The 55,503-nt window shown below is 71.1% G+C and carries 54 protein-coding genes and 1 riboswitch; of the genes, 15 read left to right on the forward strand and 39 right to left on the reverse strand.

Annotation, left to right across the window (positions count from 1 at the left end; translation table 11 throughout):
* The first annotated feature begins 169 nt into the window (after positions 1–169).
* Both AC1DWR_RS11845 and AC1DWR_RS11850 read left to right on the forward strand, forming a co-directional pair.
* Positions 170–1,246 carry a helix-turn-helix transcriptional regulator gene (locus AC1DWR_RS11845; RefSeq protein ID WP_477624491.1) on the forward strand — a complete coding sequence of 359 codons (1,077 nt, stop codon included), beginning with the start codon at positions 170–172 and terminating at the stop codon, positions 1,244–1,246.
* 122 nt (positions 1,247–1,368) lie between these two features.
* Complete coding sequence (locus AC1DWR_RS11850; RefSeq protein WP_477624492.1) at positions 1,369–3,591, forward strand: HelD family protein; 2,223 nt, start codon at positions 1,369–1,371, stop codon at positions 3,589–3,591.
* A gap of 69 nt (positions 3,592–3,660) precedes the next feature.
* Here the strand turns inward: AC1DWR_RS11850 and AC1DWR_RS11855 are convergent, their stop codons facing one another.
* From AC1DWR_RS11855 to AC1DWR_RS11895, 9 genes are all read right to left on the reverse strand, one after another.
* Entirely contained in the window at positions 3,661–4,962 is a 1,302-nt protein-coding gene (locus AC1DWR_RS11855) for an adenylosuccinate synthase (protein ID WP_477624621.1), read from the reverse strand.
* 96 nt (positions 4,963–5,058) lie between these two features.
* Complete coding sequence (locus AC1DWR_RS11860) at positions 5,059–5,859, reverse strand: hypothetical protein (RefSeq protein WP_477624493.1); 801 nt, start codon at positions 5,857–5,859, stop codon at positions 5,059–5,061.
* A gap of 309 nt (positions 5,860–6,168) precedes the next feature.
* Positions 6,169–6,573 carry a DUF3151 domain-containing protein gene (locus AC1DWR_RS11865; protein ID WP_477614064.1) on the reverse strand — a complete coding sequence of 135 codons (405 nt, stop codon included), beginning with the start codon at positions 6,571–6,573 and terminating at the stop codon, positions 6,169–6,171.
* Complete coding sequence (gene fbaA, locus AC1DWR_RS11870) at positions 6,570–7,598, reverse strand: class II fructose-bisphosphate aldolase (protein WP_477614065.1); 1,029 nt, start codon at positions 7,596–7,598, stop codon at positions 6,570–6,572. The genes AC1DWR_RS11865 and fbaA overlap by 4 nt, the downstream gene beginning before the upstream one ends.
* A gap of 123 nt (positions 7,599–7,721) precedes the next feature.
* Positions 7,722–9,008, reverse strand: a complete 1,287-nt coding sequence (locus AC1DWR_RS11875) for an RNA polymerase sigma factor (protein WP_477624494.1) — start codon at positions 9,006–9,008, stop codon at positions 7,722–7,724.
* Positions 9,005–9,367, reverse strand: coding sequence for a YciI family protein (locus AC1DWR_RS11880; RefSeq protein ID WP_477624495.1), 363 nt, complete (start codon positions 9,365–9,367; stop codon positions 9,005–9,007). Before AC1DWR_RS11880 ends, AC1DWR_RS11875 begins: the two co-directional genes overlap by 4 nt.
* Positions 9,364–9,726 (reverse strand): YciI family protein, encoded by a 363-nt coding sequence (locus AC1DWR_RS11885; RefSeq protein WP_477614068.1) that lies wholly within the window; start codon positions 9,724–9,726, stop codon positions 9,364–9,366. Before AC1DWR_RS11885 ends, AC1DWR_RS11880 begins: the two co-directional genes overlap by 4 nt.
* 7 nt (positions 9,727–9,733) lie before the next feature.
* Positions 9,734–10,096, reverse strand: a complete 363-nt coding sequence (locus AC1DWR_RS11890) for a YciI family protein (RefSeq protein ID WP_477614069.1) — start codon at positions 10,094–10,096, stop codon at positions 9,734–9,736.
* A gap of 54 nt (positions 10,097–10,150) precedes the next feature.
* Positions 10,151–10,822, reverse strand: a complete 672-nt coding sequence (locus tag AC1DWR_RS11895) for a TrmH family RNA methyltransferase (RefSeq protein WP_477614070.1) — start codon at positions 10,820–10,822, stop codon at positions 10,151–10,153.
* Positions 10,823–10,909: 87 nt separating this feature from the next.
* Here AC1DWR_RS11895 and AC1DWR_RS11900 point away from each other — a divergent pair, with 87 nt between their 5' ends.
* Positions 10,910–12,214, forward strand: coding sequence for an acyltransferase family protein (locus AC1DWR_RS11900; protein ID WP_477614071.1), 1,305 nt, complete (start codon positions 10,910–10,912; stop codon positions 12,212–12,214).
* A gap of 139 nt (positions 12,215–12,353) precedes the next feature.
* Complete coding sequence (locus AC1DWR_RS11905; protein WP_477614072.1) at positions 12,354–13,040, forward strand: DedA family protein; 687 nt, start codon at positions 12,354–12,356, stop codon at positions 13,038–13,040.
* Positions 13,041–13,102: 62 nt separating this feature from the next.
* Here the strand turns inward: AC1DWR_RS11905 and AC1DWR_RS11910 are convergent, their stop codons facing one another.
* From AC1DWR_RS11910 to pyrE, 8 genes are all read right to left on the reverse strand, one after another.
* Entirely contained in the window at positions 13,103–14,548 is a 1,446-nt protein-coding gene (locus tag AC1DWR_RS11910; RefSeq protein WP_477614073.1) for a multicopper oxidase family protein, read from the reverse strand.
* Positions 14,549–14,582: 34 nt separating this feature from the next.
* Positions 14,583–15,068: a hypothetical protein gene (locus tag AC1DWR_RS11915; protein WP_477614074.1), complete on the reverse strand. Its 486-nt coding sequence runs from the start codon at positions 15,066–15,068 to the stop codon at positions 14,583–14,585.
* A gap of 211 nt (positions 15,069–15,279) precedes the next feature.
* Positions 15,280–15,930, reverse strand: a complete 651-nt coding sequence (locus tag AC1DWR_RS11920; protein ID WP_477614075.1) for a response regulator — start codon at positions 15,928–15,930, stop codon at positions 15,280–15,282.
* Positions 15,927–17,153 (reverse strand): sensor histidine kinase, encoded by a 1,227-nt coding sequence (locus tag AC1DWR_RS11925; protein ID WP_477614076.1) that lies wholly within the window; start codon positions 17,151–17,153, stop codon positions 15,927–15,929. Before AC1DWR_RS11925 ends, AC1DWR_RS11920 begins: the two co-directional genes overlap by 4 nt.
* A gap of 30 nt (positions 17,154–17,183) precedes the next feature.
* Positions 17,184–17,993 (reverse strand): ABC transporter permease, encoded by an 810-nt coding sequence (locus tag AC1DWR_RS11930; protein WP_477614077.1) that lies wholly within the window; start codon positions 17,991–17,993, stop codon positions 17,184–17,186.
* Positions 17,990–18,889 (reverse strand): ABC transporter ATP-binding protein, encoded by a 900-nt coding sequence (locus AC1DWR_RS11935; RefSeq protein ID WP_477614078.1) that lies wholly within the window; start codon positions 18,887–18,889, stop codon positions 17,990–17,992. The genes AC1DWR_RS11930 and AC1DWR_RS11935 overlap by 4 nt, the downstream gene beginning before the upstream one ends.
* A gap of 86 nt (positions 18,890–18,975) precedes the next feature.
* Positions 18,976–19,641: a LemA family protein gene (locus AC1DWR_RS11940; RefSeq protein ID WP_477614079.1), complete on the reverse strand. Its 666-nt coding sequence runs from the start codon at positions 19,639–19,641 to the stop codon at positions 18,976–18,978.
* 90 nt (positions 19,642–19,731) lie between these two features.
* Positions 19,732–20,286, reverse strand: coding sequence for an orotate phosphoribosyltransferase (pyrE, locus tag AC1DWR_RS11945; RefSeq protein ID WP_477614080.1), 555 nt, complete (start codon positions 20,284–20,286; stop codon positions 19,732–19,734).
* Positions 20,287–20,365: 79 nt separating this feature from the next.
* Between pyrE and AC1DWR_RS11950 the strand changes: the two genes are divergently transcribed.
* A complete protein-coding gene (locus AC1DWR_RS11950; RefSeq protein ID WP_477614081.1) occupies positions 20,366–21,331 on the forward strand; it encodes a DUF3500 domain-containing protein in 966 nt (321 codons plus the stop codon).
* Positions 21,332–21,384: 53 nt separating this feature from the next.
* On the opposite strand, the gene AC1DWR_RS11955 is transcribed toward AC1DWR_RS11950, so the two are convergent.
* The gene (locus AC1DWR_RS11955) at positions 21,385–22,152 is read right to left on the reverse strand and encodes an SDR family NAD(P)-dependent oxidoreductase (RefSeq protein WP_477614082.1); all 768 of its coding nucleotides are present in this window, start codon (positions 22,150–22,152) and stop codon (positions 21,385–21,387) included.
* Positions 22,153–22,189: 37 nt separating this feature from the next.
* Between AC1DWR_RS11955 and AC1DWR_RS11960 the strand changes: the two genes are divergently transcribed.
* Positions 22,190–22,975, forward strand: coding sequence for an exodeoxyribonuclease III (locus AC1DWR_RS11960; RefSeq protein ID WP_477614083.1), 786 nt, complete (start codon positions 22,190–22,192; stop codon positions 22,973–22,975).
* A 4-nt stretch (positions 22,976–22,979) separates the two neighbouring features.
* Positions 22,980–23,852, forward strand: a complete 873-nt coding sequence (locus AC1DWR_RS11965) for an alpha/beta fold hydrolase (protein WP_477614084.1) — start codon at positions 22,980–22,982, stop codon at positions 23,850–23,852.
* On the opposite strand, the gene AC1DWR_RS11970 is transcribed toward AC1DWR_RS11965, so the two are convergent.
* The 4 genes from AC1DWR_RS11970 to clpB form a co-directional block, all read right to left on the reverse strand.
* Entirely contained in the window at positions 23,824–24,267 is a 444-nt protein-coding gene (locus tag AC1DWR_RS11970; RefSeq protein WP_477614085.1) for a hypothetical protein, read from the reverse strand. The two genes, AC1DWR_RS11965 and AC1DWR_RS11970, sit on opposite strands and share 29 nt — an antisense overlap.
* Positions 24,264–25,871, reverse strand: coding sequence for an MFS transporter (locus AC1DWR_RS11975; protein WP_477614086.1), 1,608 nt, complete (start codon positions 25,869–25,871; stop codon positions 24,264–24,266). The genes AC1DWR_RS11970 and AC1DWR_RS11975 overlap by 4 nt, the downstream gene beginning before the upstream one ends.
* Positions 25,872–25,899: 28 nt before the next feature.
* On the reverse strand, positions 25,900–26,589 hold the full coding sequence (locus AC1DWR_RS11980; RefSeq protein WP_477614087.1) for an LppX_LprAFG lipoprotein: 690 nt from the start codon (positions 26,587–26,589) through the stop codon (positions 25,900–25,902).
* 114 nt (positions 26,590–26,703) lie between these two features.
* On the reverse strand, positions 26,704–29,277 hold the full coding sequence (gene clpB / locus AC1DWR_RS11985) for an ATP-dependent chaperone ClpB (RefSeq protein WP_477614088.1): 2,574 nt from the start codon (positions 29,275–29,277) through the stop codon (positions 26,704–26,706).
* 203 nt (positions 29,278–29,480) lie between these two features.
* On the opposite strand from clpB, the gene AC1DWR_RS11990 reads away from it, so the two are divergent.
* Positions 29,481–29,870: a nitroreductase family deazaflavin-dependent oxidoreductase gene (locus AC1DWR_RS11990; protein WP_477614089.1), complete on the forward strand. Its 390-nt coding sequence runs from the start codon at positions 29,481–29,483 to the stop codon at positions 29,868–29,870.
* 19 nt (positions 29,871–29,889) lie between these two features.
* Here the strand turns inward: AC1DWR_RS11990 and AC1DWR_RS11995 are convergent, their stop codons facing one another.
* The 3 genes from AC1DWR_RS11995 to AC1DWR_RS12005 all read right to left on the reverse strand — a co-directional run bounded on the left by AC1DWR_RS11995 (position 29,890) and on the right by AC1DWR_RS12005 (position 30,996).
* Positions 29,890–30,162 (reverse strand): ribonuclease E inhibitor RraB, encoded by a 273-nt coding sequence (locus AC1DWR_RS11995; protein ID WP_477614090.1) that lies wholly within the window; start codon positions 30,160–30,162, stop codon positions 29,890–29,892.
* 68 nt (positions 30,163–30,230) lie between these two features.
* Positions 30,231–30,680 (reverse strand): hypothetical protein, encoded by a 450-nt coding sequence (locus tag AC1DWR_RS12000; protein WP_477614091.1) that lies wholly within the window; start codon positions 30,678–30,680, stop codon positions 30,231–30,233.
* Positions 30,649–30,996 (reverse strand): helix-turn-helix domain-containing protein, encoded by a 348-nt coding sequence (locus AC1DWR_RS12005; RefSeq protein ID WP_477614092.1) that lies wholly within the window; start codon positions 30,994–30,996, stop codon positions 30,649–30,651. The genes AC1DWR_RS12000 and AC1DWR_RS12005 overlap by 32 nt, the downstream gene beginning before the upstream one ends.
* Before the next feature lie 177 nt (positions 30,997–31,173).
* Between AC1DWR_RS12005 and AC1DWR_RS12010 the strand changes: the two genes are divergently transcribed.
* Positions 31,174–31,425 carry a helix-turn-helix domain-containing protein gene (locus tag AC1DWR_RS12010; RefSeq protein WP_477614093.1) on the forward strand — a complete coding sequence of 84 codons (252 nt, stop codon included), beginning with the start codon at positions 31,174–31,176 and terminating at the stop codon, positions 31,423–31,425.
* A gap of 18 nt (positions 31,426–31,443) precedes the next feature.
* On the opposite strand, the gene AC1DWR_RS12015 is transcribed toward AC1DWR_RS12010, so the two are convergent.
* The 4 genes from AC1DWR_RS12015 to dnaK form a co-directional block, all read right to left on the reverse strand.
* The gene (locus AC1DWR_RS12015) at positions 31,444–31,899 is read right to left on the reverse strand and encodes a heat shock protein transcriptional repressor HspR (protein WP_477614094.1); all 456 of its coding nucleotides are present in this window, start codon (positions 31,897–31,899) and stop codon (positions 31,444–31,446) included.
* A gap of 7 nt (positions 31,900–31,906) precedes the next feature.
* A complete protein-coding gene (locus tag AC1DWR_RS12020) occupies positions 31,907–32,926 on the reverse strand; it encodes a DnaJ C-terminal domain-containing protein (RefSeq protein WP_477614095.1) in 1,020 nt (339 codons plus the stop codon).
* Between the two features lie 74 nt (positions 32,927–33,000).
* Positions 33,001–33,639: a nucleotide exchange factor GrpE gene (grpE, locus tag AC1DWR_RS12025; protein WP_477614096.1), complete on the reverse strand. Its 639-nt coding sequence runs from the start codon at positions 33,637–33,639 to the stop codon at positions 33,001–33,003.
* On the reverse strand, positions 33,636–35,543 hold the full coding sequence (gene dnaK / locus AC1DWR_RS12030) for a molecular chaperone DnaK (RefSeq protein ID WP_477624496.1): 1,908 nt from the start codon (positions 35,541–35,543) through the stop codon (positions 33,636–33,638). Before dnaK ends, grpE begins: the two co-directional genes overlap by 4 nt.
* A gap of 303 nt (positions 35,544–35,846) precedes the next feature.
* Between dnaK and AC1DWR_RS12035 the strand changes: the two genes are divergently transcribed.
* On the forward strand, positions 35,847–37,214 hold the full coding sequence (locus AC1DWR_RS12035) for a sensor histidine kinase (protein WP_477614098.1): 1,368 nt from the start codon (positions 35,847–35,849) through the stop codon (positions 37,212–37,214).
* Here the strand turns inward: AC1DWR_RS12035 and AC1DWR_RS12040 are convergent.
* Together AC1DWR_RS12040 and AC1DWR_RS12045 are read right to left on the reverse strand one after the other, a co-directional pair.
* The gene (locus AC1DWR_RS12040; RefSeq protein ID WP_477614099.1) at positions 37,180–37,881 is read right to left on the reverse strand and encodes a response regulator transcription factor; all 702 of its coding nucleotides are present in this window, start codon (positions 37,879–37,881) and stop codon (positions 37,180–37,182) included. The two genes, AC1DWR_RS12035 and AC1DWR_RS12040, sit on opposite strands and share 35 nt — an antisense overlap.
* Positions 37,862–38,662: a phosphatase PAP2 family protein gene (locus AC1DWR_RS12045; RefSeq protein WP_477614100.1), complete on the reverse strand. Its 801-nt coding sequence runs from the start codon at positions 38,660–38,662 to the stop codon at positions 37,862–37,864. The genes AC1DWR_RS12040 and AC1DWR_RS12045 overlap by 20 nt, the downstream gene beginning before the upstream one ends.
* Positions 38,663–38,970: 308 nt before the next feature.
* Between AC1DWR_RS12045 and AC1DWR_RS12050 the strand changes: the two genes are divergently transcribed.
* From AC1DWR_RS12050 to AC1DWR_RS12060, 3 genes are all read left to right on the forward strand, one after another.
* A complete protein-coding gene (locus tag AC1DWR_RS12050; RefSeq protein WP_477614101.1) occupies positions 38,971–39,975 on the forward strand; it encodes a lysylphosphatidylglycerol synthase domain-containing protein in 1,005 nt (334 codons plus the stop codon).
* Positions 39,972–41,177, forward strand: coding sequence for a glycosyltransferase family 4 protein (locus AC1DWR_RS12055; protein WP_477614102.1), 1,206 nt, complete (start codon positions 39,972–39,974; stop codon positions 41,175–41,177). Before AC1DWR_RS12050 ends, AC1DWR_RS12055 begins: the two co-directional genes overlap by 4 nt.
* A gap of 123 nt (positions 41,178–41,300) precedes the next feature.
* Positions 41,301–41,993, forward strand: coding sequence for a DNA-3-methyladenine glycosylase family protein (locus tag AC1DWR_RS12060; RefSeq protein WP_477614103.1), 693 nt, complete (start codon positions 41,301–41,303; stop codon positions 41,991–41,993).
* Here AC1DWR_RS12060 and AC1DWR_RS12065 read toward each other — a convergent pair.
* The 3 genes from AC1DWR_RS12065 to AC1DWR_RS12075 are packed head-to-tail and all read right to left on the reverse strand — an operon-like array spanning position 41,980 to position 47,124.
* A complete protein-coding gene (locus AC1DWR_RS12065) occupies positions 41,980–44,073 on the reverse strand; it encodes an elongation factor G-like protein EF-G2 (protein WP_477614104.1) in 2,094 nt (697 codons plus the stop codon). The two genes, AC1DWR_RS12060 and AC1DWR_RS12065, sit on opposite strands and share 14 nt — an antisense overlap.
* A gap of 53 nt (positions 44,074–44,126) precedes the next feature.
* Entirely contained in the window at positions 44,127–46,421 is a 2,295-nt protein-coding gene (locus AC1DWR_RS12070; protein WP_477624622.1) for an ATP-binding cassette domain-containing protein, read from the reverse strand.
* Complete coding sequence (locus AC1DWR_RS12075) at positions 46,387–47,124, reverse strand: ECF transporter S component (RefSeq protein WP_477614105.1); 738 nt, start codon at positions 47,122–47,124, stop codon at positions 46,387–46,389. Before AC1DWR_RS12075 ends, AC1DWR_RS12070 begins: the two co-directional genes overlap by 35 nt.
* Before the next feature lie 89 nt (positions 47,125–47,213).
* Positions 47,214–47,316: riboswitch (TPP riboswitch) on the reverse strand.
* 129 nt (positions 47,317–47,445) lie between these two features.
* Between AC1DWR_RS12075 and AC1DWR_RS12080 the strand changes: the two genes are divergently transcribed.
* A complete protein-coding gene (locus tag AC1DWR_RS12080; RefSeq protein ID WP_477624497.1) occupies positions 47,446–47,724 on the forward strand; it encodes a DUF4235 domain-containing protein in 279 nt (92 codons plus the stop codon).
* Positions 47,725–47,777: 53 nt separating this feature from the next.
* Here AC1DWR_RS12080 and hutI read toward each other — a convergent pair whose 3' ends face one another.
* The 3 genes from hutI to AC1DWR_RS12095 are packed head-to-tail and all read right to left on the reverse strand — an operon-like array spanning position 47,778 to position 51,486.
* Positions 47,778–48,950 (reverse strand): imidazolonepropionase, encoded by a 1,173-nt coding sequence (gene hutI / locus AC1DWR_RS12085; RefSeq protein WP_477624498.1) that lies wholly within the window; start codon positions 48,948–48,950, stop codon positions 47,778–47,780.
* Complete coding sequence (locus AC1DWR_RS12090; RefSeq protein ID WP_477624499.1) at positions 48,947–50,281, reverse strand: formimidoylglutamate deiminase; 1,335 nt, start codon at positions 50,279–50,281, stop codon at positions 48,947–48,949. The genes hutI and AC1DWR_RS12090 overlap by 4 nt, the downstream gene beginning before the upstream one ends.
* On the reverse strand, positions 50,278–51,486 hold the full coding sequence (locus tag AC1DWR_RS12095) for an allantoate amidohydrolase (RefSeq protein ID WP_477624500.1): 1,209 nt from the start codon (positions 51,484–51,486) through the stop codon (positions 50,278–50,280). Before AC1DWR_RS12095 ends, AC1DWR_RS12090 begins: the two co-directional genes overlap by 4 nt.
* Positions 51,487–51,667: 181 nt before the next feature.
* Between AC1DWR_RS12095 and AC1DWR_RS12100 the strand changes: the two genes are divergently transcribed.
* A complete protein-coding gene (locus tag AC1DWR_RS12100; protein ID WP_477624501.1) occupies positions 51,668–52,141 on the forward strand; it encodes an aminoacyl-tRNA deacylase in 474 nt (157 codons plus the stop codon).
* Positions 52,142–52,217: 76 nt separating this feature from the next.
* Here AC1DWR_RS12100 and hutU read toward each other — a convergent pair whose 3' ends face one another.
* Complete coding sequence (gene hutU / locus AC1DWR_RS12105; protein ID WP_477614111.1) at positions 52,218–53,873, reverse strand: urocanate hydratase; 1,656 nt, start codon at positions 53,871–53,873, stop codon at positions 52,218–52,220.
* A 60-nt stretch (positions 53,874–53,933) separates the two neighbouring features.
* Positions 53,934–55,499, reverse strand: coding sequence for a histidine ammonia-lyase (gene hutH / locus AC1DWR_RS12110; protein WP_477624502.1), 1,566 nt, complete (start codon positions 55,497–55,499; stop codon positions 53,934–53,936).
* Positions 55,500–55,503 lie beyond the last annotated feature (4 nt).

Here is a 55,503-nt window from a genome sequence, read left to right on the forward strand (position 1 = left end):
CGCCGCGCAGCCGACGTGCGGTCGCCTGGCGGGGGAACCTGCAACCATGCACGTGGGTCGACGCTGTCGACTGACTCCAGAGTGGACCATGGTTGGGCCGGAGGTAAAGCCCAGAGGTGGCGGACTTGCGTCATTGACGGAATCTCGCCAGGCGACGAGCATGTGCCCCATGGTCGTCGAGAGCCAGTCAGCGGGGACCGTGGACGGGAGGGGCCAGGCGACCGACCGGCCGAAGGACCCGGAGATCGACGAGCGCGCGCTGGCGAGCAGGCTGGACCTCGCCGCGGACGACGACGAGGCCGAAGGCGTGATCACCCGGGTCTTCCTGGCCGCACTGCAGCATCCGGACCCCACCAAGGCGCTGCTGGTCGCCCAGGGCATGAAGGCTCCGTTGATCGACCACTCGCTCGAGGTCCTGGCGAGCCGCGGGCTGATCCGCGTCCACCCGGGCGACCGGATCGAGGTCATCCCGCCGGACATCTCCCTGCCTGCCCTTGCCCTCGACTACGAGCGTCGGGCGCGCGAAACCCGTTCTGCCGCACACGAGCTCGCGCAGGTGTTCTTCCAGGCGAGGTCGGCGTCCCGCACACCCGACGTGGGCACAGTGCGGATCCTGAACTCCATGGACGAGATCGCGGCGGTCACCGCGGAAGCCGTGGCCGCCGGCACCCGGCAGATCCGCAGCTTCCGGTCGCTGTCACCGCGCACGCGGGCGATCTTCGCCAGCCCGCTGCACAGCCACGAGGAGCCGACACGGGGCGTGAGCGGCAACCAGCTCGACTACACCACGGTCTACGACACGGAGGTCCTGGAGATCGACGGGGCGCTGGAGATCCTCGAGGCCCGCGAGCGCGGCGGCGAACGGTTCCGCCTGACGTCCTCGGTGCCGTTCTCCGCCGTGATCGTCGACGAGGCCGCGGCGATCGTCGACGTGAGTGCCTTCGACCCCTCGGGCTTCGGGTCGGCGCTCATCCGCGCCCGGTCGATGGTGCTGGCCCTGATCGCCTTGTCCGACCACCTCTGGGACCTCGGCTCGCCACTCGGCCTCGGCGGGATGGCCAACGAACGGCGCGACCAGATGATCCTTGCCCTCCTCGCGGCCGGGGCTCCCGACGCGACGATCGCGCGTCAGGCCGGGGTGTCCCAGCGCACCGTCGAGCGCCGAGTCCGGGCGCTGATGGACCAGCTCGGCGCCGGCACCCGGTTCCAGGCCGGCGTCCAGGCCGCCCGCCGCGGGATGATCTAGGCCTCGCCACCCTGTGAACTGGTGCACGGCGGGGCTCCTCGTGCTCGCTAGACTCGTGCGTTCTCCCCCGGGAGGAAGCACGTCGCACCACACCAAGCCGCACAACCAGAAAGCGTTGCACCGTGACGGGATCGGACCACTCGAGCGCGAAGGCGTCCAGCGCCGAGGTCGCCCGTGAGATCGCCATCGAGCAGGCCCATGTCGACCTGGTCTATGCCGAGCTCCTCAAGGCCCAGGCCCGGGCCGGCCTGGTCGAGGCCGATGGCCTGGCCCGCGGCCGGACCGACCGCACCGGCGACGTCCGCGACGAGGAGCTGACCGGGCTGTTCGAGCGGGATGCCTTGGTCTTCAATGCCGCCCGTCGCCGGTCCACGCTCGACACCCAGTACGAAGGCCTCGTCTTCGGGCGGCTCGACCTCGACCACGCACTGGCCCACGAGGCCAAGGAGCCGGACCGCGAGATCCGCTACATCGGCCGGCTCGGAGTCCGCGACGACGACTACGAGCCCCTCGTGATCGACTGGCGCGCGCCCGCAGCAGCCGCCTTCTACCGGGCCACGCCCGTCGAACCGATGGATGTCCTGCGCCGCCGGGTCCTGCGGTGCAAGGGCCCGGACGTGGTCGGCGTCGAGGACGACCTCATGGTGACCGATGCCCCCGACGACCTCGTGGTCGTCGGCGACGGCGCGCTCCTCGCAGCCCTCACCCGCAGCCGTGGTGCCCAGATGCGCGACATCGTGGCCACGATCCAGCGCCACCAGGACGAGGCGATCAGGGCCTCGGCGCGCGGCATCACCGAGATCACCGGCGGCCCGGGCACCGGCAAGACGGTCGTCGCCCTGCACCGCGCCGCCTACCTGCTCTACTCCGACCGCCGCCGGTTCGAGGCGGGCGGCATCCTGGTGGTGGGCCCCTCGTCCGCCTACACGGCATACATCGAGCGCGTGCTGCCCTCGCTCGGTGAGGAGTCGGTGACGCTGCGTTCGCTCGGGGACGTCGTCGACGGCATCACGGCGACCCGGCTGGACACGCCAGAGGTGGCCGCCATCAAGGGTTCCCTGCGCATCCGGCGGCTGCTGGCGCGCGCCTCGTCGGACGCACCCCCCGACGCGCCGCAGGCGTTCCGCGCCTTCGTCAACGGCAAGGCGGTCCGGGTCGACGCACCCGCGCTCGACCGGATCCGGGCGCAGGTGCTGCGCAACCACCAGCGCAACCTGTCGGCCAAGGCGGTCCAGAGCGCGCTCGCCGAGGCCGCCTGGGCGAGCGTCCGCGAGGGCGACCGGGCCGAGTTCATGGACCGGTTCGAGGACCACCTGGAGGTGGACGCGTTCCTCGCCGCCTGGTGGCCGCAGGTGGACCCCCGTGACGTGCTCCTGTGGCTCGCCGATCCCGAGCGCGCCCGCCAGCACGGTGCCGGTGTCCTGTCGCCGCACGAGTGCGACCTGTTCGCCGCCTCGATGCGCCACGCGCTGGAGGTCGGCACCTGGTCGGCCGCCGACGCCGCCCTCGTCGACGACCTCTCCGCCCGGCTGGGTCCCGTCCAGGACGGCCCTGCCGAGGAGCGCGGGTTCTACGAGATCGAGGAGTTCGAGGACGTCTCGCAGTTCGGTGTCGCCGAGGTGCGGGCGGGTCTGGACTCCCGCGCCGTCGGCACCAAGTCGTCACGCACCTCCCCGACCGACCCGCGTGAGCTGCTCCTCCAGGGCCGCATCGAGGGCCCCGGCGAGTACGCCCACGTCCTCGTCGACGAGGCGCAGGACCTGTCCCCGATGCAGTGGCGGATGCTCGGTCGCCGCGGCCGCTACTCGTCGTGGACCGTCGTCGGCGACGCTGCGCAGGCGTCGTGGCCCGACGCCGTGGAGGCAGGCCGTGCCCGCGAGGAAGCCTTCGGGTCACAGGAGCGTCGCCTCTTCCACATGGACACCAACTACCGCAACGCCCGCGAGATCTTCGACTACGCGGCGAAGGTGGTCCAGGCCCACGTGCCGGATGCCGACATCCCCCGAGCTGTCCGTGAGACCGGCTTCGACCCAGTCGACACGACCGTCGCCGACGGCGGCTGGGAGGCCGCTGCGACCTCGGCGGTCGAGGCGCTGCTCGACGAGGTGGAGGGCTCGATCGCGGTCATCACCCCGACCAGGTATGCCGCGTCGCTGGCCGGGCTGGGCGCCCTCAGCGACCGGGTCGGCGTCATCGACCCCATGTCGACCAAGGGTCTGGAGTACGACGCGACGGTCATCGTCGACCCCGAGGAGATCGCGGCCGAGTCCCCGGGGGGAGTGCGCGTCCTCTACGTCGCCCTCACCCGCGCCGCGCACCGGATGACGGTGTTGCGCCCCGCCTGACCCACACCTGACCTCGGCGCGGGTCCCGCACAACGTGCCCGGAGGGTTTGGCGGGACGAACCAGTGAGCTCAGGCGCCGAGCAGGGAGTGGCGACTGATGATCTCGTCGCGACCCGGGCCCACGCCGATGGCGGAGACCCGAGCGCCGATGAGCTCCTCGAGCCGCAGGACGTAGGCCTGGGCGTTCGCCGGCAGGTCCTCGAACGTCCGGCACTTTGTCAGGTCCTCCCACCACCCGGGGAGGTCCTCGTAGATCGGCTTGGCGTGGTGGAAGTCGGTCTGGTTGACCGGCATGTCGTCGTGCCTGACCCCGTCGACGTCGTAGGCCACGCACACCGGGATGGTGTCCAGACCCGTCAGCACGTCCAGCTTGGTGATGACGAAGTCGGTGACCCCGTTGATCCGCGTGGCGTAGCGACCGACCACGGTGTCCACCCATCCGCAGCGGCGCGGGCGGCCGGTGGTCGTGCCGAACTCGGCGCCGGTCTTGCGCAGGAACTCGCCGTTGGCGTCGAACAGCTCGGTCGGGAAGGGGCCCTCACCCACTCGCGTCGAGTAGGCCTTGAGGATCGCGATCACGGTGTTGACCCGAGTCGGCGGGATGCCGGAGCCGGTGCAGGCGCCACCAGCCGTCGCGCTGGACGACGTGACGAAGGGGTAGGTCCCGTGGTCGACGTCGAGCAGGGTCGCCTGCCCGGCCTCCAGCAGCACGGTCTTGCCCTCGTTGAGTGCCTGCTCGAGCACCAGGGAGGTGTCGGCGACCATGGGACGCAACCGCTCGGCATACCCGAGGAGCTCCTCCATCACCTCGTCGACCTCGACCGCACGGCGGTTGTAGATCTTGGCGAGGATCTGGTTCTTGAGGGCCAGCGCCGCCTCGACCTTCTGGCGCAGGATCTTCTCGTCGAACAGGTCCTGCACACGGATGCCGTTGCGCGCCATCTTGTCGGCATAGGTCGGGCCGATGCCGCGGCCGGTCGTGCCGATCTTGCGCGACCCGAGGAAGCGCTCGGTGACCTTGTCGAGCACCCGGTTGTAGGGGGCGATGATGTGGGCGTTCGCGCTGACCAGCAGTCGTGAGGTGTCGACTCCTCGCGCTTCGAGGCCGTCGATCTCCTCGAAGAGCACCGCGAGGTCCACGACGACCCCGTTGCCGATGATCGGGGTGCAGGTCCGGGTGAGGATGCCCGACGGGAGTAGGTGGAGGGCGTACTTCTCTCGCTTGCCGTCCTTCTCGATCACGATGGTGTGGCCTGCATTGTTGCCACCGTTGAACTTCACGACGTAGTCGACGTCGCTGCCCATCAGGTCGGTGGCCTTGCCCTTGCCCTCGTCGCCCCACTGAGCGCCCACGAGCACGATTGCCGGCATACCGCACCTCTCCATGTCTGCGTCGGTGACGGAGTCGGTCACCGTGGTCATGCAGCAGGCCCCGTGGTGTTCGCACGGGGCCCGTACCGGGAAAGGCTACCGTTCCACCGTCTCGCGAGGGGAGCCGAGTTCACCGCTGGCCGCCGCCTGCCCGAGCTGGAACCTGGTCTGCACGCCGTGTCGAGCCATCAGCGAGGCCACCCGTCGGCGAACGGTCCGCAGGCTGCACCCGAGGTAGCGGGCGATCGACTCGTCCTTCAGACCGAGTCCGAGCAGCTTCACGAGGCGCAGGTCCTCGTCGTCCTGGTCATCGTGAGGCACGACCGGCAGGGCCAGGTCGAACGCGCGGTCGAACAGCTGTGTGAAGGCCGCGATGAGCATCGGGTCACGGACCATGACGTAGTCGCTGTCGGGGTTGCCCCACTCGGACACGGCCACGAGCGAGTGCTGGTCGAAGATGGAGAACTCGCTCGGCGGTGACAGTGACAGCCGCTGCTCCTCGCCTGCCGCTGCGAAGGACTGCACCCAGGCGCGGCCGTCCTCGCCGCCCACGATGTCCATCGGATAGATCGTCCGCTGGCGGAACCGGCCTTGCGTCAGCAGGTCCTGGTTGAGCCGGTAGTTCTCCTGCACGACACCGGCCCCCACGTCGACGCTCATCGTGCTGACCCGGGACAAGCCGGTGGTGTTCTGCAGCAGGTAGCGCAGCATCGGGGCCGCCATGTCGGCGGCGAGCGGTTCGACGACGCTGTGCCGCGCGTGCTGGGCGGCCGCGCCGCCCGCCGAGAGCTGGAAGAGGGCGTAGCGGACCTCGGCGAGCTCGGCCCGGCGCGCCTCCAGCTCTCGCTCGCCACGTTCGAGGACGCCGAACAGACGCTCCATGGGTTCGGTGAGCATGCGTTCCACGTCGCGAGACAAGGCATCGCCGCTGGTCAAGACGCCTCCCACACGGTAGTGACATCCTCTGTCCTTTGGCAGCATAGTGCCACCTCGGGCGCCCCTCGTATGTGCACAATGACCGAGCGCTGCTCGTCAGGCGGCAGGGGACGACATTGACGAGTTGCCACCCGCGGGCTCCGGTCCGCGGCAGGGGGCGACGCCGGGGGACGGGATCTGGGAAATCGGGTCCGGTCCCCCGGCGTCACTGCTTCTCGTGGGTGCGGGAGCCCGCCGGCCTGGCGCCGTCGAGAGGACGGCCCGACCTGCTCAGAGACCGAGCTCGCGCGCCCCCGTCATGGAGGAGTCGCGCAGGAACTGCGCACAGCGCAGTTCCTCTTCGGTCTCGCCGATCGCTCCGGCGGCCCTGGACAGGGCGGCCAGCGCGCGAAGGAAACCGCGGTTGGGCTCGTGCTCCCACGGCACCGGACCCTGACCGCGCCAGCCGTTCTTGCGCAGCGAGTCCAGGGCGCGGTGGTAGCCGGTGCGTGCGTAGGCGTAGCCCTCGACGGTGCGACCGTCCGCCAGCGCGTGCTCGGCCAGCGTGGCCCAGGCCAGCGACGAGGTCGGGTATGCCGCGGCCACCTGGTCCGCGGCGACGCCCTCCTCGAGCTTGGCCGCAGCGGGGTCGACGGGCAGCCGGGTCTCGGGGATGCCGAGGAGGTTGTCGCTCATGCGTGGGTGCCGGCCGAGCGCAGGTTCTCGCAGGCCTCGACGACGCGGGCTGCCATGCCGGCCTCGGCCTCCTTGCCCCAGGCGCGCGGGTCGTACTGCTTCTTGTTGCCGACCTCGCCGTCGATCTTGAAGACGCCCGAGTAGTTGCTGAGCATGTAACCGGCGACGGGACGCGTGAAGGCGTACTGGGTGTCGGTGTCGACGTTCATCTTGACGACGCCGTAGTCCACCGCAGCCGCGATCTCCTCAGGCGTCGAGCCGGACCCACCGTGGAAGACGAGGTCGAACGGCTTGGCATCCGCAGCCAGTCCCTTGGCCGAGACGACGGCGTCCTGGGCTGCCTTGAGGATCTCGGGGCGGAGCTTGACGTTGCCCGGCTTGTAGACGCCGTGGACGTTGCCGAAGGTCAGCGCGGTGAGGTAGCGACCCTGCTCGCCCAGGCCCAGCGCCTCGACGGTCGCGAGCGCGTCCTCGGGGGTCGAGTAGAGCTTGTCGTCGATCTTGCCCTCGACGCCGTCCTCCTCGCCGCCGACGACGCCCACCTCGATCTCGAGGATGATGTGGGCCGCCTTGGCGAGGCCCAGCAGCTCGCGGGCGATCTCGAGGTTCTCGTCGAGCGGCACGGCGGAGCCGTCCCACATGTGCGACTGGAACCACGGCGTGCCACCGGCATTCACGCGCTCGGCGGAGGCCGCCAGCAGCGGGCGGACGAAGCCGTCGAGCTTGTCCTTGGGGCAGTGGTCCGTGTGCAGCGCGATGTTGACGTCGTACTTCTTGGCGACCTCGTGGGCGTAGGCCGCGAGCGCGATGGATCCGGTCACCATGTCCTTGACGGTCGGGCCGGAGAGGTACTCGGCGCCACCCGTCGACACCTGGACGATGCCGTCGCTGCCGGCCTCCGCAAAGCCGCGGATCGCCGCGTTCAGCGTCTGCGAGGACGAGATGTTGATCGCGGGGTACGCGAAGGAGCCGGCCTTCGCGCGGTCCAGCATGTCGGCATACACCTCGGGGGTGGCGATGGGCATGGAAGTCTCCTTCGACTCGTGCGTGGGGGCGGCCTTGCGTCGTCGCCGATCTTTGCACGACCCGCGCGGAGGCGGACACCCGTGTCTCAGGCTGGTGGGTCGGTCCGGCGCCCCGCCCCTGGCTCAGTCCCCGCTGATGCCCAGGGCGGCCAGCCGCTCGCGGAGCAGGGCGCGTTCAGCTTCGTTGCCGCAGCGCTCGATGGCGACGGCGTATGCCGCTGCCGCGCCTTCGCGGTCGCCCGCGCGGGTGAGCAGCTCGGCCCGCACCGCAGGCAGGCGGTGGCTGTGCGCGAGCAGGTCGTCGAGTCCCGCGAGGGCGGCCAGCCCCTCCCGCGGTCCGCGCGCCTCGGCGACGGCCACGGCGCGGGCCAGCCGCGCGCTCGGGGTGGGCGTCAGCACCAGGAGCTCGTCGTAGAGGGCGACGACCCGATCCCACGGCGTCGCGGAGGCAGTGGGTGCGGTGGCGTGCTCGACCGCGATCCGCGCCTGCACGGCATACCCGGCGGCTTGGAGGGTGATCGGGCCGGTGAGGCTCGGCGAGGCGAGCAGCTCCACCGCCTCGTCGACCTCGTCGAGGTGCCAGCGCGACCGGTCCTGGTCGGGCAGCAGCACGATGCGGCCCGTCTCGTCGACGCGCGCGTCGCGACGCGAGTGCTGCAGCAGCATCAGGGCGAGGAGGGCCACCAGTACTGGCGTCTCGGGGCGCAGGGCGAGTACGACGCGGACCAGCCGGATCGCCTCGCCGGCGAGGCCGGTGCGCACCGCGTCCGGGCCGGAGCCGGGGGCGTAGCCGGCCGTGAACGCGAGGTAGGCGGTCTGGGCCACGGTGTCGAGCCGGTCGGGCAGCGCCTCCGCGGAAGGGACCGCGAAGGGGATACCTGCCGTGACGATCTTGCGCTTGGCGCGGGTGATCCGGGCCGCCATGGTCGGCTCCGGCACGAGGAACAGGCGGGCGATGTCGGCGGTGCTCACGCCGAGCACCAGGCGCAGCGAGAGGGCGCTCGCCGTGGCGGGGTCGAGCGCGGGGTGGGTGCACATGAGGACCAGCCGCAGGAGGTCGTCCTCGACGAGGTCGCCGGGGTCTGCGCGCACGGGCGATCCCTCCTCGCGTTCGGCCTCGATGATCAGCAGTGGCACCTTGCGGTGGGCCATCGACTCGGCGCGCAGCCGGTCCAGGACGCGGCGCCTGGCCGCCGTGTGGAGCCAGGCCGCCGGGTTGTCGGGTGCGCCGTCGCGGGTCCAGCGCCGCGTCGCGGTCTCGACAGCGTCGGCGAGCGCGTCCTCGACGAGGTCGAGTCGGCGGAAGCGGGCGAGGAGCAGGGACGTGAGCCGTCCCCACTCCTCCCGCACCACGGTGGCCAGCACCTCGGCCGGGTCCTCGGCCGACCCGCCGACCTCGTCGGAGCTCACCGGCTCTCGTAGCCCTCCACGCCGACCACGGAACGGATCTCGAGGGTGTAGTCCCGCGGCAGCAGCCGAGCGGCAGCGATGGCGGCGTCGAGGTCGGGCAGCTCGACGTCGTAGTAGCCGCCGATCTGCTCGGCGAGCTCGACGAAGGGTCCGTCGGTGACGACGTCCGATCCGCCGCCGTCACGCCGGATCGTCGTCGCCAGGTCGGCATCGCTCAACGCCGCGCTGCCGAGTCGCCGTCCGTGCTCGTCGACGAACCGCTCGAAGGCGTGGTGGGCATCGAAGTACTCCTGCCGCACCTCCTCGCCGGCCTCGGCCCAGCGGCCGGGCTCGTAGGCGATGAGGACGACGTACCTCACGACCCGCGGTCCTCGGGCTTGACCACCCGCCGCACCTCGATGCCGTCCCCGACGGCGGCGATGATCTGACAGCACTCCAACAGGTCGTCGAGGTCGTCGGTCTCGATCTGGTAGAAGCCGCCGACCTGCTCCGTCACCTCGGCAAAGGGGCCGTCGGTGACCGGGCCGCCGCCACGCGGGATGCGACGCCCCTCGGAGGTCGCGTGCAGCTCCGCTCCACCAACGATCTTGTGACCACGCCGGCCCAGCTCTTCCCCGAACCGGGTGTACTCGGCATACCCGGCCTGGCGTCGCTCCGGGCTCATGGTGGTCCACCAGCGGTCGGCATCACCGACGATGAGGACGACGTACTCGGTCATGACGACCTCACATGCCCTCGACGAGCTGCCGGATCTCGATCGCGTCGTGGAACGGCGTCGCGAGCAGCCGGCCGCAGACCTTGGCCAGGTCGTCGACGTCCGAGGTCTCGACGACGTAGTAGCCGCCGACCTGTTCGGCGCTCTCGGCGTAGGGGCCGTCGGTCACGGAGACCTCGTCGGTGGCGGACCCGCGGACCACCCGCGCCGCCCCGGCCGGGGTCAGCTGCGCACCGCCGGTCATCTTGTGCCCGCGCTCGGCGAGCAGCTGGACGAACTCCCCGTGGGCGGCCGTGAGGTCGGTGCGCTCCTCGGCGGAGGCCGAGGCGTAGCGGGTCTCGTCGGCCGGCAGCAGGACGATGTACTGGGTCATGGCTGTTCCTCTCATCGGTGGGTGCTTCCATCCTGATGACGGGCGAGCGGAGTGCTAATCGACAGCCTGCCCGAAAATGTTCCGCCGCACCCAGGCATGCATGGCGATCGCTGCCGCAGCGCCGGCGTTGATCGAGCGCGTCGACCCGAACTGCTCGATGTGCAGCACCACCTCACAGGCCGCACGCATCGGCGCCGACAGCCCTGGCCCCTCCTGTCCGAAGACGAGCACGCACTCGCGCGGCAGGTCATAGGTCTCCAGGGGCAGCGAGCCCGGCAGGTTGTCGATCCCGATGAGGGGTATGCCGCGTGGCGGGCCGCCGGCGCCGGTGCCCGCCGTCGCGGCCCAGGTGACGAGGTCCTCCACGGTCGGGTGGTGGTGCTCGTGCTGGTAGCGGTCGGTGACCATCGCTCCCCGGCGGTTCCACCGTCGTTTGCCGACGATGTGGAAAGCCTTGGCGTTGAAGGCGTTCGCCGTCCTGATGACCGACCCGATGTTGAAGTCGTGGCCCCAGTTCTCGACGGCCACGTGGAAGTCGTGGCGGTGGGTGTCGAGGTCAGCGACGATGGCGTCGTGCCGCCAGTAGCGGTAGCCGTCCACGACGTTGCGGCGGTCACCGTCGCGTAGTAGCTCGGCGTCCCAGTGGTCGCCGGCCGGCCAGTCGCCCGACCACGGGCCCACGCCGACCTCGTCGCTCGGGCTCGCCTCGTCCTTCACGCCCGCCACCCTAGGGGGCGGAGTGTGCCACGCCGCTGCCGGCGGATGGGCGCTGCTACTCAGGCGCCGCGCCCCCCGACCCGCCACGCTCGACCCATGGACCCCCGCGCCCTCGCTGCCGCCACCCCCGCTGACCGAAACCGCGTCGTCGACTTCCTGCGCGCCGCCGCGATCCTGACCGTCGTCCTCGGCCACTGGCTGATGGCCGCGGTCATGGTGCGGGACGGAAAGCTCGTGCCGAACGCCGTGCTCAACATCGCACCGTGGAGCCACCCGCTCACCTGGGTCTTCCAGGTGATGCCGCTGTTCTTCATCGTCGGCGGCTACGCGAACGGCCTGTCCTGGCGCTCTGCCCGTCGCCGCGGCGAGACCTACGCCACGTGGTTGCGGGCGCGGCTCCAACGGCTCGCCGCTCCGGTGGTCCCCCTCCTCCTCGTGTGGCTGGCGATCGCCTCCATCGCGTATGCCGCGGGCGTCCCCGGGGCAACGCTGCGCACTGCGTCGCAGGTCGCCCTCGTGCCCACCTGGTTCCTCGCGGCCTACATCGTCGTGGTCGCGGTGGCGCCCCTCCTGCTCGCAGCCTGGGAGCGCCTGGGCTGGTGGAGCGTGGGGGCCGGGCTCACCCTCGGGGGCCTGGTCGACTGGTGGAGCATCGCCGGCGACAACCACTGGGTGGGGTTCGCCAACTACCTCGTCGTCTGGGCCACGGTGCACCAGCTGGGCTTCGCCTGGCTCGACGGCTCGTTGGCCACCACGGGGCGGCGGGCCTCGCTCGCCGCCGTCGGCCTCGTCGGGCTCGTGGCCCTCGTCTGGGCCGGCCCCTACCCCGTCTCGATGATCGGGGTCGAGGGTGCCGTCCTCAACAACTCCTACCCGACCCGCGTCACGCTGGCCTTCCTGGGGATGGTCCAGGCCGGCGTGGTGCTGCTGGCCGAGCGGCGGCTGGCTGTCCTGCTGGAACGCCCGAGGGTGTGGGCCGTTGCCGTCGTGGTCAACCTGCGCATCATGTCGCTCTACCTCTGGCACCTCACGGCCATGGTGCTGGTCATCGGGATGTCCTTGCTGGCAGGGGGTTTCGGGCTCCGGGCGACTCCACTCACCGGGTACTGGTGGACCACCAGGCCGGTGTGGTTCGCCGTCCTCGGCGCTGTGACCTCCGGGCTGGTCCTGCTCTTCGGCCGGTTCGAGAAGCCCATCCGCGACCGTCGCCCCGCGCCCTCCGTGTGGCGCCCGGCGGTCGCGACCGCGGCAGTGTGCGGTGGACTCGGGGTGATGGCGGCGTCCGGGATCGTCTCGCGTGAAGGTGTCCACTGGGTGTGGCCGCTGCTGCCCGTCGCCGCGGTCCTCGGGCTGGGCATCGTGCCCCTGCCGGACCGAAAGCCGGTTGCCCACCCCGACTGACCTTGGAGTCTTTGCAGGATCTGCCGGACCCTGGTCCGGCAGATCCTTCAAACTCGCGCCCGAGGGGTTGCTGTCGGGCTCAGGCTGCTCTCAGGTGAGGATTCGGGCGGTCGCGGGCACGCGGCATACCCTGTAGTCCATGCACTCACTCAGCACCAACTGGATGGACCCCCAGTGGCTCCTGGACCACTTCGGATCCCAGTTCTTCTGGGTGAGCGTGGCGATCGTCTTCATCGAGTGCGGGCTGCTCTTCCCGATCCTGCCCGGTGACTCGCTGCTCTTCGCCATCGGGCTGTTCATCAGCACCGGTGACTTCTCGATGAACCTGGTCGTCGCCCTCGTGGTGCTGAGCGTCGCGGCGTTCGCGGGCAACGTCGTCGGGTACGAGATCGGCCGCGCCGTGGGCCGACCGCTCTATGAGCGCGACGGCCGCATCCTGAAGAAGAAGTACTTCGACGACAGCCACGCCTTCTTCGAGAAGCACGGCGCCAAGGCACTGGTCATCGGCCGGTTCGTGCCCATCGTGCGCACCTTCATCACCGTCGTCGCCGGGGTGAGCCGGATGGAGCGCCGGCACTTCTTCCTGTGGAGCGGGGTCGGCGCAGTCCTGTGGGTCTGGGTCGTGACGCTGCTCGGCTACTTCCTGGGCAACTCGTTCCCCGCGCTCAAGGACCACCTCGAGCTGGCCATCCTGGCGATCGTGGCCGTGTCGTTGGTCCCCATGGTCGTCGAGGTGATCCGGGCTCGCCGCGGCCGGACCGACGCGGAGGAGATCGTCGATGAGACCGGCGAGGCCATCGAGGACCTGCGCGACGACCGCGTCTGACCCACCAGTCCTACCTTTCTCGGGTTCAGGGACTTGGGTGACGCCACCCCAAGGCACCCCACTTACTCAGGGCTGTTGGGGGTGTCCCGCCCCAGTCGGAACCGGGTGGTCACCCCCTCGTACATCAGGTGGGCGACCAGACCCTCCTGGGCGTGCGGCAGGTTGTGGCAGTGGTCCAGCCAGATGCCGGGGTTGTCGGCGACGAAAGCCACATCCATCGTCTGACCGCTGTTGACCTCCAGGGAGTCGGTCCACCACGGACTGCCCGTGGCCTTTACCCCGTCGCGCGCCAGCACGACGACGTGGTGCCCGTGCAGGTGCATCGGGTGCGTCTCGCCCGAGTGGTTGTCGATGTGCATCACGACGACGTCGCCCTCGGAGACCATGAACATCGGGACTGCCGGGAACATCTGGCCGTTGATCGTCCACTGCACCCCGGGGCGTCCGTTGAGGAAGCCCGGGCGCCGACCCATCTCGTAGTCGAACCGCCGGTCGGGACTCGCCGGGTCGAAGGGCAGTGCGGCAGGCGAGCCGTAGGTCAGCAGGTCGACGACGGGCCTGGGCGCGCGGGTGGCGGTCCCCGAGCGACCGGCCGGACCCAGCACGAGCGCGGCTCCGCCCATCTCCACCCGTACGGCCTCACCCGAGGTCGGCACCCTCACCCGCAGGTCGGCCCGACCTCCCGCCGGCACCAGCACCTTCCGGCCCTCGACGGCCGTCGGCTGGTTCACGTCCGTGCCGTCGACGGCTACCAGCTCGAACGCCGCCCCACTCACCCACACCGGCATGATTCCGTTGTCGGTGTTGATGATCCGCACCCTGGCACTCGCCCCGGGCGCGACCTCGACCGGCACATCTCCGGCCCTGCCCTGCACCGCCCGCTTGCCGGCGTACAGGTGCGACAGCCCCACGACGTCGACGTCGCCGCCGATGCCACCGCGAGGGGTGACGACGACAGCTCCCAGCAGGCCCTTGACCACCTGCGCGTGCGAGACCTGGTGCGAGTGGTACCAGAAGGTGCCCACCTGGTCGGCGCGGAACCGGTAGACGTGCCGACCGCCGATCGGCACGGCGTCCTGGGTGACCCCGGCGACACCGTCCTCGGCGTTGGGCACATCGATCCCGTGCCAGTGCAGGGTCGTGCCGCCCGGAACCGACTCGTTGACGAGGGTCACCTGCACGAGGTCACCCGCCTGCGCACGGATCGTCGGCCCCGGCGTCGTGCCGTTGAGGGTGTATGCCGTGAGCGTGGGTCCGCCGGCGATGGTCACCTTCTGCCGGCGCGCGGTCAGGGTGACCTCGACGTCGGGAGTCCCGTCGTCGGGTTCGGCGAGGGTGGTGACGTCGCGGCCTCCGGTGGCGCCCGGCAGGTGCGCATGCAGCTCGGCCACGCCACCGAGGTCGACCGGCCCCATCCGCATCACCGAGTAGGACGACGGAACCAGGCTGGCGGCCCACATCCAGGCCAGCGGGACCAGGACCGCGAGGGTCGCCGCAAGCGCGACCACCAGTCGGACCCGGCCATGCCGGCGAGCCTGCCCTTCAGACGGCAACGCGATCAGCGGACTCGCGCGCTCCAGTCCTCGCCGGAGCAGCCCGCTTCACCCTGATTCCCGTCCAGGCCGCCGTCGAGAACAGCGCCAGCGCGTTGAGACCGTGCAGGGCACCCAGTGCCGCGATGCTGTGACCCATCAGGCCCAGGGTGACCTGCAGCAGGACGAGCACCAGCACCGCGAACGCGAACAGGATGCCGCGCGGCACCTTCGCGAAGAACGACGAGATGACCAGCAACAGCGCCAACGCGGGGATGACCATCATCCCGTTCATCCCGTGCAGAAGGAGGGCCTGGAACTCCGGGAAGGGCGCCTCGCCCCCTTCGATCGCCGCATCAAAGGTCGCCTTGTCCACCACACCACCATCGTTCTCGATCCACAGCCCCAACCCTGCGTCGCCATAGACGACGAACATCGCCTGGATGGCCACCTCGATCGCCACGAGGAACGCCAGTACCCGGTAGACATTGCGCATTGTTGACCCCTCTCCATTCGCCGCGGGGCGCGTGCGGATGCGCCGCGGTCTATCACCCATGGTCGCGGGCCCGAGCGCACGCCGACAGGGACACTGGTACTACCCCAGGTGCATCGGACGAACCGGGTCTTACCGGATCAAGAGGCCCGCCAGACACCCGCGGCGTGCCTCAGGGCTGGATCCTCAGCGCTCAATCCTTCGGGCTCGGTCGTCAGAGCTCGATCAGCCCGGCCCGGTATGCCGCGGTGACGGCTGCCGTGCGGTCCGTCACCCCGAGCTTCTCGAAGGCCCGCAGGAGGTGCGTCTTCACGGTGGCCTCCCCGATGTGCAGCTCGCGACCGACCTCGGCGTTGGACAGGCCCTTGGCGACGCACCGCAACACCTCGGTCTCGCGATCGGTCAGCGTCGGCGGCGCGGGCGCGCGCATCCGACTGGCCAGTCGTGCGACGACGGGAGGGGCCAGCACGGTCTCGCCCCGCGCCGCCCGGCGGATGGCGTCGGCCAGGGTCTCGCGGGGTGCGTCCTTGAGCAGGTAGCCGTTGGCACCCGCCTCCACCGCCCGGACGATGTCGGCATCCGTGTCATAGGTGGTGAGCACCAGGACCGCAGGCGCCGGCTCGCCGGCCCGCATCCTGGCCGTGGCGTCGGCACCGTCCATGACCGGCATGCGCAGGTCCATGAGCACCACGTCGGGCCTCAGCCGCGCCGCCAGCACCACCGCCTCGGCTCCGTCGGCGGCCTCACCGACCACCTCGAAGTCCGGGTGCTCGGACAGCATCGCCACCAGGCCCATGCGGACGACCGGATGGTCGTCGACCACCAGGAGCCGCAACGCCATCGGGGCACCTCCACCCTCGGTCATCGGGGCACCTCCACCCTCAGTCGCGAGCCCGCGCCCGGCGTGCTGTCGACGTCGAACCGGCCACCGACCTCACTGGCACGGGCAGTCGCCCCGTCGAGCCCGTAGCCCCGGGCCCCGGCGACCGGGTCGAACCCGACGCCGTCGTCGGTGACCACGAGCGCGATGGGGCCGTCCGCGGCATACGACAGGAACACCTCGAAGGTGGAGGCACCCGAGTGACGCCGCACGTTGGCCAGCCCCTCCTGGGCGGTGCGCAGCAGCACCACCTCGGAGTTGGCCGAGAGGACGACCGGCTCCCCGTCCACGCGGAGCGACCCGGCCATGCCGCTCTCCGCCGAGACAGCGTCGACGAGCCGCTGCAAGGCCTCGGAAAGCGTCCGCGACTGGAGGTGGCCGGGCGTCATCTCAGCGACGATCAGCCGGGCCTCGGAGAGGTTGTCGGCGGCGGTCTGCTCGATCAGCCGCAGTCGCTCGCGGACGGCGGCGAGGTCGCCGCGGTCCAGCGCCAGCTCGGTCGCGCGGGCCAGCGTCACGACCGAGGTGAAGCCCTGCGCCAAGGTGTCGTGGATCTCGCGCGAGATGCGCTCACGCTCGCCGGCGACGCCCTGCGCGCGCTCGGCCGCGGCGAGCTCGTCCTGCGTGCGGTGCAGCTCGTCGATGGTCCGCGCCCGGGCGTCGGCCTCCCGGATGATCCGGTGGATGAACAGGCCCAGGGTGAGCGAAAGCACGAGCATGATGACGGTGCTGATCGCGATGCCGATGGCGTCGTCGCCGGTGCGGGGACCCTGCAACAGGCGCGCGAGCCCGATCCCGACCACAGCGAGGATCACCGTCACGGCAGCCTTGTTGCGCGGCAGGATCGCCCAGGTCTGCGGGAAGAGCCCGAACGTCAGGATCCAGGCCGTGCCCGTGCCGTCGAGCGACATGAGGACGATCATCAGCCCCCAGGCGACCCCTGTGTAGGCGATGCCCGCCACGGGGTCACGCTCACCCATCCCGCGGCGGCCCCACACGGCATACGCCGCGCCGATGGCGACCACGCAGGCGATCCGCCAGCCGAGGTACTCCTTGTCCTCTGCCACCATCACCACGACGGTCGTCACGACGAGGACGGCGAACAGTCCGTGCCACCAACGCATCTGGCCGCGCCACATCTCGTCGAGGGCATCGGCTGATGCGCCCTGCTCCGAGCAGTCAGCCGGCCCGATGCTGTCGGTGCTCATGTGGCCCTCATCCCGGCACTCACGTGACCATCATGTCGTGCCGCGCTTGGTCCAGCGGAAGGTGCGGGCACAGACGATGAGCCCGGCGACCAGCCACGCGGCGAGCACGAGGGCGGTGCGACCGTGCTCCCACCCGCCGGCCATCTCCTGGTCCTGCCAGTCGCCGGGGAAGAACACCGACCGCATGCCCTGCGCGATCCACTTCAAGGGGAAGACCGAAGCCACCTGCTTGAGCCACTCGGGCAGGTCGGTGAAGGCGAAGTAGACGCCGGAGATGAACTGCAGGATGAGGGTCGGTGCGATGACGATGGCGCCGACAGAGCGGGACGAGGAAGCCAGGGAGGAGAAGGCGATCCCGAGCACCGTGCCTGAGGCGACACCGAGCAGGAACACCCACACGAAGGTGCCCCACCGCCCCGCGTCGGTCGGCAGCTGGACGCCGAACCCGAGCTTGGCGACGGCGATGAGCAGCGCGAACTGCGCGAGGCTCGTGATCGCCACCAGCCCGACCTTGCCGAGGAAGTAGGCGACCGGCGGCATCGGCGTCGACCGCAGCCGCTTGAGGGTGCCGTCGTCCCTCTCGACCGCGACGGACAGCGCCATCGACTGGAAGCTGGTCAGCATCACGCCGGCCGCGACCATCCCCGGGAGGAAGAAGCGGGCAGCGGTGACCCCGGCGTCAGCAGCGTCGCCCTTGCTGAAGCTGTCGCCGAAGATCACCGAGAACATGCTCAGCATGAGGATCGGGAAGACGAAGGAGAAGAACACCGCCTCCTTCTCGCGGAAGTACATCTTCAGCTCGAGGACGGTGCGGTCCCAGCCGATGGCGAACGTGTTCACGCGACGACCTCCAGTTCGGGTTCGCGGCCGGTCACGGCGGCGGCGAGGTGCGGGGTGATCAGGGAGAGATAGGTGTCCTCCAGGGAGGGCCGGGTCACGGTCAGCTTGCGGACCTCGCCGCCGAGCTCGGCGCCGAGGCGCGCGACGAACTGCGTTGGCGTGCTTGTCTTCTCGGTATGCCGCGTGCCCGCGTCGTCCTCCCACGTCACCGTGGCCTCGGACGAGGCCCGACCACCGAGGTTGGCCGGGGTGTCGAGGGCGAGCATCCTGCCCGCGGCGATGACACCCACCCGGTCGGCCAGCTGCTCGGCCTCGTCCAGGTAGTGGGTCGTGAGCAGGATCGTCGTGCCGCCGTCGGCCAACGAGCCGATCAGCTCCCAGAAGTCGCGTCGGGCCTGGGGGTCGAAGCCCGTGGTGGGTTCGTCGAGGAACAGCAGCTCGGGGGTGCCGACGATGCCCAGGCCGACGTCGAGCCGGCGACGCTGGCCACCGCTGAGCTTGCCGACCCGGTCGTTCGCCTTGTCGACGAGCCCGACCGCGGCGAGCACCTCGTCGACATCGCGTGGGGTGCGAAACACCTTGGCGGTGCTGGCCAGTGCCTCGCGAGGCGTGATGAGGTCCAGCCCGGTCGAGGACTGCAGCACGACGCCGAGCCGGTTGCGCCAGGCGAGACCCGCCGTCTGCGGGTCCTCGCCGAGGACGCTGACGGTGCCGCCGTCGCGCTTGCGGAAACCCTCCAGGATCTCGACGGTCGTCGTCTTGCCCGCGCCGTTCGGGCCGAGCAGCGCGAACACCTCGCCTCGTTCGATCTGCAGGTCGATGCCGTCGACGGCCTCGCGAGCTCCGTAGGTCTTGCGCAGTCCGGTCAAACGGATGGGTGCGTCTGGTGTTGACATGGCTACAGCCTGTCGTGCCCGCAGGCGCCGGCGTCAGCCCCACCCGGTTGATTCCCCGTCCACCGACCGGTGGACCCCAGCCGCGCCTACGGGGTTGGCGGGGTGTCCTGCGTGGGCGGGGCGGGCGGGGTGGCGGGGGCGCCTGCTGGCGTGCCCCCGGCATACCCGCTGGGCGGGGGGATCGTTGCGTCGCGCTGGCCGAAGTCGACCTTCACGGGGTCGCGCTCCTCGCCCTCGACCTCGAAGTACTCGGCGCGGCCGATGTTGAACATGCCGGCGATGATGTTGGACGGGACGGTCTCGACCTTGGTGTTGAGCTCACGCACGTTGGCGTTGTAGTAGCGCCGGGCCGCGGCGATCCGGTCCTCGGTGGAGGTCAGCTCCTGCTGCAGCGCCAGGAAGTTCTGGTTGGCCTTCAGGTCGGGGTAGGCCTCGGCGACCGCGATGAGCCGGCCGAGCGCCTGGCTCAGCAAGCCCTCGCTCTGGGCCTGCTGCGCGGGGCTCTGACCACCGGCCATGGCGGCGGAGCGGGCCTTCATGACGTCCTCGAGCGTGCCCCGCTCGTGGGCGGCGTAGCCCTTGACCGTCTCCACGAGGTTGCCGATGAGGTCGTGCCGGCGCTTGAGCTCGACGTCGATCTGGCGCCACGCCTCCTGCACGAGGTTGCGCAGCTTGATCAGCCCGTTGTAGACACCGACCGCCCACAGGACGAGCAGCACGAGCACGACCGCGATGATGATCCAGACCCACATGAGCAATCCCCTTGTTTTGTGCGGCGTCGTCTTGTGCGGCGTCTCGCCTACAGCGGTGCAGCTTCCACGGTGCGCCTTCTGCAGTGCAGCCTAGGCCAGACCGAGTTCGTCGAGGCCGTAGACGAACCGGTACTCGAGCCCGGCGTCCTCGAACCGCTGCCCGGCACCGGTCGCGCGGTCCGCGATGGTCGCGATGGCCACGACCTCGGCCCCGGCCTCGCGGGCGGCGTCCACGGCGTCGAGCGGTGAGTTGCCGGTGGTCGTCGTGTCCTCGACGACGACGACGCGGCGGCCCTCGATCGAGGGCCCCTCGATGCGCTGCTGGAGCCCGTGGGCCTTGCCCGCCTTGCGGACGACGAACGCGTCCTTGCGATCCCCTGCAGCTGCGCTCGCGTGCAGGATCGAGGTGGCGACGGGGTCGGCTCCGAGCGTCAGCCCGCCCACGGCGTCATAGTCGAGGTCGGCCACCAGGTCGCGCATGACGATCCCGACCAGCGGCGCGGCCTCGCCGTCGAGGGTGATGCGACGCAGGTCGACGTAGTAGTCGGCCTCCTTGCCGGACGACAGCGTCACCCGGCCGTGGACGATGGCCTTCTCCTTGACGATCTCGAGCAGGCGGGCACGGGCGGCGGCAGTGTCGGTCACGGTTGGCCAGCCTACCGAGGCCCGTTCTGGCCCCGCCTCAGACCTTGTCAGCGCGCTCGCCCTGCCTAGGGTGAACGTCATGGCCTCGACCTCGCGGCGCCTCACCGGTCGGATGGCAGACGCTGCCTCCGCACTGGTTGCGTTGCTCACGCCTCCACAGCAGGGGGCCCTCGCTGCCGACCTCGACGACCCGGGGTTCCGTGACTGGTCCTACCTGCCCGGGCCCCGACCCGGCCTGTCGCTCGCCGAGCTGACGACGGACCAGCGGGAGGCGGCTCTCAACCTGCTCGACACCGGCTGCAGTGCCGCAGGGGCGAAGACCGCGCGGGCCGTGATCGAGCTCGACTTCGTTCGCCGACAGCTGGCCGGGGGCGAGCCACAACCGGGCGACGACCGGTTCTGGTTCCGGGTCTTCGGCACGCCGTCGGACGGGGGCGCGTGGGCCTGGCGGGTCAACGGCCACCACCTGGCGGTCCACGTGACGGCCGTCGGTGACGACCTCAGCGTGACGCCGAGCTTCTTCGGGTCCGAACCGGCGCGGGTGCCCACGGGTCCACGCGAGGGAATGAGTGCGCTCACCGCCGAAGAGGACCTCGCCCGCGACCTGCTCGCCTCCCTCGACGAAACCCAGCGGCAGCGGGCCATCACGTCCGCCAAGGCCCCCCGCGACATCCTGACCCGCTACGACCCGGTCGCCGATTCCTCCCGCATCAGCGCGGGCATCGGGCACGCGGACCTGACCACCACGCAGCAGCAGCGACTGCACGAACTGGTGCGCCACTACTTCGGCCGCACGCCCGAGACAGCCGCGGCAGCCGCGTGGGCAGCGGCCGACAAGGCGGATCTCGACGAGATCCGGTTCGCGTGGGCAGGCGGGACGAGTCCCGGCGAGGGCCACTACTACTCGGTGCTCGGACCGACCTTCCTGCTCGAGTACGACAACACGCAGGACGACGCGAACCACATCCACAGCGTGTGGCGGGACCTCACAGACGACTGGGGTGGCGACCTGCTGGCCCGGCACTACGCCGCGGGCCACCGATGACCACCCCTGACCACGCCGAGGTATGCCGCGTGGCTCAGCCACGCGGCACAGACCTACTTCCCTGGGCGGTGGACGCTCCGGGCGCGGCGGCGCACCAGTGAGCGGGGCACGACGCGCAGCGCGGCGACGATCGCCTTGTACTGCGCTGACGGCACCGACACGACGCGGCCCTTGGCGACGTCGTCGAGGCAGTCGCGCACCAGCCGGTCGGCATTGAGCCACATGAAGTCGGGGATGCTCGACATGTCGACCTGCGCCCGCTCGTGGAACTCGGTGTGCGTGAACCCGGGACAGAGGGCGGTGGCCGTCACGCCGGTGCCGCGCAGCTCCGCGGCGAGGCCCTCGGTGAAGACCGTGACGTAGGACTTGTTGGCGGAGTAGGTGCCCGCGGTGATGAACGAGGCGACCGACGAGACGTTGATGATGGCGCCGTGCCCGCGGCTGCGCATCGCGTTGCCCGCGGCGTGCGACAGGACCAGGACCGCCCGGCACAGGACGTCGAAGTTGGCCTCCTCCTCCGTGACGTCGTGGCGCAGGAACGAGCCCTTGAGCGAGTAACCCGCGTTGTTGACCAGCAGGTCGACGGGACGGGCGAGGTCGGCCAGCCGCTCGGCGACCTTGCCCGTCTCGGCCCGGTCGGAAAGGTCGGCGACGAGGATCTCGGTCCCGACGGAGTACTTCGCGTGCAGCTCGTCGGAGACGTTCTCCAGCCGCGCACGGTCACGGGCGACGAGGACGACGTCGTGCCCGCGCTCCGCGAGGGCGTGGGCGAAGGACAGGCCGATGCCGGCGGTGGCGCCGGTGACGAGGGCAGTGCTCATGTCCTCACTCTAGGCGGGTCCGCATAGGGTTGCCTGCGTGCGCATTGCCACCTGGAACGTCAACTCGATCCGCTCCCGCATCGACCGTGTCGAGGCCTGGCTGCAGCGCAGCGACGTCGACGTGCTCGCGATCCAGGAGACCAAGGCGACCGACGCCCAGTTCCCGTTCGACCGGCTTCAGGCCCTCGGCTACGAGGTGGCCCACCACGGCCTGAACCACTGGAACGGCGTCGCCATCGTGTCCCGGGTCGGGATCGAGGACGTCACGCCGTCCTTCCCCGACGCCCCGGCGTGGGGCGACCCGCCGGTCGTCGAGGCACGCGCCCTCACCGCCACGTGCGGGGGCGTCAAGGTCACCTCGGTCTACGTCCCCAACGGTCGCCACATCGAGGACCCGCACATGGTCTACAAGCTCGACTGGCTGGCCCGGCTCCGCGACCAGGCGAGGACGTCCGTCGAGGCCGGCGAGACGGCGGCGCTCATGGGCGACTGGAACATCGCACCGCAGGACGAGGACGTCTGGTCGATGGAGTACTACCTCGACAAGAGCCACGTCTCCCCCGGTGAGCGGGCGGCCTTTCAGGCGCTCCTGGACGCCGGGTTCGTCGACGTCGTGCGGCCCCACACCCCCGAGCCCGGGACCTTCACCTACTGGGACTACAAGATGCTGAGCTTCCAGAAACGTCGCGGGATGCGGATCGACTTCATCCTCGGCACCCCGGCGTTCGCGGCCCGGGTGGCCGGCGCCGTGATCGACCGCGAGGAGCGCAAGGGCAAGGGCGCCTCCGACCACGCCCCCGTCGTCGTGCAGCTGGACGACTGAGCGGATGACGTCCCGCACCTTCACCGTCGCCGTTCCCGACGGAGCCCTGCTCCAGGTGCAGGAGTATGCCGCGGGCACGGCCTCCAAGGGCGCCGCCACCTCCGTCGGCAACGCCCCCACCGTGGTCCTGGCGCACGGGTGGACGCTCACGCGGGCGTCGTGGCTCCCGGTCGTCGAGCAGCTCGTCGCGGCGGGGGTGCGGGTGGTGACCTACGACCAGCGGGGGCACGGCGGGTCCAGCCCGTTGCGTGGCCGGCCGACGGTGCGGATGCTCGGTGGCGACCTGGCTGCGGTGCTCGACGTGGTGGCGCCGCGGGGACGAGTGCTCCTCGGAGGTCACTCGATGGGCGGGATGACGGTGATGGCCTACGCGGGGCTGCACCCCGACGAGTTCCGAACCCGGGTGGCCGGCACGGTGCTCGTGGCGACCAGCGCGGGTGACCTGCAGAACCGCCTCTCAGCCGTCGAGGCCCGCCTGATGGCCCTCGCATCGCGGATGCCAGGGATCCCGGCGGGCCGGTTCGTCACGAACCGGGGCCAGCGACGGCTGCTGTTCGGTGCCGACGCCGACCCGTCACACGTGCAGCTGACCCGCGACATGGTGGCGCGGACGTCGCTGCCGACCATGGGCCGGTTCTTCGGCGCCCTCGGTGAGCACGACGAGAGCGAGGCACTGAGCCAGCTGGCCGGCATACCCACCGTGGTGCTGGTCGGTGACCGCGACAGGCTCACGCCGCCCCGGCACGGTCGACGGCTCGCCGAGCTGATCCCCCACGCAGAGCTGCGGATCCTCACCGGTCGCGGTCACATGCTGGTGTACGAAGCCACCGACGAGGTCGTCGAGGCCTTCACGACACTGCTCTCGCCGGTGGCGTGACCGTGACCTGCGCCTGAAAGGCCGTGGGCTCGCACCCTGGCCCGTTGGGCTGGACCTTGCGCGGGGTGACGCGGACCGTGGTCTCGGGGACGAACACCGCGCCTGCCGTGTCGCGCGCGGTGACGGTGACGTCGACGGGTTCGGTGGAGCTGATGGCCGGGAGGTCGACCCACGCCGAGTCCTCCTCGGCACCCATGAAGGCCGCCGTCCCGCACCTGCCTCTGACGCAGGCGCGCACGCTGATCTCGTTGTTGAGGGCCTGGGCGTCGAACGCCCGCGGAAAGCCGGCGATGGTGACGCGGACACCGTTCGTGGCGCCGATCTCCGTGCACGCCCGCGGCGGTGGGACACACGCCGCGGTCGTCAGCACGAGGCCGAGCACGCCGGCGAGCACGAGCGCACGAGAAGGGTTCACCAAGGTTGGAGGGAAGCCACCGGCTGCTGGTTCCGGCGAAGACCGAGTCCCACCGACGCGAGGGCGCCGAGGAGGGCCGCGATCGCCGCGCCGAGGAACACCGTCTGCACCTGCACGAGGCCTGCGGCGAGGAGTGCCTTCGTGTCCGTCTGGTCGGGCAGCGCTGCGACGGTGTCGTAGTAGCGGTGCAGGCCGATCGCCGTCAGCAGCGCCAGGCCCACGACCATCCCGACCATGCGGGCCACGACGACCAGGGCTGAGGCCACGCCGTGCGCCTCGGCCGGGGCGTCGGCGAGGGCCGCGTTGTTGACCGGAGCGAGCGCCAGCCCGACCCCCAGCCCCACGGCCACGAGGACCACCGTGGCCATCGGCCCGTCGAGGGAGCCTTCCCCCCACCCGCTCATCGCGAACAGGCCGACGGTCGCCACCAGCAGGCCGGCCCCACTGACCAGCCCGTCACCGAGCCTGCGCAGCGACCAGCCCCCGAGCAGCGCACCCACGGGCACGGCCAGCAGGAACCGCACCAGCACGAACGCCGCGACAGTCTGCGAGTCGGTGAGCGTCAGCCTCGCGAGCACCGGCACGTCGACGATGACCGCCACGAGGGCGGCGCCCACGAGAAGGCTCACGACGAGGGAGGTCCGCGCCCGGCCTCGCACGACACCGCGCGCCACGAGGGGCTCGGCAACGGTGTGGTGCCTCCAGAGGTAGAGCCCCAGGGCGAGGGCCCCGACCGGCAGCAACGCGAACCCCAGCGGCCCGACCACCTCACGCTCGGGATCGCTGGCGGCAAAGGTCAGCACCACGCTGCCGAGGGCCAGCCCGAGGAGCACAGCACCGGGCAGGTCGGCGCGCCGCAGCAGTACCCACCACCGCGGTGCCGTCACCACGACGAGCGCCAGCACGAGGGTCAGGGCGACCACCCCGATCGGGGTCAACACCCGCGACGTCGAGTCGCCGAACGGCACGAACGGAACTCCCAGCGTCACGTCGGCCGCCAGCCGCGACGGCGCAGCGAGTGCGAGCCCGCCCACGACGAGCGCCGAGGCGCCGAGCACGAGGGGTATGCCGCGTGGTCGTCCTGGCCGCACGCCTCCGATGACGAGTACCGCTCCAGCGAGGACGAGACCGGCCACCACGTTGAGCCAGAAGATCGTCCGCCAGCCGGAGATGGCGAGGACGGCGGCTCCGAACACCGGCCCGAGGACGCTGCCCACCTCCTGCACCGCGCCGACCACGCCCAAGGGGGTGCCCCGCCGGTCAGGCGGCCAGAGGTCGGCCACGATGGCGAGCGTGGCTGGAACGAGACCACCACCCCCGATGCCCTGCAGAACCCGCCCGGTCACCAGGACCGGCAGCTCGACAGCAAGGGCCGTGATCGCGGACCCGACGACGAAGATCGTCAGGCAGGCGACCAGGATCCGTTGTCTGGCAACGAGATCCGCGAGACGGCCAATGAGGGGCAGCACGGCGATGTAGCCGAGCAGGAAGCCCGAGATGATCGGCGTGGCCTTCTGCAGGGCGTCGATGCCGAGACCGACGCCGGTCATCATGTCCGTCAGGGCCAGGACGACGACGTAGGTGTCCGCCGCTGCAAGTGCCACCGCCACGGACGCCGTGGCGAGCAGCGCCCTAGGGGCGGGTGATCGCAACGGGCTGGGGCAGGCTCTTGAGCCGCAGGGAGTAGGTCGAGGTGGCCCCGGCGTAGAACGGTCCCTTGAGGACGACCGTGCGCAGCTCCTGGCCGCTCTGGGTGACGCCGTAGGTCACGTCGAACGTCCCGGAGCGGTCTCCGATGACGAGCAGGTCCGCCACGGCGGCGCCCGGGAGCTTGCCCGTGAAGGCCGTGAGCACATCCGCCCCGTCGCGGACCTTTTCACCCTTGGCGAGGGACTGGGTCTTGCCGATCAGGCTGGTGATCCCGGTCTGCTTGTTGAAGAGCTGCGCCGGGTTGGGGGCTCCGTAGGTCGCCGGGTCGATCTTGTTGTAGTCCGGGGTGAAGAACTTCATGTAGACGTCCTGCTCGACGGCGATCACGTCGACCGTCCCTGTCACGCCGGCGATCGTGGCGTTGAGGGTGCCCTGGAACGACGGCGGGGTGAACAGCCCCGTCCCCTTGGCCGCCGAGACGCCGACCGCCTTGCTGGGCAGGTCGGTCGCATCGAGGGTGAACGTGACCGCCGGGCTCTTCTCGAGGTTCGTGCGCGCCGCCGCGAGCTGCTCGGCCGGGGTGCCCTCCTTGGCCGGGGCCTTGTCGTTGGACGAGCAACCCACGAGGGCGAGTGCCGCGATGGCGGCGATGGCGATTCCCTTGAGGCGCATGCCACCCACGGTAGTCGGAAAGGGAGCGCCCCCCATGGCCGCAACGCGGCACAGCGGCGAGGGGTATGCCGGGTGGTCACCACGCGGCATACCCCTCGGGTCGTCGCTGTGGCCTCAGCGCAGGGTCAGGGCGTCGGCTTCCTGGTCGAGGTCGACCGTCACCGTGTCGCCGTCGCGGACCTGGCCACCGAGGACGGCCTTGGCGAGTCGGTCGCCGATCTCCTTCTGCACGAGCCGGCGCAGCGGGCGGGCGCCGTAGGCCGGGTCGTAGCCGGTGATCGCCAGCCACTCGCGTGCCGCATCGGTGACCTCGAGGGTGATCCGGCGGTCGACCAGGCGGGTGGCGAGCTCCCGGACCTGGAGCTCGACGATGTGGCCCAGCTCGGCGGACGTGAGGGGGTCGAAGATGACGACCTCGTCGAGCCGGTTCAGGAACTCGGGCTTGAAGCTCGCCCGGACCATCCCCATGACCGCCTCGCGCTTGGCCTCGTCGGCCATGCTCGGGTCGACGAGGAACTGGCTGCCGAGGTTGCTGGTCATCACGAGGATGACGTTGCGGAAGTCCACCGTGCGGCCTTGGCCGTCGGTGAGCCGCCCGTCGTCGAGCACCTGGAGCAGGATGTCGAACGTCTCGGGATGCGCCTTCTCGACCTCGTCGAGCAGCACCACCGAGTAAGGACGGCGGCGGACCGCCTCGGTGAGCTGACCGCCCTCCTCGTAGCCGACGTAGCCGGGCGGTGCGCCGATGAGGCGGGCGACCGCGTGCCGCTCGGAGTACTCGCTCATGTCGATGCGGACCATGGCCCGCTCGTCGTCGAAGAGGAAGTCGGCGAGGGACTTGGCAAGCTCGGTCTTGCCGACCCCGGTAGGGCCCAGGAACAGGAAGGAGCCCGTCGGGCGGTTCGGGTCGGCGAGGCCGGCACGGGAACGACGGACGGCGTCACTGACGGCTTCGACGGCGGCGGTCTGCCCGATGAGCCGCGAACCAATGATGGACTCCATGGACAGCAGCTTCTCGGTCTCGCCCTGCAGCAGGCGGCCGGCCGGGATGCCCGTCCAGGCCGAGATCACCTCGGCGATGTCGTCGGCCCCCACGCGCTCCTTGACCATGAGGTCAGCGCTGGCGCGGCCCGACGCGACCTCGTCCTCATTGGCGACGGCCAGTGCCTTCTCGAGCTCGGGGATCTCCCCGAACTCGATCCGGCTGGCGGTCTCGAAGTCGTACTCACGGCGCGCCTTCTCGAGCCGGGTGCGGGCCTCGTCGATCTGGGTCTTCAGGTCACCCACCCGGTTGAGGCCGGACTTCTCGGACTCCCAACGGGCGTTGAGTGCGGCCAGCTCCTCGGACTTGTTGGCGAGGTCCTCGCGGAGCCGGGCCAACCGCTCGACGGAGGCGTCGTCGGTCTCGCGCTCGAGGTGCAGCTCCTCCATCTTGAGCCGGTCGACCGCGCGGCGGAGCTCGTCGATCTCGACCGGGCTGGAGTCGATCTCCATGCGCAGGCGCGAGGCCGCCTCGTCGACGAGGTCGATGGCCTTGTCCGGCAGCTGTCGACCACTGATGTAGCGGTCGGACAGGGAGGCCGCCGCGACCAGGGCCGCGTCCTCGATCTCCACCTTGTGGTGCGCCTCGTAGCGCTCCTTGAGGCCGCGCAGGATCGCGATGGTGTCCTCGACCGACGGCTCGCCGACGAACACCTGCTGGAAGCGTCGCTCGAGGGCGGCGTCCTTCTCGATGTGCTGGCGGTACTCGTCGAGCGTGGTGGCGCCGACCAGCCGCAGCTCTCCGCGGGCGAGCAGCGGCTTGAGCATGTTGCCGGCGTCCATGGCGCCCTCGCCGGTGGCGCCGGCGCCGACGACGGTGTGCAGCTCGTCGATGAAGGTGACGACCTGCCCGTTGCTCTCACGGATCTCCTCGAGCACGGCCTTGAGCCGCTCCTCGAACTCCCCGCGGTACTTCGCGCCGGCGACCATGGCGCCGAGGTCGAGGCTGATCAACCGCTTGTCGCGCAAGGACTCCGGCACGTCGCCGTCGACGATCCGCTGGGCGAGTCCCTCGACGACGGCGGTCTTGCCGACGCCGGGCTCGCCGATGAGGACGGGGTTGTTCTTGGTGCGGCGGGAGAGCACCTGGACGACGCGGCGGATCTCCGAGTCGCGCCCGATCACGGGATCGAGCCTGCCGTCCCGGGCCTCCTGCGTGAGGTCGGTGCCGTACTTCTCGAGGGCCTCACCGCCCTCGGTCGGCGTCTCGCTCGTCACGGTGCGTCCGCCCCGGGTCGCCTCGATCTTGGCTTCCATGTCCTTGGCGCCGCGCTTCTGGACAGCGGCGAGGTGGCCGGTCTCGGCGAGGGCCAGTAGGAGCAGGTCCAGGGCGAGGTAGGTGTCGCCCTTCGCGCGCATGAGGGTGTCCGCCTGCTGGAGGACGGCCAGCGCCTCACGACCGAACGTGGGCGGCTGGGTCGCGCCCGTCGTCGACGGCAGGGCGCGCAGCCGGGCGTCGGCTTGGCCGAGCACGTGGGCGGCGCCGGTCCCGGCGGCCTGCAGCAGCGCGTCGGCCTGCGCCGTGTCGAGCTGCACGAGGGCGCTCGTCAGGTGGTCGGGGGTGATCTCGGGGTTGCCGGCGCTCTGGGCCGCCCGCTGGGCGAGCGCGAGCGCCTCGGCCACCTTGGCGGTGGGCTTCAGCTCCATGCGTGGATGCTCTCCTGTGATCGGTGACTGGGTCCACTATCGACAACTGGACCAAAGTTGAGTCTATTCCACTCAAGTTACCAACGCCTCCTCAGGCGCCCCGAAGCCCGTCGCCGGAGGAGGCCACCCATGAGGTGCCCCGACTCCAGCCGGACCGGGGCACCTCGCGTGCGCGCGCCGGCCACGCGGCATACCGTGGGGGCGTGCCCATCCCCCTGGTCGTCGGGCGGTGGAACCGCGTCGGTTTCAACCGGTTGAGCACGCCCGTGGCGCGACACCTGCCCGGCTTCGCCGTGGTCCACCATCGCGGACGGCGGTCGGGCCGCGCGTACCAGACACCGGTGAACCTGTTCACGATCGGCGACCGCTTCGTCATCGCGCTCGCCTACGGCCCGCACACCGACTGGGTGCGCAACGTCCTCGCCGCCGGCGGCTGCACGATCGAGACCCGCGGCAGGCTGGTCGCCTGTGGGCAGCCCCGTGTCTACCGGGACCCCGGGCGTCAGGGCATCCGGCCGGTCGAGCGGGCCGCCCTCGGCCTGCTCGACGTAGGCGACTTCCTCGACCTCACCCCTCTGACGCCGGCGCCCTGACCGAACACGCTGGCTGTCGTCAGGAGTCGGTGCGTGGCTCCGGGTCGTACCAGCCGCCGTGCTCCTCGGCGAGCGCGCTGAACCGGTCGCGAAGACCTGACTCGACCGGCCCCGACTCGTCGGCGACCATCTCCTCCACGACGTGGACGGCCCACTCGTGGTCCTCGGAGTCGTCCTCTCCCGCAAGCGCTTCCCGCACGACGCGCACTTCGGAGAATCCCTCGTGGGCCAGCTCCGCGGCCACGTCGTCAGCGGTCTCACGGTCCGGGAAGACCAGCAGGTGTTCACTCACAGACAGGAGTATGCCGCGTCGAGGCCGCGTGGAGCCGCGTTCATGCCGCGTGGCCGCGTGGAGGCCTGTCAGGCGGTCATCGTCCAGTCGGACCACCGACAGGCCCGCTGCAGTCGGACCCGTTCGGCCGGCCGGGCTTGCGCGAGCCGGAACCGGACCCAGGCTTCAGGCACCTTCATGTGCCACACGAAGTCTTCCCAGTCGCTGGCGACGGCGAGACGTCGCTCCATGACCGGCACGGGCATGGCCCTGCGAGCCGCCTCACGCTCGACCCGGCGCTCGATGGTCGACCCTGCCCAGCCGGTGCACTCCGTGTCGCCGCGCTCGGCGTGGACGAGCTCGTGCCACAGGGACTGCCGCTCCTGCTCGAGGCTGCGTCCGGAGCGGAGCACGATCGCGCGACGACCGTGGTAGTAGCGGGCGGGCTCGGCAATGGGCTGCCGCAGCATGACGACGTCACGCATCTCGCGGAGCAGCTTCCAGGGGTCAGGAACCCCGGATTCGTCGCTCGAGGGCATCAAGCCTGCTCCTCATCTCGTCGATCAGCGCGAGGACCTCCTCGTCGCCGACCCCTGGCCGGACTCGTGGACCGGGAGCGGTCACGAAGCCGCCATTGTGCGTCGACCCACCGACAGGCTCGCCGCGGTCGTCCAGTCCCAGCGCGTCGAGGACCTGCGCGCGCTTGACGTCCTGGACACCGAGCCCGTCCTCCACCCGCTTCCACGTGATCGAGGAGATCCGCGCCTCCCTCGCCGCCTGCTCCTTGCTCCAGCCACGGGCCAGCCGCGCGCGCTCGACGCGGTGTCCCAGCTGTTCCAGGTGCTCCGGGTTCATGGCCGTCATCTTGCCAGTCACCCCCAGTCACATCCAGTCACTCCTGGTCCTGCTCAGTCACATCACGACCCGTCACGACCACCCTTCCTGACCACCAGCCGCGTGATGGGCCGTCTTTCTGTGGTTTCCCAGGCGCGGCGCTTGCCCGAATGACCGTGCCTGACTACATTCATGGTCATGTCTGGGGGAACATCGCCACACCGTGTCATCGAGGTGCACGGCTACGCACTTCGAGTGATCCGCCAAGCCCGCGGGCGTGGCGTCGCAGATCTCGCCGCGGCGCTCGAGGTCGACAGGTCCTACATCAGGCACCTCGAGAACGGCAGCAAGCTGCGGGTCAGCCCGGAGCTCTACACGGCTCTCCTGCGCGAGCTGCAGATCGAGGACTACCGCGCCCTGCTGGCCACCGCACCGTTGCGCCACGCCTGAGGGCTCTCGCCCTGGTCGTCAGTGCGACGAGGGACGCCAGACGACCAGTGCCTGTGACCGTTGCAGGCGCGGGCGCTGACCGGCCCGCACGGCGATGACATCTCCGGTGGGGCCGACGGCGAAGACCCTCGAGGCCGGGCGCATCCCCGCCGACACCCGTGCTCGCTCGAGCTCGTCGGAGAGCTCGAGCACCCGACCCCGCAGAGCGGCCACCTGGTTCTCGAGCTCCAGGATGCGCTGGATGCCTGCGAGGCTCACGCCCTCTTCCTGCGACAGCCGCTGCACCTCACGGAGCATGGCGACGTCACGGCCGGAGTAGCGACGGCCGCCTCCGCGGGTCCGCGACGGGCTGACCAGCCCGAGCCGGTCGTACTGGCGCAGCGTCTGGGCGTGCATGCCGGCCAACGTGGCCGCCACGGAGATGACGAAGATGGGCGCATCGTCGTCGGGGGAGAAACCGCGCACCTCGGTCATCGCCCGGTCACGCCCTCGCGTTGGCGAACAGCTCGGCCCTGGGGTCGAAGCCCTCGTCCAGCGACTTCAGCGTCTCGACGGCGGCCTTCGCCTCGTCCGACAGCCGTTGCGGCACCACGACGGTGACCCGGGCCATCAGGTCGCCGGGCTTGTCCTTCAGGGGCACGCCGCGACCCTTCAGGCGCAGCACCCGGCCGCTGGGGGTGCCCGGAGCCACCCGCACCTTGACGGCCGAGCCGTCGAGGGTCGGTACCGAGACGGTGGCCCCGAGGGTCGCCTCGGCAAAGGTCACCGGGAGGTCGATCGTCAGGTTGTTCCCGTCGCGACCGAACACCGGGTGCTTCTCCACCGTGATGGTGAGGATGAGGTCGCCGGGCGCGGCGCCCGAGTCGCCGGGTTGGCCCTTGCCGCGCAGCCGGATCTTCTGGCCGTCCTTGACACCGGCGGGAATCCGCGTGGTGATCTGGCCGCCGCCAGTGGTGCTCAGAGTGACCGTCGCGCCCTCGACCGCATCGCGGAAGGACAGGCTCGTGCGAGCAGTCAGGTCCGCACCCTTGCGCGGCCCCTGCGGCGCACGGAAACCCGCCCCTCCGTATGCCGGGCCGGCACCGGCCCCGAACATCCCCCCGAGCAGGTCCTCGAGGTTGGGCTCGCCGCCTCCGCCACCAGTCGAGTAGCGCACCCTGGTGCCACCGCCACGACCTCCGCCGCCCCCGAACATCGCCGAGAACACGTCGTCGAACCCCCCGGAGCCGCCGCCCGGACCGCCCGCGGTGAAGCGGGCGCCACCGTGCGCCATCTGCCGGATCGCGTCGTACTCGCGGCGCTTCTCGGGGTCGGAGAGGACGGAGTTCGCCTCGCCGACGTCCTTGAAGCGCTGCTCGGCTGCCGCATCCCCCGCGTTCTGGTCGGGGTGGTGCTTGCGGGCGAGCTTGCGGTAGGCCTTCTTGATGGTTGCGCTGTCAGCATCCTTGGGAACACCGAGGATCGCGTAGAAGTCCTTCTCGAACCAGTCCTGGCTAGCCATGTCGGCGCCCTCCTCTCTGCTGAGTCGTGCAGGTTTCGTTCCGAGTGGGTGGGAAACCTGCGGTCATCCCCTGGTCACTCAGGATCGGCCACGGCCACGCGCGCCGCCCGCAGGATCTGCTCCCCGGCGCGATAGCCGGGCTGCAGGACGCGCACGACCGTCGTCGAACCGGTGGGCTCCACGGAACCGTCCTGCGGCCAGGCGGTGTGCATCAGCGCCTCGTGCAGGGTCGGGTCGAACTCCTCGCCGATCGCGCCGTAGCGCTGCAGCCCGAACTTCGTGAGGGTGGACTCGAGCTTGTCGGCGATGGCGGAGAACGGCCCCTCGGTGAGGTCGCCGTGCTCCCGCGCAGCGTGGATGTCGTCGAGCACCGGCAGCAGCGCCTCGATCACCGACTGGGCGGCGCGCTCCTGCACGAGCGCCCGGTCGCGGTCCACGCGGCGCTTGTAGTTGACGTACTCGGCCTGCAGCCGCTGGAGGTCGCTGAGGCGTTCCGCCGCCAGGAACGTGTCCGGGTGGAGGTCGGACGCAGCGGTGTCGCTCCCCGACTCCTCGGGCGGCGTGCCCGCCTCAACGGGGGCCTCGTCGTCGAGGATGTCGCCGGCGAGGATGTCGTCGTCGAGGGGGGCCGCCTCGGCGGTGGTGGGCGCGACGGTCTCGTCGGCGCCCACCACCTCCTCGGCACCTTCAGCAGGCTGGTGCTGCTCGGTCACTTCTTGGCCCCATCGGTCTCGTCGTCCTCGACGACCTCGGCGTCCACGACGTCGTCGTCGGACGAACCCTCGTCGGCGGAGCCGGCGTCACCCGAAGGCGCACCGTCACCGGCGGCGCCGGCCTGCTCGGACTCGGCGGCCGCGGCATACATCGCGGTGCCCAGCTTCTGCGACTCCTCGGAGAGCTTCGAGCTCTTCGCCGAGATGTCCTCGGGCGTCGCGCCCGACTCCGGCTTGAGGGCCTCCTTGAGGTCCGCGAGCGCCGCGTCGACGTCGCCGCGACCGTCGGCAGGGATCTTGTCGGCGTTGTCACCGAGGAACTTCTCGGTGGTGTAGACGAGGTTCTCCGCGGTGTTGCGGGCCTCGGTCTCCTCGCGACGCTTCCTGTCCTCCTCGGCGTGGGCCTCGGCTTCCTTGATCATCCGCTCGATGTCCTCCTTGGCGAGAGCCGAGCCGCCGGAGATGGTGATCTTCTGCTCCTGGCCGGTGCCACGGTCCTTGGCGGACACGTTGACGATGCCGTTGGCGTCGATGTCGAAGGTGACCTCGACCTGCGGGACGCCACGGGGCGCCGGCGCGATGCCACTGAGCTCGAAGGTGCCGAGCTGCTTGTTGTGCTGCGCGATCTCACGCTCGCCCTGGAAGACCTGGATGAGCACGCTCGGCTGGTTGTCCTCGGCAGTGGAGAAGACCTCGGAGCGCTTGGTCGGGATGGCCGTGTTGCGCTCGATGAGCTTGGTGAACAGCCCACCCTTGGTCTCGATGCCGAGCGAGAGCGGCGTGACGTCGATGAGCAGGACGTCCTTGCGCTCACCCTTGAGGACACCGGCCTGCAGGCTCGCGCCGACAGCCACGACCTCGTCGGGGTTGACGCCCTTGTTGGGCTCCTTGCCACCGGTGAGCTCCTTGACGAGGGTGCTCACGGCGGGCATGCGGGTCGAACCGCCGACGAGGACCACGTGGTCGATGTCGGCCAGCGCGATGCCGGCGTCCTTGATGACGTTCTGGAACGGCTGACGGGTCCGGTCGAGCAGGTCCTTGGTCAGCTGCTCGAACTGGGCGCGGCTGATCGTCTCCTCGAGGTGGATCGGGCCGTTCTCGGACATCGAGAGGTACTGCATCGACACGTTGGTGGTGGTCGAGGAGGAGAGCTCCTTCTTGGCCTGCTCCGCCGCGTCGCGCAGCCGCTGCATGGCGATCTTGTCCTTGGACAGGTCCACTCCAGACGTGTTCTTCACGGTGGTGAGGAGGTGGTTGACGATGCGCTCGTCCCAGTCGTCGCCACCGAGCTGGTTGTCGCCGCTGGTCGCGCGGACCTGGATGGTCGAGAAGCCGTCCTCGGGGTCCTTGCCGACCTCGAGGAGGGACACGTCGAAGGTGCCGCCACCGAGGTCGAAGACGAGGATGAGCTCGTCCTCCTTGCCCTTGTCGAGACCGTACGCCAGGGCCGCGGCGGTGGGCTCGTTGATGATGCGCAGCACGTTGAGGCCCGCGATCTCACCGGCCTCCTTGGTGGCCTGGCGCTCGTGGTCGTCGAAGTACGCGGGGACGGTGATGACCGCATCGGTCACGACCTCACCGAGGTAGGACTCGGCGTCGCGCTTGAGCTTCTGCAGGATGCGGGCGCTGATCTCCTGCGCGGTGTAGGTCTTGCCGTCGATCTCCGGCGAGGTCCAGTCGCGGCCGATGTGGCGCTTGACGGAACGGATCGTCCGGTCGACGTTGGTGACGGCCTGGCGCTTGGCGATCTCGCCGACCAGGACCTCACCGCCCTTGGAGAACGCCACGACGGACGGGGTCGTGCGACCGCCCTCCGCGTTGGCGATGATCGTCGGCTCCCCGCCCTCGAGGACGGCGACAGCCGAGTTGGTGGTACCGAGGTCGATGCCGACCGCACGTGCCATGGTGAATCTCCTGTGTGTCTGGGTTGTATCTGGGTTACGTCTGGGTAGAGCTCTGGGTTGAGTTGCCTGCACTCAAGTTAGAAGCCGGTGTGCCGTGTGGCAAATCGAGGCGCCAAACTTGCGTTCACTCGACTCAACTTCGTGCGGCGCCGGGGTGTTCCCACTCCCGCGAAGTTTTCTCTTCGGACGTGCTGCCGTTCAGTGCCTGCTCAGGTGAGGAGCAGGTCGCGAAGGTAGAGTCCGGTGCGCACGATCCGAGCCGCGTGGTCTCCACCCCGGCAGACGCCCACGAGGGGGACCGACGTGAAGCGGTGGCGGTCCTGGTCGCTGCAGCGGCGCGTGCTCGTCGTCGCCGCTGCCGTCGCGACGGTCGTGCTCGTGCTGGGCCTGGCTGCTTTCGGCCTGACCCTGGACCGCATCCTCTACCGCTCGGCGCAGGATGCCGCCCGGGTCCAGGCCGCCCAGGTCGCGGCGGTCGTGGCCGACGGTGAGGCGCCTGCCCGCGCCGCCCTCCAGCAGATCCCCGGCTCGGGCTCGATCCTTCAGATCATCGAGCGTCGCGGTGTTGTCGTGGCCTCGTCCGAGGTGGCCCAGCGGGCACCGATCACCAAGCTGCGCCCCGCTCCCGGCAGCGTCGCTGTCGACCAGGTCACCGGCATACCCGGGGAGACCGGTGAGCCGCACGCCATCGTGGCGCAGGGGGTCCGGGACCCGGCCGGCAGCGAGTTCGTGGTGGTGGTCGGCGCGCCACTCGACGTGGCCACCACCACGGTGCAGACCGCGACCGGTCTGTTGGCGGTCGGGGCGACCGCCATGCTGGTGCTGCTGCTCTTCCTCATCTGGCGCATCCTCAGGCAGGCCCTGCGACCGGTCGAGAGGATCCGCAGTGAGGTCGCCAGGATCACCCAGGTGCGCGGTCGGGGTCACCTCACGGTGCCGCCTTCGGGGGACGAGATCGCCCGACTTGCCGAGACGATGAACCTGATGCTCGACCGGCTGGAGCAGGCGGACGCCACGACGCGGCGGTTCGTCAGCGACGCGTCGCACGAGCTGCGGAGCCCGCTTGCCACGATCATCGCCGCCATCGACGTCGCCAACCGGAGCTCGACCCCCGACCCGGCCCGCGACGAGGTCATCGCGTCCGAGGCGCTGCGCATGCAACGGCTCGTCGACGACCTGCTGACCCTGGCGAAGGCCGACGACGGACTACCCCTGTCCCTGCGTGAAGTCGACGTCGACGACCTGGTGGACGTCGAGGTACGACGGCTGCGCGCCACCGTGGAGTTCCCGGTCACCGGCTCGATCGCGGCCGCCCGCGTGACCGGCGACCCGGCGCGACTCAGCCAGGCGATCCGCAACCTCGTCGACAATGCCGCCCGGCACACCACCGGCGGCGTCGACCTCGGGGTGAGCGTCGAGGGTGGCGAGGTGGTGGTGACGGTGGACAACGACGGCCCACCGATCCCGGAGACCGAGCGGCAGAGGGTGTTCGACCGCTTCGCCAGGCTGGAGCAGGCGCGCGAGCGAGACCGCGGAGGCAGCGGGCTCGGGCTGGCGATCGTCCGCACGGTGGTGGAGGCCCACGGCGGCACTGCGCAGGCGGGCGTCTCGCCGACAGGTCAGTGCCGGTTCGAGATCAGGCTCCCCCGGGACCCGGGGCCGTCGACGTGACCGGCATCAGCCGGTATCCCATGCCGCGCACGGTCTCGATCGACGTCACCCCGAAGGCCGAGTCGATCTTCTTGCGCAGGTAGCCCACGTAGACCTCGACGATGTTCTCGCTGCCGTCGAAAGCCGGGTCCCAGACGTTCTCGAGGATCTCGGCCTTCGACAACACCGACTCGGGGTGGCGCATCAGGTAGTGCAGCACCGCGAACTCGCGAGCCGTCAACGAGATCTGGTGACCGGCACGGCATACCGTGCGCTTCGTCGGGTCCAGCTCGAGGTCGCCGACGGTCAGCGTGACCGGTCGGGCAGGGGCGCCCCTGCGCACGAGCGCTCGTAACCGGGCCACGAGCACCACGAAGCTGAACGGCTTGGTGAGGTAGTCGTCGGCGCCGAGCTCGAAGGCATCCGTCTGGTCGTACTCCCCGTCCTTGGCGGTGAGCATCAGCGTGGGCGCCCAGATCTTGAGGGAGCGGATGTTGCGCAGCACGTCATAGCCGTTGCGCCCGGGCAGCATGATGTCGAGGACGATCACGTCATAGGGGTTCTCGGTCGCCATCCACTGACCGGTGATGCCGTCGTGGGCCACGTCGACGACGAAGCCCTCGTTGGTCAGGCCGCGGCGGACCGTGTCGGCCAGGGCCAGCTCATCCTCAACGAGCAAGACGCGCATCGGACCCTGCCCCTCTGTCGGATCGACTCTCGTCGGCTCGGGTGTCGGTGGACTGCCAGCGCCCAGCGTAGGGCCGCAACAGGTCCGACAGTCGCCGCCCGAACAGCAGGACCACCGCCGCCGTCACGGCCAGCACGCACACCGCCAGCGCCCACGCGGCCAGCACGTCGGTCAGCCAGTGGTAGCCGAGGTAGAGCCGGCTGGCCCCGATCGCCCCACTGACCACGACCCACGCCGACACGACCAGCCAGCGGCGCGCCGCACTCCAGGCCCCTCGGAGCAGCAGACCGACGACCAGCCCGAAGAAGACCGTGGAGAAGGCCGTGTGCCCGGAGGGGAAGGAGTACCCCGAGTCGAAGGCGCCCAGCATCGTCGAGGCCGGGGGACGGGCGCGTCCGACGACGTGCTTGAGGGCGAGGGTCAACGCCGAGCCGACCACCATCGCACCGCCCACGACCGCTGCGGCGGCGAGGTCGCGCCGGCGGAGCACCAGCCACGCCACGACGACCAGGGTCAGCAGTCCGATCGAGACCTCGCTGCCGATCGCGGTCAGGGCGTGGGCCAGCACGGTGAGGACCGGGGTCCGGTGGCTGACGACCGCATCGGTGACGGCGGGGTCGTGGGCGGAGAGGTCACCGTGCTCGCCGGCGCCGTCCGCGAGCGCCACGACGCCGAGTCCCGCGGCGACGGCGGCCACGGCACACGCCACCACGGCGCCCGGGACCGAGGGGAATGGCGGCGTGCGTCCGGCCGACGTCGGCAGGGCGGCGGGGTGACTCATGGGCGGAGCTCCTCAGGGGTTCGGGTGCTCAGTGTCAGGCGCGGAGTCTGAGCGATTCCTGAGGAAGTGACTCCCGGGACTGGCGAGAGGACCCCTGCGAAGCTCATCGAGGTGACTCTCAGGAATGGCTCAGGTTCGAGGCATCATGGTGGACGGGGTAGCCACCGTGGGTACCTGCCGAGCGAGGGGGTCCCATGGCAGCACTGGCAGCGCCGACGTCCCCACGGGCCACCCCGCCGGGTCGCGCTCCGGGGCGAGGGGCGCCGTCGGGTCGCGCCCCATGGGGCCGAGCTCCGTGGAGTCGCGCCGTGCTGCGTCTCGGTGCGGCGGCCGCCGTCATCGGGGCGGTGTTCGGGTGGGCCCTCCCCGCCCTCGCCGGAGCGCGGTGGTCCGCGATCGGCGGGGTGCTCGCCAAGGTCGGGACACCTGAGCTCGTGGTCCTCACGCTGGTCTGGGCCGCCGGCCTGGTAGCCCACTCCTTCGTCCTCACCGGCGCCCTCCCCGGGCTCAGTCGACGCCGTGCGCTGACCCTGAGCCTCACGGGCAGCGCGGTCTCGAACGTCGCGCCCATGGGCGGGGCCCTCGGGGTGGCGACCAACCTGGCGATGGTCCGGGCCTGGCGGTTCCGCGAGACCGCCTTCGCCGCCTTCACCGTGGTCACGAACATCTGGGACGTCCTCTCCAAGCTGCTGCTGCCCGTCCTTGCGCTCAGCGCCCTCCTCCTCGCCGGCCACGGCAGCGGGCACTTCGTGCGAACCACCGCTGCCGGGGCCGTGCTCCTGCTGGCGGCGGTGCTGGCCGCCGTCCTCGGTGCGCTGCGCAGCGAACGGTCTGCCAGCCGTTCCGTCGGCGCCGTGGTGCGGGTGCTCCGCGCACTGCTGCGCGGGAGGGGCGAGCGGTGGCTCGAGGGCGCCACCCGCGGCGTCCTCGAGACGCGTGCCCAGGTGTGCGCCGTTGCGGCCCGCACGTGGCCGCAGCTGAGCGCAGGAATGGGCGCCTACGTGCTGCTCCAAGGGGCGCTGCTCTGGGGGTGCCTGCACGTGGTGGCGGCCACCGTGCCCTGGTATGCCGTGCTGGCGGCCTTCGCGGTCGAACGACTCCTCTCGCTCGTCGTCGTCACACCCGGCGGCACCGGGACGGCCGAGGCGGGGACGGTCGCGGCGCTGGTGGCCCTGGGCGGTGACCCGCTGGCCGTGACATCGGGGGTCCTGCTCTACCGCGGCTTCATCTTCCTGCTCGAGATCCCGGTCGGCGCAGTGTGGCTCGGGGGCTGGCTGGTTGCCAGGAGCCGGATGGCCCGGGTGCTGCGATGAAGATCCTGCACACCACCGACACGTATGCCCCCACGGTGGGCGGGATCGAGGTGATGGTCCACGACCTCGCCGGCCGCCAGGCAGCCGAAGGGCACCAGGTCACCGTGCTGACCCGCACCGCCGGCCCGACCGGCCCGGGCGCGAACGGCGTGGTCGTCGTGCGTGACGTCCGCGCATCGCGGGCCCTGGCGTCGCAGGCGGACACCGTCCACTCCCACGTGTCGGCCATCTCCCCGCTCGCCCTGCGGACTGCGGAGTTCGCTGCTGCCCAAGGGATCCCGGTCGTGGCGACGGTCCACTCGATGTGGACGGGCACGTGGCCGCTGTATCGCGCGACCTCCGCGGTGCGGGGCTGGGCCGAGCTGCCGATCCAGTGGGCAGCCGTGAGCGAGGCGGCGTCCGAACCGCTACGTCGCGCCCTGCGAGGTCGTCCCGTGCTGGTCCTGCCGAATGCCGTCGACACAGCGCTGTGGGCGCCCGCCGACCGGCGCACCGCGCACGGCAGGCCCCTGGGGGCCGGTGGCGCACCCATCGATCGCCCTGCCGGCCAGGTCACAATCGTCAGCGTCATGCGGATGACCCGCCGCAAGCGGCCGTTGCAGCTGGTGTCGACCCTGCGCCGGATGCGTGCGGCCCTTCCCCCGGACGTGGAGGTTCGCGTCGTGCTGGTCGGTGACGGACCCCAGCTCGGCCAGGTCAGGGGTCGGCTCTCGCAGTGGGGCATGCAGGGCTGGGTGGAAGCCCCGGGAGCCTTGGCGCACGAGCAGATCCGGGCCCTCTATGCAGGAGCCGACGTGTTCGTGGCCCCTGCCACGCTCGAGTCCTTCGGGATCGCAGCCTTGGAGGCCCGCGCGTCCGGCTTGGCCGTGGTCGCGCGATCCGGGACCGGGGTGGCCGACTTCGTCTCCGACGGCGTGGAGGGACTGCTGGCCGGCAGTGACGCCGAGCTGGCCGGGCAGCTGGTCCGGCTCTGCACGGATGCCGGTCTGCGGACGCGAATCCAGCGGTACAACACGTCTGTGCGCCCGGCATACGACTGGTCCGATGTCCTGTGGCGCACGGCGTACGCCTACGACGCCGCAGCCGAACGTGCGGCGGGCACGCACCACACCGTCCCCGAGGGGACCTTGCACCTCGCCCGACCCCGGCGCGACCGATCCCCTACGGTCGCGGCCCGTGAGGTCGAGGGCGAGCCAGCCTGAACGGGTCCCCTGCCCGCAGGCTGGCGGGTGGCGTCCGGCGGTGGTGTCCCCTCCGCCGGACGCCACTTCTTTGTCCGCCCGACGTGGCTCGGAGCCGCGACGGCTCTCGGGTAGCGTCGCGACGTGGACGACGACCTCTTCGGACGGACGGTGGCGGGGCTCACGGCTGCCGACCCCCAGCTCGCCGAGCTCGTCTCGACCCACGGGGTTCCTGCCCTGTGGTTGCGGCCTACGGGGTTCCCGAGTCTGGTCCTGTTCATCCTCGAGCAGCAGGTCTCCCTCGCCAGTGCCGCTGCGGCCTACCGCAAGGTCGTGGAGCGGATCGGGGACATGGCTCCCAGCGCACTGCTCGCCAGCACCCCGGCGGAGCTGCGGCTCGACGGGGTGTCCCGGCAGAAGGACGGTTACCTGCGCGCCCTGGCCACGGCCGTCGAGACGGGCACCCTGGACCTCGACGGCCTGGGTGACCTCGACGACGCCGCCGTCCGTCGTGCGCTGACGGCCCTGCCGGGCATCGGCCGGTGGACCGCCGACGTCTACCTGCTGGCCTGTCTGGGCCGTCCGGACCTGTGGCCCGTCGGCGACCGCGCCCTGCAGGTGGCCGCTGCCGAGACCCTGGGGCTCGACACCGTTCCCGACCAGGCTGCCCTCGAAGCCCTGGGCGAGCGCTGGCGGCCGCACCGTTCGACGGCTGCCCGACTGCTGTGGCACGGCTACCTCGTGCGTCGCGGCCGGGCCGAGACCCCCAGCGACCTGTTCGCCGGAGAACGAGAGCGGGCTCGGCCCGACGGCCCGGGAGGCGTCAGCCGGCGGTGATCTCCCTGGCGAGGGCAGGCGGCATGTAGTCGTAGCGGACGAAGCTGCGCGTGAACGTGCCGGTGCCGTGGGAGACCGACCTCAGGTCGACCGGGTAGCGAGCCAGTTCGTGCGCGGGCACCTCGGCATGGATCAGGGTGCGTCCCCCGACCTGTGCAGGCTCGGTGCCGTGCACCTGCCCGCGGCGTCCGCGGAGGTCGGCCAGGACCCCGCCGACGGCGTCGTCGCTGACCTCGATGTGCACCTCGTCCACGGGTTCGAGCATCGCGACGGTCGAGTCGTTGGCGGCTTCGCGCAGCGCCATCCCCGCTGCGGTCTGGAAGGCCATGTCCGAGGAGTCGACCGAGTGGGCCTTGCCGTCGACGAGGGTGATCCGCACGTCCACCACCGGGTAGCCCGCCAGCACGCCCTTCTCCAGCTGGACGCGGGCGCCCTTCTCCACCGACGGGATGTAGTTGCGAGGCACCGCCCCGCCGACCACCTTGTCGACGAACTCGATCCCCGCCCCTCGCTCCAGCGGCTCGATCTCGAGGTGGCACACGGCGTACTGCCCGTGACCGCCGGACTGCTTCACCAGTCTTCCCTGGACCTTGATGGGCCGCACGAAGGTCTCCCGCAGCGATGTCCGCACCGGCTCCACCTCGACCGGCACGTGGTAGCGCGACTCCAGCATCGCGATGAGCTGGTCGACGTGGGCAGGCCCCATGGCCCAGAGCACCAGCTGGTGGGTCTCGGAGTTGTGCTCGAGCCGCATCGTGACGTCCTCGGCGACCAGTCTCTGCAGGGCCGTGGCCAGCTTGTCCTCGTCCCCCTTGGAACGGGCGTGGATCGCCACGGGCAGCAACGGGTTCGGCAACAACCACGGCTCGACCAGAGCGGCCCTGTCCTTGCGCGACAACGTGTCGGAGGTCTCCGCGCCCGCGAGCTTCGAGACGACGACGATGTCACCGGCGATCCCCGCACTGACAGGTCGGGTCTCGTCGCCGAGCGGGGCAGCCAGCGGCCCGATGCGCTCGTCGTCGGTGTCGTGGTCGGCGTGTTCGTCGACGAGGTGGGTCGCAAAGTGCTGCAGGTGCCCCGAGATGTGCACCGGTTCGTCGGGGCGCAGCGTCCCCGAGAACACCCGGACCAGCGACTGCCGGCCCACGAACGGGTCGGTCGTGGTGTGCACCACCTCGGCCACGAGCGGGCCGGCCGGGTCGCAGGTCACGGCACCGAAGTCCCCACCGGCCGAGGTGTAGACGGTGGGGATCGCCGCTCCGACGGGTGAGGGAAATCCCTTCTCGCACAGCTCGATCAACGCCTCGATGCCCACGCCCGTGGGTGCATGCGTCGGCAGGATCGGGAAGAACCGAGCCGTGGCCACGGCCATGCGCAGATCGGCGGCGATCACCTCGGTGTCGATCTCCTCGCCCTCCAGATAGCGCTCGAGGAGCCCTTCGTCCTCGGACTCCTCGATCACGGACTCGATCAGCTCACCACGCTGGGCGTCGATCAGCTCACCCTCGTCGACGCTCGGCTCCCTGTCGGCCTCACCGCCCCCTGGCTGCTGTTCGGTCACGGTGCGACGCAGGAGGTTGAGCAGGCCCTTGACCGAACCGTCGACGACCAGCGGGAGGGCAAGCGGCTCGGCGTCACCGAACGCCCGCTGGCACGCGTCGACCGTCGCCTCGAAGTCCGCCCGCGCCTGCTCGAGGCGCGTGACCACGACCGCGCGCGGCATACCGAGGACGTCGCACTCGCGCCACAGCAGCCGGGTGGGTTCGTCGACACCGTCGGCGGCGGAGACGACGAACACTGCCGCGTCGGCCGCCCGCAGCCCGGCGCGCACCTCGCCCATGAAGTCCGGGTGGCCCGGGGTGTCGAGCAGGTTCACAGTCAGCCCACGCGTCGGGACCGACGCGGCCATGAGCGACAACGTCGCCGAAGAGTCCCCTTCACGAGCGCGGCGGCCCGGAATCCGAGCCGCCACGAACTGGTCGAAAAGGGCCGTCTTGCCGGCCCCGCTCGACCCCACCAGGACCACGTTGCGGATCTGCTCGGGCGATGAGGGACCCGCGGCGTCGCTGACACGGTTCATGGGTTCACCTTGCTCCGGTCACCCACGGCGCACAAGACCCGGACGACACCCGGTCAGCGCCAGCCGGCCGCCACGACCACCGGCAGCACGCTCGCCGCGACGACCAGCCAGTCCGCACCCCGCCACGGCGCCGGCGCGGCCCATGTGCGGCGCGATGCCGTGGCGAACCCGCGGGCGTCCATGGCGACGGCGAGCGTGGCCGCGGCCTGGAGCGACCGCACGAGGATCCCGATGGTGAGGGCCCAGAGCTCGGCCAGCACCGACCGGGGCGACCGTGCCGTGGCGCCGATCCCCCGCACCCGTCGGGCCCGCGCGATCTCCGACCAGATCTCGCCGAACGTGTGTACCCGCTGCAGTGCTGCCGCCACGGCCACCACGGGACGGGCGGGCAGCCGCAGCCGTTGCCCGAGGTGGTCGCCGAGGGCATCCGCGTCGACGTGCTGGATGAGCACCGCCGACGGCAGCACGATGATGAGCACCCGCAGTCCCCCGGTCAAGGCAGTGTCGAGGTCGTGGCCCCCCAGCAGCCACGTCGACCACGCCACGGACAGGGCGCCGAGGAGTCCTGGGCCGAGCCGCAGGAGCCCCCCGCGCAGCCGACCGGTGGGCGCTGGCCCGTCGCCGGGCGCCCATAGCGCCAGGCCCGCGAGCGCGACCTGCACCGCGAGCACCACGAGGCTGGTGGACCAGCGCGGCGAGACCACGCCCGCGGGGATCCCGAGACTCGCCCCCGCCATCAGCGACAGGGGACCGGCCCGCGCCACCAGCGGGCGTCGACGTGCCGGTTCGACGGGTGGCTGCACGGGCCGGTCGATCGTCGTGACCGCGTCCGCCCGAGTGATGACAGCGTCGTCGTGCGTGGTCAGCACGACCGCCGAACCCGCGTCCCGCAAGCCCTCGACGATGCCCATGACGGCGGCCCAGGTGAGCCGGTCCTGGCCGACCGTGGCTTCGTCGGCGCAGACGAGATCCGGCTGGTGGACCACCGCGGACGCCATGGCGAGCCGGCGCTGCTCTCCGCCGGACAGGTGTCGTGGGTCAGCCTGCGCGAGGTGGGCCAGGCCCAGGTGGTCCAGGAGGGCCCGGGCGCGCTCCAGCGCCTCGGACTCGACGAGCCCGACCGCTCGCGAGGTGGTCATCACCTCGTCGAGCACGGTGTGGCTGACGATCGTCGAGCTCGCCCACTGGGGCACCCAGGCAACCCGCGGGGCCAGGTCGAGGGTGCCCAGCGCGTGCGGGTCGCGCTCCCCGTCGACGGCGAGGTCGGGCCGCAGCCGCACCTCACCGGCCTGCCGTCGCAGCAGCCCGGCCAGCGCCAGCAGCAAGGTCGACTTGCCGGCCCCGCTCGGGCCCACCAGCGCGTGCACCTGCCCGGCGCGCGCCTGGAACCACTGGTCCCGCACCGCGACCGTGGTGCGGGTCGAGCCGTCGAGCGCTTGCACGGACCGGGTGATGGTGACGTCGGCGGCGTCGAGGGTGAGCAGGTTGGCTCCGGTCGACGAGGTGTCGAAAACACCCGCAGGTATGCCGCGTGGTTGCGGGTCGGGGAAGCCGGGCACCCAGATCCCCTGGGCCGCGAGGGATTCTCCGTGCTGGGCGAGGACGGCGAGTGGTTCGCCGTCGGCTGCGACCCGGCCGCTGTGGTCGAGGACGACGAGCCGGTCGACGGCGTCGAGCCAGGGACCGAGCCGGTGCTCCACGACGACCGTCGTCAGCCGGCGGGACCGTGTCACCTCGTCGACGGTCCTGCGGACGGAGTCGGCGTTGGCGGGGTCGAGCATCGCGGTGGGTTCGTCGAGCAGCAGGACCGTGGGCTCGAGGGCGAGCGCCCCCGCCAGGGCAAGCCGCTGCTGCTCACCGCCGGACAGCGCGTGGGTGGGAGTGTCCTGGGGCAGGTCGAGGCCGACGGCCGCCAGCGCGGCGGCGACGCGCGCCGGCATGTCCGCACGCGGCATACCGATGTTCTCGAGGCCGAACGCGACGTCGCGGCCGACCGTGGCCGACACGATGCCCGCGCCCGGCTCCTGGAGGACGAGGCCGACGTCGCCGGCCCGCGTCCCGGGAACCGCGCCGTCGAGCAGCACGGTGCCAGTGCGTTCCCCGGAGTCGGCGACCTCGAGCACCCCGGCAAGTCCACGCAGGAGGGTGGACTTGCCGGAGCCGCTCGGACCGACGAGCAGGACCCGCTGTCCCGAGGGGATGTCGAGGTCGAGGCCGGGGATGACCGGTTCGCGGCGGCCGTACGGACGCCACGTCAGTCCCCGGACCTCGAGATGTCCCCGACGCTCCTTGGGGGCGCCGGGCCGAGGGTGCTCAGACAGCGCGTGACTCCCGGGCTTCCTGCCCAGCCGGGAACGCTCCCAGGGCGCCGGCTCGGGCCAGGCCGCGCGTCAGCAGCCACCCGAGACCGCCGGCCACGATCGCGCCCGCGACAGTGAGGATCCCGGCGTAGGCGAGCTTGTAGCCCATGTCCCAGTCGGTCCAGTAGACCTGCCACTCGTAGAGAGCTTCCAGCGGAGCCGAGAGGGCTCCGGCAAGCAGGGCGGCGCCGAGGCCGAACGCCGCGTAGCCGAGGATCAGGAAGGCGATCTCCGCGCCGAGACCCTGCACGATGCCCGAGACGAGGGTGGTGAAACCCCACTTGGTGCCGGGCAGCATCGAGACGAGGGCCGCCACCACCTCACACAGCAAGGCCGAGCCCGGGCGTCGAATGGCGAGGCCGCCCACCACCCCGGCCATCAGCCAGGGGGCTCCCGTGATGCCCTGAAGCGGTGGGAAGAGGGCCTCGAGCCCAGCCGCCGGTGCGGTGTAGGCCAGACCCCAGGCCCAGTACGCGACACCGAACGCGGCGCCGAGGAAGGAGACCGTCAAGAGGTCGACAGTGCGCCAACCCCAGAGGTTCCCGCTGGCGCGGATGCTGCCGCGGCGGGTCCCGGTGGAAGCGGTGGAGGTCGCGCTGGCCGAGGTGGCCGGGATGGTGGTGTCGGCCTGGGTGGCCGGGGTGGATGGTGCCGTGTCGGCCGAAGTGGCCGGGGTGTTCTTGGTGCTCATGTGTTCTTCTCCCGTGGAATCCGGTGGATGCCTCGGGGAGACCCCTTGCCGGGAGAAGACACCTGTGGTGGCGCACCTCACCCGACAGGTGTCTGAGATTCTCGACTCCCTACGCCGGTGCGAACCGGATCAGGTGTGAGGGTCTGCGGTCTCCCGCACTCTCAGCGCTTGCGCGCTCCCCTGTCGTTACCCGTCGAACCATACTCCTGGGTGTGGCAGGGTGGAGTCGCAGGTCAGCGGCAATTTCGCGTGGCGACGGGTCGCGACGCGGGGACACGGATCCTCAACGGGTCCGCGACAGGTACGGGAGAGGTGTGCGACATGGGACCACTGGTGTGGCGAGTGCTGGGGACCGGATCGGCGGTGCTCGCGGGTGTGGTCGCCAACAAGCTGGTCACCACCGCGTGGAAGAAGGCCGGCCGCGACGCCGTCGTCGACCCGCGTGACCCGCGCACCCCGTGGAAGGACGCCATCGCGTTCGCTGCGCTGACCGGACTGGCGGCGGGTGCTGCCCGGGTGATCGCGACCCGCAAGGCCGCCGAGTACTACGAGAAGTCCGCCGGGCACCTGCCCAAGGCGATGCAGCACGGCGACGCCTGAGGGCGCAGACCTCCACGAGGTCTGACCGCGCAGACCTCCACGACTCCTGAGCGTCAGGCCCCGTCCAGGTCGAGGGCCTTGGCGATCGGTACGCCCGCACGGTAGGACAGGTGGACGTGCGACGGCGCGTCGAGGACGGTGAGATCGGCTCGAGCCCCCACGACGATCCGTCCGATGTCATTGCGCCGCAGCGCCTTCGCCGAACCCGTCGTGGCCGCGAGCACCGCCTCGCCGGGCGTCAGGCCCATCTCGCGAACCGCCAGCGCGATGACGAACGGCATCGACGACGAGTAGCAGGTCCCCGGGTTGCAGTCCGTGGCGAGAGCGATCGACACGCCGGCCGCCAGCAGGGCAGCGGCATCGGGGTAGGGCGAGCGCGTGGAGAACTCCACCCCGGGCAGCAGGGTCGCCACCGTGGTGTCAGCTGCGGAGGACAGCGCGTCGACGTCGGAGGCCGAGAGGTAGGTGCAGTGGTCGACGCTGGCCGCTCCGAGCTCGACGGCCAGCTGAACCCCGGGCCCGTGACCCAGCTGGTTGCCGTGCACCCGCAGCTCGAGTCCCGCACGACGTCCGGCGAGCAGCACGGTGCGCGCCTCGTCCTCGGTGAACGCGTGGGCCGAGTGTGGTTCGCAGAACACGTCCACCCACCTCGCGTACGGAGTGGCCGCCTCGAGCATCGGGCCGGTCACGAGCTCGAGGTAGGTCGCCCGGTCCTCGGCGTACTCGCGCGGCACCACGTGGGCCCCGAGGAAGGTCGTCTCGGAGGTGAACTCGCGGGCGATGCGCAGGGCCCGCGCCTCGTCCTCGATGGTCAGGCCGTAGCCGCTCTTGATCTCGACGGTCGTCGTGCCCTGGGCGCGCATCTCGGCGACCCGCAGGGCGACGAGTGATCGCAGCTCGTCGTCGGTGGCGGCCCGGGTGGCGGCCACCGACACCCCGATGCCACCACCGTCATAGGGCGTGCCGGCCATCCGCGCGGCGAACTCGTCACCACGGTCCCCGGCAAACACGAGGTGGGAGTGCGAGTCGACGAAGCCCGGCAGTACTGCTCGACCCCCCACGTCGACCTGGTCATCGGCCATCGGGGCGCCCGACGCCGGACCGATCCACGCGACGTGCCCGCCCTCGATGACCACTGCGGCGTCGCGCACGAGGCCGAGCCGGTCAGGGGTCGACCCGTCGCAGGTGACGAGCTCGGCGATGCCGGTGACGACGGTGCTGCTCACTGGTGCTCCCTCACGTCGGCCAGCGCCTTGCCGAGCAGCGCCGCCACGTCGCCCAGCCGGTGGCGTCCCGCCTCCACGACCGTGCTGCCGCCGACCACCACCCGGTCGACGTCGGATCGCGTGGCGCAGTAGAGGATCTGACCCGCCTTGGCGCCAGCGGTGTTGACGGTGTCGGTGCGCACGACGACGAAGTCCGCCGCGGCCCCCTCCGCGATCACACCGGCGTCCTGCCAGCCGAGGCTGCGGTAGCCGTCCGAGGTGGCGGCCGTCAGCAGCTCGTCGGGGGTGAACCGGCCGCGCTCGTTGCTGGCGAGCCGTTCGTGCATCTCGAGCCCCCGCACCTCCTCGAACGGGTCGATGACCGCGTGCTGGTCCGAGCCGAGCGACAGGCGCGCGCCCGCAGCGGTCAGCGCCCTCGCGGGACCGATGCCGTCGGCGAGGTCGCGCTCGGTCGTCGGGCAGAAGCAGGCCGTCGTGCCCGACTCGCCCAGCAGGCTGATGTCCCGGTCGGACAGGTGCGTCGCGTGCACGGCACTGAACCGGCCGCCGAGCAGACCGGCCTCGTCGAGGAGCTCGGTCGGCGTGGCGTTGTAGAACATCTGCGTCGCGAGGTTCTCGGCCGGCTGCTCGCTCACGTGGGCGTGCACCGTGCGGCCACGCGTCACCTCGGCCATCGCCCGCAGGTCGTCCCGCGGCACGGCGCGCACCGAGTGCACCGCGGCGCCGATCCGGGTCGTGGCGTCCGGAGCCAGGGCGGCCACCCGGGCTGCCCACGCGTCGACATCGCCGTCGCTGAACCGCACCTGGACATCGTCCAGTGGCACGTGCCCGTCCCCTGCCAGCCCACCCGCGAGATAGCAGGTGTCGAGCAGGGTCAGCCGCAGGCCGGCGTCCCGCGCGGCCGCGATGAGCGCCTCCCCCATCGCGTTGGGATCGGCGTAGGGGCGGCCAGCCACGCTGTGGTGGAGGTAGTGGAACTCCCCGACGACGGTGATCCCCGACAGCACCATCTCGGCAAACACCGCCCTGGCCAGGGCGAGGTAGGTGTCCGGCGTGAGGTGCCGCGTGACGGCATACATCTGCTGTCGCCACGTCCAGAAGTTGCCGCCGTCTCCGTGGGTGCGCCCGCGCAGGGCGCGGTGGAAGGCGTGGCTGTGGGCGTTGGCGAATCCCGGCAGCACCACTCCGTGCAGCCGTTCGTCACCCGATTCGGGGCGGGCCCGGTGCACCCCTGCGAAGACCCCGTCGACCACCTCGAACCGCACACCCGTGGCCAGTCCGGTGGGGAGCCACGCGTGCTCCGCCCAGTACTGGGTTGATCCAGCCGTCACGCCTGCGCCCCCGTCAGGTCCTCGAGGACGGCCGTCAGGGCCGCCACCCCTTCGAGGCAGTCGGAGAGCTCCGCATGCTCCTCGGGTGAGTGCGAGACGCCCGTGGGGTTGCGGACGAAGAGCATCGCGGTGGGGATGCCGGCGTTCGCGAGGATGCCGGCGTCGTGCCCGGCCCCCGTGCCCAGGACAGGTATGCCGCCGAGCCGGGTCCCCAGCCGCGCGCTCAGCCCGGCGTCGAAGGGCGTGGACGGGGTCCACGACTCCTCGGTGATCCGCCCGCCGGACTGCTCGACCATCGCGCTGATGTCGGCGACCGCGCGGCGCACGGCGCGAGGGCTGGCGCCGCGGGCGTCGAGCCATCCCGTCACGGCGCTCGGGATGGCGTTGACACCGCCCGGCGTCACCACGACCTTGCCGATGGTCGCGACGCAGCCGTTCGTGATGGCGGCCTCGCGCGCGGCGAGCACCGCACCGGCATACCCGAGCATCGCGTCGTGGCGGTCCTCGAGCCGGGTGGTCCCGGCGTGGTTGGCCTCGCCGGTGAAGTCCAGCCGCCACCTGCCGTGGGGCCAGATGTCGCTGCCGACCGCGACGGGGTGGTCGAGGTCGATGAGGCCGCGTCCCTGTTCGACGTGCAGCTCCACGAAGCTCCCGATGCGGCGCATGGCGTCGTCGTCCCGACCGATCTGGTGCGGGTCGCGACCGGCTGCTTTGAGCGCGTCAGCCATCGTGGTGCCGTCGGCGTCCGTCAGGCTGCGTGCGCGACGCGCGGTCATGGCACCGGTGATGACCCGGGAGCCGGCGCAGGCCACGCCGAACCTGGCGCCCTCCTCGTCGACGAAGTTCACCACCCCGATCGGCCTGGAGGGCTCAAACCCCTTGTCCCGCAACACATCGATGGCCGCGAGCGCGCTGACTACCCCCAGCGGACCGTCGAAGGCACCGCCGTCGGGGACGCTGTCGAGGTGCGACCCCGTGACGACTCCCTTGTCCCCGCGGACGGCCGCCGCATCGGGGTCCCCCCACCAGGCCCACTGGTTGCCCATCCGGTCCTCGGTGAGGTCGAGCCCGCGCGCGCCGCACTCGCCGGTGAACCACTCGCGGAGGTCGTGGTCCTCGCGGGTCCAGGCAAAGCGCCGGTAGCCACCTGACTGGGCGCTGCGTCCGACGGGCTGGAGGTCAGCCCACATCGACTCGAAGCTCACGGTGCCCTCTCTGGCGGCGGCGGCAGGACTGGGGCCGGTCCGCGGTGGACGCAGACCGACGACCAGACCATTCCACACCAGCGGACGTGATGATGTGCGGGCTCCTCCACCATTCCGTCTCGGATCACAGACAGGCGCCGGGCGAGAGGCCGGCGCCCAAGGTGGCGGCTAGGCTTCCACCGTGACTGACGACGGCGCGGCGCGGGCGGCGGCAGCGCTTGCGGCGAGCGGCATCGAGCACACCATCACGCGCCACGGCCGGGTCAACTCGCTGGAGGAGGCGGCCGCGGCACGGGGCGTTCAACCGGGCGACATCATCAAGACCCTCGTGGTGCGGCGGGCGGAGGACGACTACCTCTTCGTGCTCGTGCCGGGTGGTCGTGAGATCTCGTGGCCCAAGCTGCGTGCCCTGCTGGGCGTCAACCGGATGTCGATGCCGGACGCCGCCACCGCCAAGGACGTGACCGGCTACGAGCGCGGCACCATCACGCCGTTCGGCTCACTGACGGCGTGGCCCGTCGTGGCAGACGCCTCCGTGGCCGGACGCCTCATCTCCATCGGCGCCGGTGCCCACGGTGTCGCCGCGACCGCGCAGGCCGACGACGTGGTCGCCGCCCTCGGCGCCCAGGTCGCCGACGTCACCGACCCGGCCTGAACCCCCGCCTGGACCCACCCCCAACGCGAGGTATGCCGGGTGGTGACCACCCGGCATACCTCGCGTTGGTGCGAGATCAGCTCTCGCGCATGGGGATCCGCACGCCCTGCTCCCGGGCAGTGCGCTCGGCGATGTCGTAGCCGGCGTCGACGTGGCGGATGACGCCCATCGCCGGGTCGTTCGTGAGGACGCGGGCCAGCTTCTGCGCCGCGAGCTCCGTGCCGTCCGCGAGCGAGACCTGGCCGGCGTGCAGGGAGCGACCGATGCCGACGCCGCCACCGTGGTGGATCGAGACCCACGAGGCGCCGGAAGAGGTGTTGACGAGGGCGTTGAGCAGCGGCCAGTCCGCGATGGCGTCGGAGCCGTCGAGCATGGCCTCCGTCTCGCGGTAGGGGCTGGCCACCGAACCCGTGTCGAGGTGGTCGCGCCCGATGACGATGGGGGCGCTCACTGCTCCCGTGCGGACGAGCTCGTTGAACGCCAGACCCGCCTTGTCGCGCTCCCCCTGGCCGAGCCAGCAGATGCGGGCAGGCAGACCCTGGAAGGCGATCCGGTCCTGGGCGCCGCGGATCCACTTGTGCAGCCGGTCGTTGTCGGGGAACAGGTCGAGGACGGCCTTGTCCGTCGCCGCGATGTCCTTCGGGTCGCCCGACAGCGCCACCCAGCGGAAGGGGCCCTTGCCCTCGCAGAAGAGGGGCCTGATGTAGGCCGGCACGAAACCGGGGAACTCGAAGGCGCGCTCGTAGCCGCCCTGCCGCGCCTCGTCGCGGATCGAGTTGCCGTAGTCGAAGACCTCGGCCCCTGCGTCCTGGAACTCCACCATCGCCTGGACGTGCTTGGCCATCGACTCGCGCGCCCGGTCGGTGAACTCCTCGGGTTTCTTCTCGGCGTACTCGTGCCAGTCGCCCACCTCGATCCCCTCGGGGAGGTAGGACAGCGGGTCGTGCGCGGACGTCTGGTCGGTGACGATGTCGATCGGCACCCCGCGACGCAGCAGCTCGGGGAAGATCTCGGCGGCGTTGCCGACCACACCCACCGACCAGGCGCGCCGCTCGTTCTTGGCGGCGACGGCCTTGTCGATGGCCTCGTCCAGCGACGAGGCGACCTCGTCGAGGTAGCGGTGCTCGACCCGGCGCCGGAGCCGCGACTCGTCGACGTCGACGATCAGGCAGGCGCCCTCGTTCATCGTGACGGCGAGGGGCTGAGCGCCGCCCATTCCACCGCAACCGCCGGTGAGCGTGAGGGTGCCGGCCAGCGTTCCGCCGAAACGCTTCTCGGCGATGGCAGCGAACGTCTCGTAGGTCCCCTGCACGATGCCCTGGGTCCCGATGTAGATCCACGAGCCGGCGGTCATCTGCCCGTACATCGTCAGCCCGAGGTGCTCGAGCCGCCGGAACTCAGGCCAGGTCGCCCAGTCGCCGACGAGGTTGGAGTTGGCGATGAGCACGCGCGGCGCCCACTCGTGGGTCTGCATGACGCCGACCGGACGACCGCTCTGCACGAGCATCGTCTCGTCCTGCTTGAGCGTGGTCAGGGTGCGGACCATGGCGTCGAACGACTTCCAGTCACGCGCCGCTCGGCCGGTGCCGCCGTAGACGACGAGGTCGTCGGGACGCTCGGCGTTCTCGGGGTCGAGGTTGTTCATCAGCATGCGCATCGGGGCCTCGGCCCCCCAGTGCTGGGCTGTGAGCTGCGAGCCGCGGGGTGAGCGGACGGGGCGGGCGCCTTCCATGTCGTTCTCCTTCAGTGCCTTGGTCAGACGGTTCAGTGACGAGCGGGGTATGCCGTGGTGTCAGTTGAGGGGGCCGGTGACCGACTCTGCCGCTGCGACGGCCGCGCCGCTCGCGACGAGCTGGACGGCCACCTCGATCTCAGGGGCCAGGAAGCGGTCGGTACCCGGTGCGGGGGCGCCCGCGTCGCGGAGCGCCTTGACCACGGCCCCGGTGGCCGGTGCCGGGGTCAGGGGGGCCCGCAGGTCGATGGCGCGGGCGGCGGTGAGCAGCTCGACCGCGAGGACGCGGGTCAGCCCGTCCACCGAGCGACGGAGCTTGCGGGCAGCCGACCACCCCATCGACACGTGGTCCTCCTGCATCGCCGAGCTCGGGATCGAGTCGACCGAGGCGGGCACCGCCAGGCGCTTCATCTCGGACACGATCGCCGCCTGGGTGTACTGCGCGATCATGTGGCCGCTGTCGACGCCGGGGTCGTCCGCGAGGAAGGCGTTGAGCCCGTGGTTGCGCGACACGTCGAGGAACCGGTCGGTCCTCCGCTCCGAGATCGAGGCCAGGTCGGCGGCGACGATCGCCAGGAAGTCGAGGACGTACGCGACCGGCGCCCCGTGGAAGTTGCCGTTGGACTCGACCCGTCCGTCGGGCGTGACGACGGGGTTGTCGACCGCGGAGGCGAGCTCGAAGCCCGCCACCGTCGCGGCATACTCCACGGTGTCGCGGACCGCGCCCGCAACCTGCGGTGAACAGCGCAGCGAGTAGGCGTCCTGGACGCGCGTGCAAGCCTCGGGGTCGCGGTGGCTGTCGCGGATCCCGCTGTCCTGCATCAGCTTTCGCAGGTTCTCGGCGGACCTGGCCTGGCCCGGCTGCGGGCGCAGCGCGTGGAGGTCCGCCGCGAAGACGTCGTCGGTCCCGAGCTGGCCCTCGACGCTCATCGCGGCCGAGATGTCGGCGGTCTTGAGCAGTGAGCGCAGGTCGGTGATGGCGAGCACGAGCATGCCGAGCATGCCGTCGGTGCCGTTGATGAGGGCCAAGCCCTCCTTCTCACGCAGCTCGACCGGGGTGATGCCGGCGGCGGCGAAAGCCGCGGCCGTGTCCATCTTCTCCCCGTCCGCGTCACGCACGACTCCCTCGCCCATGAGGGCGAGCGCACAGTGGGACAGCGGCGCGAGGTCGCCCGAACAGCCCAGCGAGCCGTACTCGTGGACGACCGGGGTGATGCCGGCGTTGAGCATCGCGACGTAGGTCTGCAGGGTCTCCTCGCGGATGCCCGTGCGCCCGGTCGCAAGCGTGGAGATGCGCAGCAGCATCAGCGCGCGAACCACCTCGCGCTCGACCTCGGCGCCCGACCCGGCGGCGTGCGAGCGCACCAGTGAACGCTGGAGCTGGGCGCGCAGCTCGACCGGGATGTGCCGCGTCGCCAGCGCACCGAACCCGGTGGAGACGCCGTAGTGCGCGACCGTGTCGTCGGCGAGCGCCTCGATCACCTCGCGGGTGCGGCGCACCTCCGCCAGCGACTCATGGGAGATCTCGACCCTGGCGTCGTGCCGGGCGACCGCGACGACGTCGTCGAACGAGACGGGCCCGGTCCCGACGGTGACGGTCGGCGCTGAGGTGACAGTGGTGGTCATGCCT

It is taken from the genome of Pedococcus sp. P2_E2, from assembly GCF_056403955.1.

What these genes read in the sequence shown, in the direction of transcription:
- AC1DWR_RS11845 (WP_477624491.1), top strand. Translation starts at nt 170, where the DNA reads ATGGTCGTCGAGAGCCAGTCAGCGGGGACCGTGGACGGGAGGGGCCAG.
- AC1DWR_RS11855 (WP_477624621.1), bottom strand. Translation starts at nt 4,962, where the DNA reads ATGCCGGCAATCGTGCTCGTGGGCGCTCAGTGGGGCGACGAGGGCAAG.
- AC1DWR_RS11860 (WP_477624493.1), bottom strand. Translation starts at nt 5,859, where the DNA reads ATGCTCACCGAACCCATGGAGCGTCTGTTCGGCGTCCTCGAACGTGGC.
- AC1DWR_RS11865 (WP_477614064.1), bottom strand. Translation starts at nt 6,573, where the DNA reads ATGAGCGACAACCTCCTCGGCATCCCCGAGACCCGGCTGCCCGTCGAC.
- fbaA (WP_477614065.1), bottom strand. Translation starts at nt 7,598, where the DNA reads ATGCCCATCGCCACCCCCGAGGTGTATGCCGACATGCTGGACCGCGCG.
- AC1DWR_RS11885 (WP_477614068.1), bottom strand. Translation starts at nt 9,726, where the DNA reads ATGACCGAGTACGTCGTCCTCATCGTCGGTGATGCCGACCGCTGGTGG.
- AC1DWR_RS11890 (WP_477614069.1), bottom strand. Translation starts at nt 10,096, where the DNA reads ATGACCCAGTACATCGTCCTGCTGCCGGCCGACGAGACCCGCTACGCC.
- AC1DWR_RS11900 (WP_477614071.1), top strand. Translation starts at nt 10,910, where the DNA reads ATGGACCCCCGCGCCCTCGCTGCCGCCACCCCCGCTGACCGAAACCGC.
- AC1DWR_RS11905 (WP_477614072.1), top strand. Translation starts at nt 12,354, where the DNA reads ATGCACTCACTCAGCACCAACTGGATGGACCCCCAGTGGCTCCTGGAC.
- AC1DWR_RS11915 (WP_477614074.1), bottom strand. Translation starts at nt 15,068, where the DNA reads ATGCGCAATGTCTACCGGGTACTGGCGTTCCTCGTGGCGATCGAGGTG.
- AC1DWR_RS11920 (WP_477614075.1), bottom strand. Translation starts at nt 15,930, where the DNA reads ATGACCGAGGGTGGAGGTGCCCCGATGGCGTTGCGGCTCCTGGTGGTC.
- AC1DWR_RS11925 (WP_477614076.1), bottom strand. Translation starts at nt 17,153, where the DNA reads ATGAGCACCGACAGCATCGGGCCGGCTGACTGCTCGGAGCAGGGCGCA.
- AC1DWR_RS11935 (WP_477614078.1), bottom strand. Translation starts at nt 18,889, where the DNA reads ATGTCAACACCAGACGCACCCATCCGTTTGACCGGACTGCGCAAGACC.
- AC1DWR_RS11940 (WP_477614079.1), bottom strand. Translation starts at nt 19,641, where the DNA reads ATGTGGGTCTGGATCATCATCGCGGTCGTGCTCGTGCTGCTCGTCCTG.
- AC1DWR_RS11950 (WP_477614081.1), top strand. Translation starts at nt 20,366, where the DNA reads ATGGCCTCGACCTCGCGGCGCCTCACCGGTCGGATGGCAGACGCTGCC.
- AC1DWR_RS11955 (WP_477614082.1), bottom strand. Translation starts at nt 22,152, where the DNA reads ATGAGCACTGCCCTCGTCACCGGCGCCACCGCCGGCATCGGCCTGTCC.
- AC1DWR_RS11965 (WP_477614084.1), top strand. Translation starts at nt 22,980, where the DNA reads ATGACGTCCCGCACCTTCACCGTCGCCGTTCCCGACGGAGCCCTGCTC.
- AC1DWR_RS11980 (WP_477614087.1), bottom strand. Translation starts at nt 26,589, where the DNA reads ATGCGCCTCAAGGGAATCGCCATCGCCGCCATCGCGGCACTCGCCCTC.
- clpB (WP_477614088.1), bottom strand. Translation starts at nt 29,277, where the DNA reads ATGGAGCTGAAGCCCACCGCCAAGGTGGCCGAGGCGCTCGCGCTCGCC.
- AC1DWR_RS12000 (WP_477614091.1), bottom strand. Translation starts at nt 30,680, where the DNA reads ATGCCCTCGAGCGACGAATCCGGGGTTCCTGACCCCTGGAAGCTGCTC.
- AC1DWR_RS12005 (WP_477614092.1), bottom strand. Translation starts at nt 30,996, where the DNA reads ATGAACCCGGAGCACCTGGAACAGCTGGGACACCGCGTCGAGCGCGCG.
- AC1DWR_RS12010 (WP_477614093.1), top strand. Translation starts at nt 31,174, where the DNA reads ATGTCTGGGGGAACATCGCCACACCGTGTCATCGAGGTGCACGGCTAC.
- AC1DWR_RS12015 (WP_477614094.1), bottom strand. Translation starts at nt 31,899, where the DNA reads ATGACCGAGGTGCGCGGTTTCTCCCCCGACGACGATGCGCCCATCTTC.
- AC1DWR_RS12020 (WP_477614095.1), bottom strand. Translation starts at nt 32,926, where the DNA reads ATGGCTAGCCAGGACTGGTTCGAGAAGGACTTCTACGCGATCCTCGGT.
- dnaK (WP_477624496.1), bottom strand. Translation starts at nt 35,543, where the DNA reads ATGGCACGTGCGGTCGGCATCGACCTCGGTACCACCAACTCGGCTGTC.
- AC1DWR_RS12040 (WP_477614099.1), bottom strand. Translation starts at nt 37,881, where the DNA reads ATGCGCGTCTTGCTCGTTGAGGATGAGCTGGCCCTGGCCGACACGGTC.
- AC1DWR_RS12045 (WP_477614100.1), bottom strand. Translation starts at nt 38,662, where the DNA reads ATGAGTCACCCCGCCGCCCTGCCGACGTCGGCCGGACGCACGCCGCCA.
- AC1DWR_RS12055 (WP_477614102.1), top strand. Translation starts at nt 39,972, where the DNA reads ATGAAGATCCTGCACACCACCGACACGTATGCCCCCACGGTGGGCGGG.
- AC1DWR_RS12065 (WP_477614104.1), bottom strand. Translation starts at nt 44,073, where the DNA reads ATGAACCGTGTCAGCGACGCCGCGGGTCCCTCATCGCCCGAGCAGATC.
- AC1DWR_RS12075 (WP_477614105.1), bottom strand. Translation starts at nt 47,124, where the DNA reads ATGAGCACCAAGAACACCCCGGCCACTTCGGCCGACACGGCACCATCC.
- AC1DWR_RS12080 (WP_477624497.1), top strand. Translation starts at nt 47,446, where the DNA reads ATGGGACCACTGGTGTGGCGAGTGCTGGGGACCGGATCGGCGGTGCTC.
- hutU (WP_477614111.1), bottom strand. Translation starts at nt 53,873, where the DNA reads ATGGAAGGCGCCCGCCCCGTCCGCTCACCCCGCGGCTCGCAGCTCACA.
- hutH (WP_477624502.1), bottom strand. Translation starts at nt 55,499, where the DNA reads ATGACCACCACTGTCACCTCAGCGCCGACCGTCACCGTCGGGACCGGG.